The sequence below is a fragment of the Chitinophaga sp. CCNWYY40 genome (assembly GCF_037483205.1).
GTDB classification, from domain to species: domain Bacteria; phylum Bacteroidota; class Bacteroidia; order Chitinophagales; family Chitinophagaceae; genus Chitinophaga; species Chitinophaga ginsengisegetis.
Window position 1 is genome coordinate 461372 of sequence record NZ_JBBHLF010000005.1, and the last position, 57671, is coordinate 519042.

Here is a 57671-nt window from a genome sequence, read left to right on the forward strand (position 1 = left end):
TACTTTCCAGAGGAATTAAGATAAAAGAGAATGTATTATCAGATCTTTATAAGAATAATGAGGAGTTTGTGGAGTAACCCTTTATCCATTGATTCAAGGAAACACCCCTACATTATCCACCACCATACTATACAACCTGTCAACAATCAGCGGTCTTGCAGCCTCAAACCCTCTCTCATGTTCAGAAAACTCAGCATCAGCAGCCAGCTTATTCGCAATGATCGACTCAATTCCAAACTCCGTCCTTCCTTTGTATTGCTGATAAATTTCATCGCTACGTTTCTTTGCAGCGCGCAAATGATAAGCAACCTGCGGCAAGTCGAGCATCGTTTCCAGCTGCGAAGCAACTATATCTGAATGGAAGTAAATAGCGCTGCTGAAGCTCTCCCAATCTTCATAACTTAAAAAATCATGCAATACTAACAAGCAATATACGGGAGGAGGTAAATGTCCTAACTCTTCTAAAGGCAGCCAGAATTTTCGCTGAATATTCTCCGTGGACTCAATGCTTTGTACGATGAGCGTTAAGGCTTCTTCTTTATTATTCTTTGCTTTTCTTAAGATACGCTGAGATAAGGTAAAACGCTCTTCATCAATGCTGGCAATGGTTTGGGCGATGTCGTAATTATGGATTATCAAGTGCTTCCTGGCTATGTCTGATGAAACCGCAGTTTTATTGGTAATGATTTGAATCATTTCTGCTTCAAATAGCAGCCTCGCTTGTTCTACATTTCCGTTTGTTTGGTTAAGCAGGTGAAGGCCGTGACGGGCGCCAATGGAGATTTGTTGACGGAGGAGGTTAAGACTGTCTTTATGTAACATTTAATTAAGGGTAGTAGATTATTTGGCTTTTCTAAGTACAAGCAATTCCCTTGCCTCAACATCCAATGCCTCTGCAATCTCAAACAAAGTTTCTACCGAAGGCTGAATTTTATTAGTACACCATTTAGAAACTGTATTTACATTAACGTCAATCGCTTCAGCTAACCATTTGTTTGCTTTTCCTTTCTCAGCCAGTACTGCCTTTATTCTATTGAATACTTTAACACTCATAAAAAAGCTTTAAAAGCATATTTATCATCAATTTAGGCAGAATAATTCTCATTATGATTCTAAAAAATATCCCTTAATAACATATTTATATCCATTTAACTGATTATAATATCCCTAATATTGATATTTTTATATAAATTTGTACTAATCAAAAATCTATTGTTATGCAAACCTCCCAATCCTTTTTTCATTACACGCACTTATCCGAGACGGAATCTACTGATCCCATGCTCGCCATTAACCGTTTTTGCGAACTGTTCCCTCCGGCTGCCGCGCGACAAACACTATGGCTCTGGCTTTCGGAAACACTCGCAGCTGAGGATACCCAATATGAAAATGCCCAGCACAGGGCGGATTTACTTCTACTTTACAACGAGTTGCTAAGGTTACTGGATGCCAATTACCTTTTAAGCCTATTAAAGGCAGCAAATGGTAACGAAGCGCTGGTAATATCACTTTGATATCAATTCCATCTCAAATGAGCAGCATTGGCCCCAAAGTTGGCTGTATAGGGGTATGCAGCAAGCTTGCAAACATCAGGATCTGGCGCAGATAAAGAGATTCAGGTGCCGGGGTCAATGCTTATTTGTGGAAACTATAAGTTGAGCCGACCAACTAAAAATAGCGGACGCAAGCGGTTCTAAGTGTATAGGAAGTGTATGGGGAGTGTATTGGAAGTGTATTGTGAGTGTATGGTAACAGTATGGGGACTGTATAGGGACTGTATGGGAACTGTATGGGGAATACGACACATACACGACTCCTAAGTACCGGAGAAGTATGCAAGAAGTACCGGAGAAATATGCAAGGAGTATAGCTGCATTATTAAGGAAGGTTAGCTTAAGTGCGCGACTAATACATCTCGTAACTATTTAAATATCAAATTTTTAACTCCATTCACTTCGCCCAATATGTTAATACAAGTTTCTTAAATGAGGACTTCAGAAAGACTGGTTGGATCACTGGGATTTAACAATACAAGGCGACTTCCAGCTTCTTAGAGAACGGACATATCCATTTTTATTCATTTTACCAACGAACAGAACTAATTCCCCAAATCTTTCCTAACTTAATGCGCTGTTTCCTCCCGGTAACAGTTAATTCCCTAAACTAATTACTCCATCACAAACATTTTATTTATGGATTTTAAAGACCTCCTCAAGCAACTTGCTGAAAGAATCCTCAAACACAAAGAACTGGTTCAAACTGAAGAAGCTACTAAACATTCCTTTGTAATGCCATTTCTTCAGGCACTAGGCTATGACGTATTTAACCCATTAGAAGTAGTTCCTGAGTTTGTAGCAGATCTGGGAATAAAAAAAGGGGAGAAAGTTGACTATGCCATCATGAAAGACGGACAGCCACTCATTTTAATTGAATGTAAGCACTGGTCATCTAATCTGGACCCTCACAACTCCCAATTATTCAGATATTTTCATACTACAAAAGCGAAGTTCTCTATTCTGACTAACGGCTTTGAATCCCGGTTCTATACCGACCTGGATGAGCCTAACAAAATGGATGAGAAACCATTCTTTATATTTGATTTAAATGATATCAGGGACAACCAAATAGAAGAACTGAAAAAATTCCACAAAAATTATTTTGATACAGAAACTATTGTTTCTACTGCCAGCGAACTAAAATATCTAAACCAAATCAAAAGTATGATTGGTAATGAAATCAATAGCCCCGGGTCTGACTTCGTAAGGCATTTTGCCAAACACGTATACACTAATGGAATTCTGACACAAAAGGTAATGGACCAATTTTCTCAACTAACAAAAAAAGCATTTCAGATTTACATTAATGATCTCATTACAGAGAGATTGAAAACAGCGCTTAAAACGGAAGAAATTGAGCAAAACAAACCAGAATTAATTGAGCCAGTGATGGAATCCGAAGCAAAAATAGTAACAACCCAGGAAGAACTGGACGGATATAATATTGTAAAATCTATACTACGCAAAACGGTACCCATAATAAAAATCAATTACAGAGATGCTCAATCTTACTTTGCTGTACTATATGACGACAACAATAGGAAACCGATATGCCGGCTCTACCTTAATAATAACAAAAAACAAATCGGACTCTTCAAAATCGATAAAACAGAAATTAAAAAAGAGCTTACATCTTTGGATGACATTTTTCTGCATGCGGACCATTTGATTGATACGGTGAAAAATTACACGGAGAAAATAGCCGAGGTGCAATAAATAACCAGGCAGCAAGTCCGGAATTATCGGGCTTGCTTTTAATCCCCATCCTCTCCACAAAAAAGCCCGGCATCCCTGCCAGGCCAGTTCTATAAACCCACTTTCCTTAGAGGTTATACAATCTTATACCACGGCAACCCGTCACAGCCTTTTGGGTGGTGAATAGAAGGCCGGATACTGGTACCATTAATTTCAAACCAGGGGAAGGAGCTCCAGCCCTGCGGATGATGAATAGTGGGATACAGTTTATCCTCTCTCACCTCATACCAGGGTAGGGAACGGGATCCGCCTGCGTGATGGATAGTGGTAAAAACATTATTGTCTCTTATTTCATATTCTGCTAATGAACGCCCACCATCAGGATGATGTAATGTTCTGTGGAGTTTCATGGTTAAAAATTTTGTAGTAAATAAATATGGTTAACGGTTATACTTTGGGTTTACTAAACAGCAACGAATATAATAAAATATCTGGTTAGGAAAACATACCAATAGAACAAAATTCCTGATGTTTTTTATCAAAAGTCTATAGGGATAAACAGGCAAAAAATACTGCCGGAAACTACGGCATAATTAATTTATATCCTTTACCACGAACATTATAGATGCTCGACCCGGTGTGAAGCTTTATGATCCGCCTGAGCCTTGATATATACACGTACAATTTGTTGATATCATGATTATCTTTTCCAAAAGCCGTGTCCATGATATCCTCTCTCAACATCAATTTGTTAGCATTATCATACAGGTACCTGTATACCTTCTTAACTTCTGGCGCCACTTTTCTTAGCTTTCCGTGGAAGCCATAAAACTCATTATCTTCAGGAGAATAATAAGGCCCTTCTATAGTTCCTTTCATAAGATGTAATTATTGGTGTGGGTTAGGGACGCCTGCAATCTGCCCGTCAATTCACGCAGGTTGAAAGTTTTAGGGAAATAACCATTCGCACCCCCTCTGCCAAATATTTCCGCCGATACGAGTGCAAGGTCTTCCCCGGATAAATAAAATATAGGGATGTGCTTATCCTTACTGCGGATGCGTTCCCCAAGATCAATTCCATTCAGGCGGGGCATCCTGATATCCAACAAACAGGAATGAAATGAGAATTCATTAAACAGCAGCCATGCATGTTCCCCATCATAGGCGCTATAAACTTCGAAACCTTGCTGATTGAGTATTTTTCTTACAATACCAGAAAAAATGGTATCATCGTCAGCGTGTAAAATCCGGTTTTTCATAATTGAGTTCAATTGGGTTATAGGTCTAAATAAGTTTAAAAGCATCCACGAAATCCCAGCTATCCACAGCATCGTATATGCCTTACATTTATACTGATTGATACAAATAGAATTCATGGATTCAAATAATTCCTCAAAGAAAAAAACTATTCACCACTAAAATCGAAGTCTTAACGGAAAATTTTAATTCTAATAATCAAAGTGCGGAATAAAATATCAAAACAACAAAATAGGCTACAATAAAGGGTTTCAAAGTATCATATTTTGTTAATCACTATTAACATATATTTGATAAAGTTAGTAGTCCGAAATATTTGTTAATGCATCAGGCATTTACATTTCATTAATGAACGGCATTTTATTATGAAGTAAAGTACACGCATAAACGAATCAAAATCCCGCTTCATTTATCTAGCTAAAAAATATTTTTAAAAATTATTTGGAGATATTAAAAAAATATCCCCACCTTTGCATTGACAAAAAAACAATAAACATGTACCGCCCAATTTTTAACATACAATCAAAACACCAGTTTAGTCTGATACCAGGCTATACCAGTGGCGGGGCATGTTATGCCGAAGAATAAGTTGAAATAACAAATTCGATATAACACAGGCCCCGCAAGAGATTGCGGGGCTTTTTATTTACACTTAAAACTAAAAATACGCATGCAAATGCATATTCATAACATACAATTTAGTAACGATCATAACAAACCACTGTTATCGGTTTGCTATCGCTATGAAATATTTCATCAACGACACCGGTGTCGACGAACATAAGTAACGCTTATGTATATACGTAGAAACCGGTCGTGCTGAACGCCCGGTTTTTGTGCTCAATAGTCGCGCAGCTAAATGCAAAACAGTCACGAAAAACACATACGCAAACAAACCCAGTCCGGTAGCTCAATCGGTCAGAGTACCTGCCTTATACGCAGCTGGCTATTGGTTCAAATCCAATCCGGACTACTTAAAAAGCCCTGTAGCACAATTGGTTAGCGCGTCTGCATTTGGAGCAGAAGGTTATTGGTTCGAGTCCGGTCAGGGTTACTAAAATACGGTGCTTGTAGTTCTAACAGGCGTAGCAGGTTCGAATCCTGCTACTCACACAACACGGATGAATAGCTCCAATGGTAGAGCAGCGGTTTGAAGCACCGCCTGTGCAGGTTCGACTCCTGCTTCATCCACCACGCAAATGAAAAGCATTTGCTAAAAAGCTTCCTCAACAGGAAGACGGGGATAGATGTCCATTCACAGCAACCCAGGCAGGAGTATCGTACTACTCCGCAGTGCAGCCGTAATAACGAACTGTATGCTGTTGCTGCAATACACTATTCCCGCACACACATAGTCTGTGAGTAGAAGGTTCGAATCCTTTCCGTCCTTGAAAAACGGTAGCTCATCGGTAGAGCAATAGACAATCTCATAGGGAGATTAAATCAGAAGGACTGTAAATCCTTTACAACAACAAACAAAGCCAGGGCTCACTGCCCAGCCACCTCATCAAAAGGATGATACCGGCAGGCTGGCAAACACCCGCAAACAGGAACTTCATCAGGCCCTTACCATCACTTAGCACTTCCGCCCTAACTGATGCATAAGGACTGATCAACACCTGTTTCCGTGTTCACCATCCGGACACCAGCACTGGCTTTTTTATCAACACCCCCAAAATGAAAGAAAATGAAAAGAGTAACCATCAACGCCTACGAAAGAGGCCTGGTTTTTAAAAACGGCGTTTACCAGCGAATGCTGCAGGTAGGCCGCCACTGGCTGATCAACGAAGATGTAACCATCTTCGATATCAACAAGCCATTCATCGCTCCGGTAGAACTGAACATCCTCCTGCAGGATGCAGAGGTAGTCAACGCATTGCAGGTAGTGGAAGTAAAAGACACCGAAATTGTGCTACACTACGAAAATGGATTGCTGAAGCAGGTATTGACCGCCGGCAGATACGCCTTCTGGAAAAATATCATCGACAATAAATTTGTTCGCGCAGATATCGCTAAAATAGCGATCACTGAAAATATAGATAGATCTACCCTGTGCCACCGGCTGGTAGCACCTTACGTAAGATCTTTCAGCGTGGAAAACTACGAACAGGCCATCATGCTGGTAGATGGTAAATATGCCATGACCCTCTACTCCGGCGTTTATTGCTGGTGGAAGAATAACATCACCATCACCATCAGTAAAATAGATACCCGCCAGTTGCAGCTGGAAGTAAATGGCCAGGAAATCCTGACCAAAGACAAGGCAGCACTGCGAATCAATGCATGGGCACAGTACCGGGTTACAGATATCAATAAGGCCGTGTTGCAAAACAAGGAATACGAACGGCAGCTGTATGTACAGTTTCAGCTGGCTTTGCGGGAATATATCGCAGCCCTGAACTTCGATGAATTGCTGGAAAAGAAAGATACCCTCGCGCCGGCTATACTGAAAGCAGTAAGCACAAAGGCGGAAGTTCTCGGCATTAACGTGACCAGCTTCGGTATCCGGGATATCATCCTGCCAGGTGATGTAAAAGACATCATGAACCAGGTACTGGTAGCCGAAAAAAAAGCACAGGCCAATATCATCATGCGAAGGGAAGAAACTGCCAGCACCAGGAGCTTGCTGAATACCGCCAAGCTGATGGAAGACAACCCCATGCTGTTTAAGCTGAAAGAAATGGAGTATGTGGAAAAAATCGCGGAAAAGATCAACAGCATCAGCGTCAGCGGAAACGGTGTACTGATAGATCAGCTGCGGCAAATCTTCATCTCTAAATAAAAAAGGTGGGTCATGGTATGATCCACCTTTTTTAGAAAATCCATAGCTTTGCAGTTATGGACGGACAATATAGAAAAGATATCTACCCTGGCCTGGAAGTGGCCATCATCCTGAAAAAAGATCAACGCAGCGGTAAAAAAACCTATGGCATTGTAAAGGATCTCCTCACCTCTGCCGCTTATCATTCCCGCGGTATCAAAGTACGCCTGGAAGACGGACAGGTAGGCAGGGTAGTGGAAACAGACGTGGTAGGAGACGAAGACTAAAGCAATTTCAGATCCTTCGTGATCCGGTCTATCTCCTCGTTTGAATTAGGCCCGATGGCACAACAGGTTTTGGTGGGCACACCACCAAATTCTGTTAACCCCGAATCCGTGATCAACGTAGCATTCAACCCATCTTCCACCGCCTGCTGGTACACCCGCTCCAGGTCTTCTTCAGAATCTACCGACAAACAAATCTTTGTAAACCCCTTCGTCATCCACTCCGATACCTCTTCCGGATTCCTGATATTGGTTTGCAACGTATGCCCGCTGATGGTGGCATGCCGCGTTAAAAAAGCAATCGAAGCATGTGCACCCTGTGCAATCATTTTTCCTTTACGCATATTCAGATCCTTGCGCATCACTATTACCTGCTTAACTATCCTGGATGACATATCTCACTGTTTAAGCAGCTAATTTACAAAAACACGCCCATTACAGGATCACATATCCAACGCTCACACGCACACCGGAAACAATCCCCGCTTCCAGGTTAAGTGTTGAATATTTTAACAAACGCAATTCGTAATTTGCATTAACTCCCAACAGGGAAACATTTGCTTTCAACTGACCTGGTTTTCTCCAGAGAAAAAGTTGTACTTTAATCTTTTCAAGTGTCCGGATAAGAATGCGAAACATACCCACCTTAAATGATGTACACCAGCAATTTGCCGAGTATTTTGATATACCGGCGCTGAAACCGTATGCTTATCTGTTATCAAAGAAAGGTAGCGAAGGACACATCTGTCTTCATCTCGATAAAATAGCCGCAGAAAAAGAAAATCTCCCGGAGTCTTATCAAAAAATAGAAACCAGCAACCAGCTCCTGGAAAGCATTCCACTGGTAGGTACACAAGGCAACGATAAACAACCCTTTGTGATTTACCAGAACCGGCTGTACCTGCAACGCTATTTCCGGTATGAAACAGAATTCCTCCAGCGTATCCGCGATTTCCTGGTAAAGGAAAAAACACACCTGCCCGAAAGGATTGCCCTGCTGCAACAACAACAGCCGCTGATCAGTAAACTGTTTGCCGGTACCGCCGGCAGCGGTGATAATAACGATCCGGCCGACTGGCAGCTGGCAGCCGCCATCACCGGCGTATTGAATAATTTCACCATCATCACCGGTGGCCCGGGTACAGGAAAAACCACCACCGTTGCTAAAATACTGGCTATCCTGTTTGCTACTGATCCGGCGCTGAAAGTAGCGCTGGCAGCGCCTACCGGTAAAGCCGCCGCCCGCATGGCGGAAAGCCTGCGCAATACTACCATCGAAGTAGATGCACACATCACTGAAAAATTCCGGCTGCTGCAACCGGCTACCATACACCGTTTGCTGAAATCTATCAACGGCAGCCCCTACTTCAGGCACAATAAAGATAATCCGCTCAACTACGATGTAGTGATCATCGATGAATGCTCCATGATAGATGTGGCGCTGTTCGCCAAACTGCTGGACGCCATCCACCCGGATACCCGCCTCATTTTGCTGGGCGACAAGGACCAGCTGGCCTCCGTGGAAGCCGGCAGCTTGTTCGGAGATCTCTGCCAGGCACAGGAACACCTGAACCGCTTTACTGCCAGCCGCCGGCAGCTGATCAACAGTTTTATGCCGGAAGAAAACCGGCATATCCCCGCTACTGCGGAACAAAATGATGATCATCACCCTTTGTTCCAACACCTCGTGGAACTGAAGCGCAGTCACCGTTTCACCGGCAATAAAGGCATTGGTAAATTCAGTAAGGCGATCATCAGTAATAATGTACCGGTAATTACTTCTTTTTTTCCGCCTTCGGCAGATGAACAGGTAATCGTTGACCCGGAAGCTTCGGTACCACTGTTCGAAGACTTCATTGCCGGCTACGCCGCCTTCATCGCAGAAAAAGATATTGCCTCCGCGCTCAAACTCCTCAACGCGCAACGTGTACTCACCGCCGTGAGAGAGGGCCCGCAGGGATTATACGCCGTCAACAAACAAATTGAAAAATATTTATCCGATAAAAAACTGATCACCACCAATACGGAATTCTATGAAAACCGCCCGGTGATCCTTACCCGTAACTATTATGAGCATGGCCTATTCAACGGCGACACCGGCATCATCCGCGCAGATGAAAACGGAGTACTCCTTGCCTGGTTTGAAGACAGTACCGGCGCATTAAAAGCCGTGCTGCCCGGTTACTTAACCCAGGCAGAAACCGCCTTTGCCATGACCATCCATAAAAGCCAGGGTTCCGAATTCGGGGAAGTACTGGTACTGTTGCCGGATACCACCGATGTACCCATTCTCACCAGGGAACTGCTGTACACCGCTGTAAGCCGCGCAAAAAACAAAGTGTATGTACAGGGAACGCCGGAGGTAATACTCATGGCAGCAGAACGTTTCGTGGAAAGAGCCTCCGGCATCGCCTCGAGGTTCAGGGAAGTGAATACAGCAGTAAATTAAATCATCTGCTTCGGGAATGGCGGAGTACAAACAAAGGACTTATCAATGGCATTGTTTTTAAAAGTTTCGAACTCACTGAACAGTTTATCATCCGGGCTGGCGCAAAACCTCCGCGATGCAGGCAACAGCGTGTTCCAACCTCACTATATCATTACCCAAACGGAAGGGATGAACAACTGGCTGAAACTCCAGCTGGCCAACCATCTGGGCATTGCGGCCAACTGCCGCTTCATGAAGCCCAACGACCTGCTCTACCAGTTGTACGTAGTGCTGGGCGGTCCGCATTCAGAAGTGCTGTCCCCACAAAACCTCAGCTGGCTGGTATTTAAACTGCTCGGCCAGGAAGAGTTCATCGCCAAATACCCGAAAGTTGCCGCCTACTATACCGCCGAAGAATCGGAAAGTGACCTGAAACGTATGGCCCTCGCGGAAAAAGTAGCCGACTTATTCGACCAGTACCAGGTATACCGCCCGGAAATGATCCAGGCATGGACCTTTACCGATACCCCGGAACTGGCTACCGCCGGATGGCAGCACTGGCTCTGGGTAAAAGTAAAACAACTCTCCGGTGGCTCGCTTCCGGATAAAACCATCGTAGGAAATTTTATCCTCGACGCGCTGCGCAGCAACAGCCCTAAAACAGGATTATTAACCCGCATGCCGGTAGTACACCTGTTTGGCTTGTCCATCATCACCGCCTATCACGTAAAAATCCTGCATGAACTGTCGTCTTTTATAGATGTACATTTTCATATCATCAACCCTTCACCGGTTGTATTCTGGTTCGACGACCGCAACGAAAAACAACTGGCCCGCTGGCGGCAGAAAGGGCTCAAAGACATCCAGGACTCCAAAGCCGGCAACGCCCTGCTCACCGGCTGGGGACGGGTTATACAGGACAGCTTCGGCCTCTTCTTTGCATACGATGCCTTCATCAACGCCTATGAAGAAATTGATACCGTGGAACCGGAACCGGATAGCCTCCTGCATAAAATACAACACGACATTTTCACGGCAGCAGCCACCACCGCCGACCGCCAACTGATCACACCAGCCGATATAAGCGATGGCTCCATTACCATCAACGCCTGCTACACCGTAGCCCGCGAAGTGGAAGTACTCTACAACTACCTGGTACACCTGGTGGCGCAGCGGAAAGAAGCATTATCTCCCCGCGACATCGTGGTAATGGTAAGCGATATAGATGCCTATGCACCCTATATCAAAGCCGTTTTCAACAACGCGCCTTATACCTTCCGGTATACGATTGCAGATGAAAGCTACACCGACAACGACAATCTCTTTAACTCCCTGCACGCCATCCTCACCATGAATGAGGAAAACTTTAAATCGGAAGCGGTGATGCAGTTGCTCGACTTCTCCTATATCCGCAAACGCTTTAACCTCCAGGACCCGGTACTCATCCGCCGGATCATTGAAGCCGCCAATATCCGCTTTGGCATCAACGGCAGCAAAAAGGAAGAAACACATTTCGTAAGCTGGCAATACGGTATCCAACGGATTATGTTTGGTATTTGTATGAGTGGGGAAGAAGAATACGGACTCGGGGAAGACAGCTTCTTCCCGCTGGATATTACCGAAGGCAGCGACGCACACGATGTAATCCGCTTCTGTCATTTTGCGGAAGTGCTGATGTCGTCCATCCTCGACAGGCGGCGCCCACGCACCATTGTGGAGTGGGTAGCCTATACCGAAAGGGTATTGCATAACATCGTGTACGAACCGGTAGACGATATTGATGAAGACTACAACACCCTCATCAAACAACTCACCGCCTACAACGCGCTGAATGAATTTATGAGTGAAAAGGTAACCTTCGAAGTGTTTAGCCACAGCTTCCTGGATACGCTTACCGGCAGCACCCGCGCAGGATTGTTCGTAAACGGCGGCGTTACTTTCTGCTCCCTCATTCCCATGCGTAGTATCCCCTTCAAAGTGGTAGCGCTGATGGGACTGAACTACAATAAATTTCCCCGCCGCGAGAATAAGTCGAGCTTCAACCTCATGGAAAAAGACCGGCAAAAAGGCGACCGTAATGTGAAAGAAAATGATAAACACCTGTTCCTCGAAACCCTGCTTTCGGCAAAGGAATACCTATATATCAGCTATATCGGGAAAGATGCAAAAGATAATACCGATCTTCCGCCATCCGTGCTGGTAGATGAACTGGTGGATTATATAGAAGCCGGCACCGCAGCGCCGGAAGCCGTGCGCAGCGAACTGGTTACGTTGCAACCTTTACAAAGCTTCAGCAGGAAATATGCCGGTACCGACAGCCATCTTTTTTCCTATCTGAGCAATAAGGACACCGGCAAAAAAACATATCTCAACGAAAATAAAATTACTACTCCCTTAACCTTTGAAGAAATTACCCTGGAAGAACTGATCAGCTTCTTTAAAAATCCTTTCCGGGCCTACTACAACAAAGTGCTGGGCATCCGTTACAACGACAGCCAGCTGCTGCTCAGCGAAACGGAGATCTTTAGTTTGAACAGACTGCAGCAATGGTCTGTTAAAAATGAACTGCTCCCGGCAGCCGGCGATAAAAAGAATACCCTGCAAACCACGCTGGTAAAGAAAGGCAAACTTCCGCTCCGCAATATGGCCGCTGTTGCTATACAGAAAATGGAAGAACTGGTAGTGCCTGTGCGCAGTTTGTACGAAGCCGTTACCAAAGGCGCGGAAGAAAAACGCATCTCCGTTGAATTAACAGTAGATGACAGTGCGCTGAAAGGAAATCTCCGCATCTTTGATCAAACCCTGGTACAGGTATCGTGGTCAAAGAAAGAGAGCAAATATCTGGTGGAAGCCTATCTCCGTTATCTTGCAGGAAAAGCGGCAGGCGTGGTAACAGACCTCTGCTATATTTCCGGCGCTAAAAAGGAAGACGCCTTCCAGGCAATTCCGTTAACACCTGAAGAAGCGTTAAGGCGGTTAACAGAAATTGTAAAAGTTTATAAGACAGGCTTCAGCAAAATAATATCCTTTTATCCTGACCTGGAGATCACGGAAAAAGAGTGGCTCTCCATGGACCTTAAAAAATTCAGGGACAAAATATCCGGGATGATCGACCGGCAGGAATCGCCGGACCCTTATCTTGTACAGGTATATGAGCAGGGATTTTTTGAGAAAGAAGAAGCGCTGACCGGCTACCTCGATATTTATGAGCTGCTGATATTGCCGTTAACAACCTTGCTGCCGGCCTATTTAGAAACACCAGACAAAGAGAAATGATCGATAGCATTATATATAAACAGTTTGACGCAGGTACCGTTCCGCTGGAAGGCAGCAACCTCATTGAGGCCAGCGCCGGCACCGGTAAAACGTACTCCATCGCCATACTGGTATTACGATTGATACTGGAACAAAAGCTGTCTGTCAAAGAAATCCTGATGGTTACCTTCACCCGCGCTGCCGTGGCAGAACTGGAAGAAAGGATCCGGCTGTTCATCCGGCAGGCATACAAAGTAAGCCGCGGACAGGAAATCAGCGATCAGAAAATCATGGACCTGGTGTTCAGCGTAATCGACTTCGATGATCCACGCCCGGTACAACAGCTCTTACGCGATGCCATCCTGCTGCTCGATGAAACTTCCGTGCTTACCATTCATGGCTTCTGCCAGCAAACACTGAATGAATTTGCGTTTGAAACTAACCAGTTGTTTGGCGTTACGATGGTGCCCGATCTTACACCGGTCATTGAAAACGAACTGAATAAATTCTGGCGAAGAAATGTAACTACACTCAATGCCAGCCTGCTGGAACAGATCTGGGAAGAAGATATGAAAACGGAGATGCTGAATGTGATCAAAGAACATCTCAGCGGAAAAAAATTCCTGGGCTACCGGGAAGATACTCCCGATGATATCAGTGAAACCCTGCAGGAACAATGGATGCAGGAGCTGCAGCAGCTAATGGCAAAAGAACAGGAAGCCATTGAAAACATGTACGCCGGTATAACCGCCAACAGCGAACAGCTGGCAGCAGCCTGCGCAGCCAACCGGCACACTAAAAATGACTGGCCCGATTTAATTGCGGAGCCAGCAGAACTTGTCAGAAAAATAAAGGCCAAACGAAAAGAGAAAGCAAAATTTATTGACGCTGTTTTCGCGGAGCTGCTGGCAGAAATAGATCAGGTAGAAGCGCTTACCAAACAACTGGAAGAGCATCAACAACTGATCCGCCGGCAGGTATACTACGCCGCTATAAAGGAAATCAGCGAACAGGTACGCGCCTTCAAAGAACGCAGCAACATGATGGGGTATGATGACCTCATCAACAACCTCCATACTGCGCTCGTAAAAAACAACAACGAAGAACTCATTGCTTCTTTGCAAATTAAATACAAGGCCGTTTTCGTGGACGAGTTCCAGGACACCGATAAAGAGCAGTTCGAGATATTTGACCGTGCCTTCGGCCAAAACACCATCCTGTTCTACATCGGCGACCCCAAACAAAGTATTTACGCCTGGCGCAAAGCAGATATATTTACCTATTTCAACGCACGCAACGGGGTACAGCACGTATACGACATGAACCAGAACTTCCGCTCATCGGAAAATATGATCCGGGCCATGAACGTATTCTTTGAACCCACCCCGGGCTTCCCAACATTTGATTTCGCGGAAGAAAGCGACAGCATTGATTATATACAAGTACACAGTCCAGATAACAACAGGAAAGGCTACCTCTATAAAGGCAGTGCGCCGGAAGTGCCCATTGAAGTGATTGCCTGTGATAAAAAAGAAACTATCTGCAACAGCGTAGCTGCGCAAATTGCACAGCTGCTGCTGGATAAAAGCTATCGCATTGAAAATAAAGAAGGCGCCCGCTCCATCGTACCATCAGACATTGGTATCCTCGTGCGCACCGGGCAGGAAGGCAGGGACATTAAGCATGCACTGGCCAAACTGGGCATCCCCGCTGTTACCATCGACGAAGCAAAGGTGCTGAGATCCGCAGAGGCGCAGCAATTGCTGCACCTGCTCGAAGCAATGGAAACACCAGACCGTTCGTCTATTAATCGCGCATTGCTGGGGTCATTTACCGGCTACAACAGCCAAACCATCCTGCAGCTCGACGATGAAACCATGCTGGACCTGTTTGGCAAATACCGCACACTATGGCAGCGCGATGGCGCGTATACTGCCCTCATGGAGTTTATTGCAGACTTCAGCGTACGCCAGGTGTTGCTCGATGGCCATACCGAAAACGGGGAACGGATCATCACCAACCTGTACCAGCTTTCCGAACTGGTACACCAGGTGCAGAGCCGCAAAAACCTTTCTATGCGTGATCTCATCTCCTGGCTCAAACGCGGCATCGATGGCATGACCACCGAAGGAGATGAATATGCACAGCGCGTGGAAAGCGATGAAGACGCCGTAAACATAGTAACCATCCATAAAAGTAAAGGGCTGGAATACAAAATAGTGATGGCGCCTTTCCTGGATTTTGTAGAGAAATCCAAAATTGAATTTGTAAGTTTCCGCGATCCGGCCACCGGCGACTACCTCGGTACGCAAAAAGCCCTGCTTACAGAAGAGCAGCTAAAAGCCTACCAGCATCAGCAGGAACAGGAAAACCGCCGCCTGATATACGTAGCCATTACCCGCGCAGTATATAAATGTTATCTCTTTAAAAATACTTATTACGCTTTTAAAGATTCTTCGTTGTCTGTTTTCCTGAAAGCGCTGGCCGCTGAACCGCCGGATGCTTCACTGATACAGCTACAGGGACCATTGCCGGAAGCGCCCACAGAAAATTACCGCCAGCAGATCAACAAAGGCCAGCTGGCTGTGAACCGCGCGCCGGTGTCCTTTCATTTGCAGGAGCAAAACTGGCGGAAGATGAGCTACACCATGTTAGCAGCAAAAGCCGAACACCAGCCACGGGTACGTTCTTTCCAGCAACCCGACCCGTACGATAACTTTATATTTACCACGCTGCGCAGGGGCGCTAAAACCGGTAACCTGCTGCACTTTATCTTTGAAAGCATCAACTTCTCCGATAGCAGTAAATGGGAACACTGGCTGGAAGAAGCCATCCGGAAATTTGTACCCGGTCAAAGGGAAGTATATCTCGAACGGCTAAACGAGATGCTGCAACATGTGATGTACTCCACGATCCATATTGATGGCGCCAGCTTCCAGCTGGCATCGGTGGGGCGGCACCAGCGACTGGCGGAATTTGAATTTGATTTTCCCGTACCGGTGTTTAAGTCGAACCTGCTCAATAATTTGTCCGACGACCAGGTAAGTGTGAGTGTAAAACGGTTTTCCGAATACAGCAACCAGGAGCTGGAAGGCATCATGAACGGGAAAGTAGACTTGTTTTTTGAACACCAGGGGAAGTATTATATCCTCGACTGGAAATCGAATTACCTGGGCAACAGTGTGGCCGACTATGACGCGGCTGGTTTAGCGGCAGCGATGAACGAAAACAATTACCATCTCCAGTATTTTATTTATACGGTAGCGGTAAAAAAATACCTGGAAAGCCGGATCCCTGGCTTTAATTACGAGAAGCAGTTTGGAGGTGTTATCTATTGCTTTGTGCGTGGCGTAAGGAATGTAAGTGGTCAGGGGATATTTACCACAAAGCCGGATCTTAAAAAGATAAGATTGCTGGAGTCGTTACTCACAAAATAAAAAAGGCTGGTCTTTGCGGACCAGCCTTTTTACTTATGGCTTTTTAAAGATGCTTTCATCTACCGGTACATTATTTTCCAGTTTGGCGATGTTAATTTTAATGCCAACAGGATCCTGCAGGATAGCGGTGCCGTAACTATAGCCATCGGCTGTTTTCAGGAAATTGCTGATGTCTGTTACCAGGTTCATCTGCTGTCCCTGAATTTCCAGTGAATTGGATGTTCTGAGAACATTACCTGTTACCGGGTCTACAAAGCACGTAGTAGCGTTGCCGTTAGTATAGGTAACTTTCACTTTTGCAAGTTTAGCTCCATTTACGGTGTCGGGCGCCAGCAGTTCCAGCTTATTGCCTTTCTCGTTGTAACGATAAAAATCACCGGTCAGATCCAGCTGTTTGCCCATCGCTTTGATGGTGGCGGAGTCCATATCTTCCGGATTAGTTTTACCCATCACAGGCAACTGCACCCAGCCACCGGCATTGGTTAACACCTGGATGTTGGTGGTGCCCATCGCTTCAAATTCGAGGCGCATGGCTTTGTCCTGCAACACCCATCTCTTAAAAGGGAAAGTCATTCCCTGCATTTCCATTGTGCCCTCAGCATACTGGCTTTTCAGCACTTTCAATTTTTCGGGGCCACCGAGTGCTGCCACGTTTTTATTAACGATATCCGTCAGGGATTGTGCCTGTGTAATGATGCCTGAAAATATTACGAGCAACAGCAGTGCGATTTTTTTTGTGTTCATCATAACCGTTAGGTATGGGTTTGTTTCACACAAATTAATTATCTCCCGCAATAAAAACAAAAGCTGGAAATTAAAACAGCCAAACACCGTTCATCATAGCGATGCCACAGGTGGTTTCAAATGAGTTCACGTAATTATCCGGGGTTCTGTGCCACCACTGGCCCCACATCAAACCATTGGAGTTACGGTAGTTCCAGGCTTCCGCAGCGTTGTAGTTAAGCCAGGCGGCGTAAGTGCTTTGATAACTATGGTCCTTTACAAACCTGCAGGCCCAGCGGGCGAAGATGGCTTTGAAGCCCTGGCAATCGTCGGTATCGTATTCATCCGGCAGCAGCCCCTGTGCATTGCACATGCTGATTTTCGTATAGTCCATTGCTTTAGCCCCCATTGCTTTGTAGTTGTCGGAGGGGTAGGAGTTGTGGAGCATGCTGCAGGCGCCGATAAAGGTGCCCTGTGTATAAGTGCGGGGCCCTTCGGTAATTACGCCGGCGGCATTCATAGCGCCTTTCACTTCGCCGGTGCCGGGTACATATAACCTGGTCACCATCCAGTCGACGATTTGTTTGGCTTTGGTTTTATAAGCGGCGTCGCCGGTGGCCTGGTAGAGGTACATGGCGCAAATGGCTGCGGGCGCGTTTACGCAGGCATTTTTGGTATTGTTGGCGGTAGTCCACCAAAGGCCGCCGCCGAGGTTGGTATCCCATGCGCGGTTCCACACCATATCGAAATTGTTTTTGGCCATATCTTTCATGCCGCCATCATTGGTGATCTGGAAGGCGCGGATGCACATTAATGCGCCCCAGATTACGTCGTCGTTGTAAATGTTGGAGGTCCAGAGCAGGCCATAGGCGTCGCGCATGCCGTTGTAGAGGTACACCATCTTGTTTTTGAGATCCACGTCGTTGTTGATGTTGTACGCATCAATCAGGGTTTCGATGGCTTCTGCCTGCCGCCAGAAATCCATCCGGCCGGTTTGGTTTACATCCGAATAATAGTAGGCTTTAAACGAGGGGCCATAGGTGCCATACTGGTGGTAAAATGCGTTATTGTAGCATTGCATGGCCAGCAGTGCTTCAGATTTTACGGGTTGTACGGAGTTAATTGTTACCCCGTTGGAGGTAGTACTTTTAAGCGTATTTTCGGAAGATTTGATCATTTCCGGTTTCTTACAACCGGTAGCCAGGAATGCCAGGAGGAGCACTGCCATGCAGGTGCCGCGGAAAAGCGTTTGAGTTTTCATGTTTTTCAGTTTTGTGGAATAAAAAGATGTCAGTTTTTCAATATGCTCAGCCAGTCGTATATAAAGCCATATAACGCAAATAGGGGGAGGAGCCTGCGCGCTCATAACAGTGGAACCGGGTTTGCGCAGGTACTCACATACGAGGACAGGTAAATAACCGGTAATTACTTACAACCGGTTAAAATATTTTTTGGGAGATGCTAGCGGGGATGGCTACACGAAAGTGGGGATCTTATAATTGCACCTGGCTATTGACCAGCTGAATAATTTCTGCGTGAATTTCCTCTATCGGGCGCATCTGTGCGGCTTCATTATAGCAGGTGATCCTGTTAATGGTTTTATCGGCTGATAGCAGTGCGTCGTATTCCTTTTTTACAGCAAGCTGCAGGGAGAAATCTGCTTCGTGGATATCATCCTTGCCCTGGAGATATTCCCTGTCTTCGTTTGCGCGTCTTTTAGTCAGCGCCGACTCTGTAAAAGAAAACGGCACATCCAGGTAAATGGAGAAACGGGGTTTGGGGATCTTATTATAGTTGTATTCAAATTCATTGATCCAGTTGCGCAGGTATTGTTTCTCATCCTCTGTATGGAGTTTGGCGCACTGGAAAGCAATATTTGACAGCACGTACCTGTCTACCAAAACAAAATAACCATCGTTCAGCCATTGATTAATGGTAACTGCAAATTCTTTACGGTCTTCCGCAAACAACAGGGCTACCAGCTGCGGGTGTACATTTTTCACGTCCCCGAATTCGCCGCGCAGGAATTTAGCAATGAGTTCTCCAAACACTCCCTGGTTGCTCCGGGGGAAATGCACAAATTTGGTTTTCTCATTTTTTGACTCGAGGTATTTTGTCAGCAGGTCTATCTGCGTTGACTTCCCCGCGCCATCTAAACCTTCTACCGCTATAAATTTATCCATTATGGAACGATTGTTAATCCGGAAGTTAAAGAAAATACTTCGTGGCTATTGCACGGCTTCAAATAAAAAGAGCCTTCTATTTTTATTATACTACAACTCGTTATTTATTTAGTTACTCCGTTGCAGTCTGTCGGATTTTAACCAGAAAAAGTACAGATTCATATATAGCCCGTCTAGATACATCTAATCCGAAAGCTTCAATAATTACATCGTCAAAAGCTATTCGATCAGCTTGCACCAATTCGTCAGCTATCGGCAATATTTCACGTTGGGTTAGGGGCAAGAAAGTCGCCTTAATCCGGCTGGCCTTAGCATTATCAAGACGATTTGCATCTAACATGTGCATATATTCCTCAATGCGATCTTTATTAAGGTCGAGCGCGCCTAGCCCTCTCCCAAAACCCATTCCTTCAATTATAAACATTGATATGGCGCTATTCAACAATGCATGATGTAAATCTATATCAATTGCTAAGAGAGGTCTAAGTGGGACCAATCGTTGATCTACAAATGTCGGTGGGTTTACTCGGCCAACAAAAAGACGATCACCATAATTAATAAACATCACTAAATCAGTGAGACTATCTGTATCCATCTGATACCACAACTTATCGGCACGACTAAGTTTGTCTATGTTTTCCTGTGTTTTAAAACGTCTAATCCAGTTTAGCGCTCCAGTGTGGCCTAGTGTCTCTAATTCTTCTTCTGTCCGAGAGCATGAAAAGGCGACTTTTGTAGCAGGCATACTGAGTCTAGTAAATTCAGCTGGACTTTTTGCTAAAGGTTTTATATACTCTGCTTCTATTCCATGCCCCGGCTTAGGATAAAATAAATCATTCATTCCCCTTCTTTCGCCTCGACTTATATCAAAAATACTCTTAAGTGGAATCAGTGGCATATCAAGTATCCAATCGCAGTTAACAAACTGTGCATTTCCTCCTAATCCAAGAGGACGAAAAGCGGCCATATTTTCTTGACTAACCAATCTGATCGTCATTGTGTCATTTTGGGTTTGTCCCATTTCAATTTGGGCGGCAGCAATTTGAATAGTCTCACTATCTGACATTTCTTCAAGAGGACGCGTAAGCACAATAAACTTAACATCTCCACTTACTTGTTCTATGCTAGACTTCTTATCCATAATAAGGATATTTGTAACAACTTTGCTATTCTTAAACCAACGACCAGCTCCAGATGTAATCACACATTTTAAATCATAATAGCTAGCAAGCCGAAGGTAGAAATCATTTCCCCAGTCCGTTCCTAACCAAGCATTTGTGATAATGATTCCAAGACGGCCTCCGTCAGCCAAAAGAGGATGTAACGAGAAAGGAAGGTAGGCTGCAACATCAGCACGTCCTGTAAAATCTCTGCCAGCCTGCATGGTAGAAAGAACTGCCCGTAACGCTCCCTCATAGCGCTTGCGACCAGCTTGGGCTACAAACGGCAAATTACTTGTAATCGCTTGAAAGACTCCAAGCTGTTCAGAGAGTACAGTTCCATCCGACGGGTTTCGAAAATCAATATTCAATTCTGGTGAAAGAGAAAATGCATCCCGCTGAAATATCCGCAAAGGCATATGCATAAGGCTCGGCTTTGCAAGTGCGAACGTCGCGATTTGTATAGCCTGAGGATCTTGATCCGAAGCATATATAGTACTCGAGGCTTGATCAGGCGGCACTCCGGCGGATAGCTTCTGTTCTAATGCCGCCCGAGCTATAGTACCGCTTCCGCAACAAGGATCAAGTATTTTATCAGCTACTATATTTCGCATACAAATGTGTGCTAATAATCTCGCTAACTCTATAGGAGTTGGATATTGACCTCTCAGTTTTCTAATTGCAACCTCAACTGTTGCTTCTAGTACCCCAGAAAGCTGTGTTTGATCAACAGACCCAACTCTTAAATCCGTCAACAACCGGTTAAACTGTTTAAGCTGATCCCATGTCCTCTCTGGGATTTCCTTAAGCCCCAAGCTATCCGAAAAAATAGTCCAAAAATTACAATCTTCAGATAACCTTCTAAATAGCTCAAGTGCTTGTTCTGGAGTCGTGTTATCGCCTATGGATGAAATTCGTTGTGCACGTTGGTCCTTTTCTCGCAAAATATGGGCGAAAAGGATTTTACCAATCCAGTTTGAAATAATTGCTTGTCCGAGAACCTGTTCCCTTGAATTCGTTCCATATTCCGGACCATACAGATCCCACCATAAAACCATTTCTGCTCTGAAACGTGCATCTATAAGTGCCGCTGATTCTACCGCTTCAGTAACTTCGCCAGCGTTCTCCATAATTAAAGCGGTGACTCCGCCACTTCGATAGGCTTCAATAAATTGTCGTCCTTCTAAAGAACCTCTATCAAATAAATCATTTAAATAGCCTAAAATGTCAGAAGCCAATGCCTGCCATCTTTGTCTATTTGAGACAACGGCAGTTCGGGTAGTGATATCGGCAAGATCTCGCCACTCTTTAGCGCGAACAAATTGATCGGATACAGAATCATGAATATATAGATGTGCATGAGAAACATTCCAAAGAAGAAAGCTATCAAGGCCAAGCGCTCGAGCTTTAGCTTCTGCATTACTTTTGAATCCAAAATCATCAATACTGGTATCGGGCATTTTTAGTTCCCACCCTTGTAAAATGCGAGCAGTGGCACGATCACCAAACAAGAGGACATCGGGAAAAAGGCTTCCTCCTTCAGACCTAATTGTTTGTTCTCCACCTGCATCTTTAATAGATCGATTATTTTGAGTGGCTAAATTTTTGATGTATCCTATCAGATCAATAGCCCATGAACGTTCATTATAGGTGGCAGAAATTCTACTCATATAGTTATTGAGGTGTCGTTGGGAATTAAAGCATTTACATCTACCATCCCCCGTCGATTTAGCTGTCCAACTTTCGTAGATGGTTGAAGTTCAGAAAAAAGTGGTGGTGGTAATTGTTTATTTTTAAAAGACTGTTCAACTTCTAAAAGTCGTTGTTTTGCTACTTTAATATAGTCAATTTGCGTTTCCTTAAAGAGATGTACTTCTTCGTTCTTTTCGATGCCTATAAATCGTCGCTGCTCTAACGCTGCTGCCACTAAAAAGCTTCCACTCCCGAATGCATTATCTAAGACAACATCTCCCTCTTTCGTAAACATTCGAATTAGGTAGCGGCCTAATGCAACTGGTTTTTGAGTAGGATGCCATACTCTACCTCCACTTTCACTTTCTGCGGTTTTACAATACAATGTATCCGTAGGGAAACGTTCTCCTTCACTTTTTACTTGTACAGGCTTAAAGTCGCCATAGCTTCCTGTATATTGAGCTTTTCTAACCCCCTTATTATAGGGTTCGCCTGGCGACATTATTGGGTTATAGTTTGGTTGCCTTCCATAAAAGACACAAATATCTTCATGTTGACGCAAGGGTTGTTTCCGAGCATTCAAAAAATTGGTTGGTTTACTTTTAACCCATACAAACTTATATTTAAACCACTCTTCGTTACTTAAAATAAGCCGTGCAGTAAATACTCCTTGTGACGATAGCGCGATAACCCCCTTGGGTTTAATCACCCGTCGATATTCTTTCCATAATTTATCTAGAGGTATAACACTATCCCACTTATTTTGCGTTGTACCATATGGGAGGTCACATAAAATCATATCGACAGATTGATTCTCAATTTTTTCCATGATTTTAAGACAATCCCCTTGATATATTTTGCCGCCCAGGTATTTCATGTAAAATATCTTAAAAAAGTTTTTATACTGTTTTCCCATTTGCCCACCAAGCAGCGTTAACTATTAAACATTAAGAAGTTATAAAAGCAAGATGAATCTTTACAAATATATAAAATTAAGAGGTAGGCTTCCTAAAATTTTTAGCTTTTCTTACCTTCATACTAAAGCATATTTATCCTTTTTGGGCAAGACGAGAATTTAGAACTCAGATAGTTATACATTTATATGAAGCATTGATCCAAAATTCATTAATCGGCGTTTATAAAAAAATAATGTTGGCAAATAACAATAGTCTACAAAAAACCAATGTAACACTAAAAATGCTCCTCGATACTAAAATATTGTCGCAGGGACAACAAATCTTTTGCACGAAACCAGACATTCATGGGATTTTGAATGAGGATGGCTCTATCACTATTATTATAGAAGGTAAACAAAAAGGGTTTGATTTTTTAAGTGGTGCAGCCCGGCATATTGAGAAGAGGAGTCTAAACGGCTGGACATATTGGTGGGTAGTTGTTAACGGTGAAAAATACAGCCTTGACGGTTTTAGGGATCAGTATCTTAAAACCCAATCCCCTTCATAAGCTTAGAAGTGTCTGAATAGGTTGAAGGTCTTTATTTTCAATTTCGTAATTATCCTCTCGAAATTCAAAAGAAGTACCATCGCTTCTTTTACGTTTTGTTCCTTTTTTATAGAAAACTCCTAGCTTGGGTAGATCTTTTTTGAAAATCCAACCGCAAATTTCGAGAACATTTGCTGGCCCATTATAGCTGCAGAAAACAATGATATCTGCCTTATAGTTCTCTTGCATGGCATAAAAATTATTCACAAAGTCAGGTCGTACAAAGCTCTTGCGCTCCATTGTTTTGACATCAACGTGATAGCTCTTATACCTCTGATCATATCCTCCATCGAATCCATCCGCATGCTCCTCCAAGTTCACAGGTGTTCCTGTCAGTTTCTCGATAACCAAGATTTCCCCCAGTAGCCCTACTACCTGGTTTCGCTTATTGCCATCTTCAATTCCCCTATTACCTAAATTGTGCGTGAGTAAATATCTATCAATCGCCGTCAGCATATTTTGTTGTACTGCAATCTTTTCACTTTGAAAGGTTTGTTTGCCATTTCTCATAAGAATTACAATTGTATGCCCTACAGAACACTATATTATAACAATGAAAAGACGATTAAGTTATTTAAGACTAATCGCATCATTTTTATTGCTGTATTGGCGTGATCGAACCTTTAAAACAAGGTTTTCATTCTTCTCTTTGGCTTTCTTCTAAAGTATGCGCAAATTTCGTGCAAATAAAAAAGCGACTATGAATTGTATTCATAATCGCTCTTTTGCTCCCCCTGCTGGACTTGAACCAGCGACCCTCTGATTAACAGTCAGATGCTCTAACCAACTGAGCTAAGGAGGAGTGTTTCCCGTATCGTTTGTGCGATTTGGGATTGCAAAAATAGGGAAATTTTCATTTTTGCAAAATCTTATTTCATTTTTTTGAGAAAAAATTTAGGTCATTGCCTAAAATCAGCCACCATAGCGGGTTAAATAAAATTATTTTTTCACTGCCACCAGCTGTCTTTCCCCCAAAGCGCCCGCCCGCGTCGCCTTGCGGACAAAAGGCAAATCCAGTTTGCTCACATAAAAATGCGGGAACGACCGGATCACTGTGCAGGTATATCCTTGCTGTTGCAGGGAGGCCACTGCATCGGGGGTAGTGAAAATAAGTTCAGTGGCGGAATCGGGGCGTAACACCGGCGCCTGCATATAAAAATCGAATGCGTAGGAATTTGCCTGGTACAGCGCTATGCTTTTACCGGGAAGATATGTATTGGCATAGGCGGCGGCTGTACTTCCGCTCTGGTATTGCATCATATCGGGGTACAGGATGGTGTTCAGGTAGAGGTTCAGCAGAATACTGATGGAAATGGTGCGGTAAAATACGGCCTGCCGGGTAGATTTATCCAGCCAGTAATGCAGCAAAAGGTAGAGCAGGAGCAGGGCTGCGGCCAGCAGAAGCCACGCATAATGCATAGCCGGCTTGTACAGGAGATCAATTACCACGCCGGCAACAGCTATCACAATGATGATGGTGTACTGTGTAACCCGGAAAAATTTCAGCCCTTTTTCTGTTTGCAGCGATAATATATACTGTGCGGTGAGGATGGCAAAAAAAGGAAAGATGATGTTCAGGTAGTGCGGCAGCTGGAACCGGGAAAGGGAAAACAGTGCGAAAGTGGCCAGGGCTGCGCAGATGCAGTAATATTCCCTTTGCTGCTTCCATTTTTTTATGAAGATGATGACCGCAGCGTATAGCATCACCGACCAGGGGAGGAAAGCCCACAGGAGGGTATGAAAAAAGAAGAACGGATCGCCGGAGCCTTTGATAGGACCGGTGTTCATGAAGCGCCCAAACTGGCTGTCCCAGAAGAAAAAACGGATGCCTGATACACCGGTGGCGCCGAATACAATTTTCTCCGGGTGCTGATCAAACTGCCGGTACAGGGCATACAGCTCCGGCGTAATGAAAAGCGCTATTAGTACTGCTGCCAGCGCCCAGCGCCAGTGGAACAGTTCTTTCCAGTTGCGCGTAAACAGCAAATGGCCGCCAATAGCGGCACAAACCGGCACCAGGGCAAACAACCCCTTCGTCATGATGGCGAAGGCCGTAAAAAGGGTGCCCAGGAGGATGCCGCGGCGGTAAAAATGATATACTGCCGCGATGATCAACCCGGTGAGATAAGGCTCTGCCCGCACATCGTTGTTGGAAATAACCAGATGTTCTGCCGTGAGTAAGATACATACTGCCCAGCGGGCTACTTTTTCGTCATATAAATGAAGCGCAAAACGGTAAGTATACCAGGCGCCCATCAGCAAAAAAAGAATGGCAGGCAGTTTATAAGACCAGGTGTGGATGCCGAAAAGCTGAAAGCTGATAGCCGCCATCCAGAAAGGGAAGTGGGGCTTGTCGAGCCAGTCGTGACCATCTGCATAAAGGTTCCAGTAGTCGTGTTTTATCACCATTGTTTTGGCGATACCGGCATATAGCGCGCCGTCGGGTTCCAGGATGGGTACAAAAAGGGCACTAAACTGCAATAGTACCAGCATAGCGGTGATGAGCAGCCATACTTGTTTTTCAGAGAGAACAAATGAGCGTGTAACAGTTGTAGTCAGCATAGCGAAAAGTTACAGGCATATACCGGTTACTTCAAATATGACGATCACTCTTAACAAAAAGATAATTGCTTTTTACCAGAACCAGCCGCTTTTCTCCATGCCCAGCCAGGGCCCGTCTTCACGCTGTTCTATAGGGTAGGTTTTCAGGTAGTATCCTTCTCCGCTGCTGTTGTAGCCATTTTTAAGGCTAAACTTATAACGGTGCAGCGGGCATACCACATTACCGGCGGCATCTATCACCCCATCGGCCATAATGCCACCGGCATGCGGACATTTATACGCAAACGCGAAAAGCTGCCCCTGGTGCAGGGTACAGCAAATTTTTTTGCCATTTACCTCCATTACGCTGATCTGTTTCTCTGCAAAGGGCAAACGGCCTTCTTCTAATTTATACCACGAATATTCTTTGGCCATTAGTAGAAGAATTCGGTTTTATAGGGGAAGCGCTCCTTGTACAATTGGGTTACCTTGTCCAGGATGGTTTTGCGCAATTCCTCGATGTTCCTTTTTTCCAGCGCGGAAATGAATACACAGTTTCCCTGGGTTTTCGTTTCCCAGTCCTGTTTCAGGGTATTCAGGATATCCTGTTTAATTTCTGGCTCCAGCCATTTATCAAAGGTGTTGGCCTCGTACAGGTCCATCTTGTTAAAGATCATGATGGTGGGCTTCTCAAACGCTTTCAGTTCCTGCAGCGTGCGGTTCACCACTTCAATCTGCTCTTCATACTGCGGATGGGAAATATCTACCACATGGATCAGGATATCGCTTTCGCGTACCTCGTCCAGCGTGGATTTGAAGCTTTCCACCAGGTGATGGGGGAGTTTACGGATAAACCCTACGGTATCGCTGAGCAGGAAAGGCGTTTGATCAAATACTACCTTACGCGTGGTGGTATCCAGGGTAGCAAACAGCTTGTTTTCTGCAAACACCTCACTTTTGCTGAGCAGGTTCATGAGGGTGCTTTTACCAACGTTGGTATAACCTACCAGCGCCACGCGGATAAATTCGCCGCGTTCCTTACGCTGGGTAAGGGATTGACGGTCTATATCCTCCAGGCGTTTGCGAAGCAGCGCTATTTTGTCTTTTACAATACGACGATCCGTTTCAATTTCCGTTTCACCGGGGCCCCTGCTGCCGATACCGCCTCCCTGTCTTTCCAGGTGACTCCACATACCGCGCAAACGTGGCAGGATATACTGGTACTGCGCCAGTTCTACCTGCACCCTTGCCTGTGCTGTGCGCGCACGGCGTGCGAAGATATCCAGGATCAGGTCACTTCGGTCGATCACTTTTACCTTCAGCACCTTTTCAATATTGGCGATCTGTGAGCCGGTAAGCTCATCATCAAATATAACCAGTGATATATCCCTGCCTGCAATAAACTGCTGGATTTCTTCCAGCTTACCTTTACCAACAAAGGTAGCCCTGTCGGGGTGCGCCAGCCGCTGGGTAAAGCGCTTAACAGCCGTAGCCCCCGCTGTTTCCGCCAGGAACATCAGCTCATCCAGGAACTCATTCACCTGGCGCTCTGTCTGGTCTTTGGTGATAACACCAACTATAACGGCTCTCTCCTCTTTTTGTACTACTTGTTTTTTGTCAATCAAGTTATTTCAGAATTTGGAGCAAATTTACAGAGAATTTAATCGCTACGTCATTTCTTCCTACATTTACCCGATCCAAAACAACCTTTCGATATCATGTTTAAACCTTTTTTACTGACAGGACTATTAATATCAACTATGGCAGTAGCCCAGGATAAGATGACACCCGAATTGCTATGGCAACTTGGACGGGTGAGTGGAGAGGCGTTGAGCGCTGACGGCAAAACCGTTATCTATGGCGTTTCTCAGATCAATATGACCGAGAACAAAAGCGAAAAAAATCTCTATGCTATCCCGCTGGCAGGCGGCGCTGTAAAGCAACTCACTCAAACACCCGGCGCAGAAGGAGATGTAGCCGTATTACCCGGCAATAAAATTGGTTTCTCCCTGAAAGGACAGTGGTATGAAATGAATGCCGATGGCTCCGATCCGGTGCAAAAAACCAACGTGGACGGCGGGATGCAAAACATCCGCATTTCTCCCGACGGGAAACATATTTTGTTTTCGAAAGAAGTAAAAGTAAAGAAGATATCCGGCAGCGATCATTACACGGATCTTCCGAAATCCAATGTACAGATCTACGATAACCTGAACTACCGTCACTGGGATACTTGGGAAGATGGCAATTTCTCCCACGTTTTTTATGCCACTTACAATAATGGCGAAGTAGGTACTCCGGTAGATATTATGGCGGAAGAACCCTACGATTGCCCGCAAATGCCCTCCGGTGGCCCTGAAGATATGATCTGGAGCCACGATGGGAAAAGTGTGATCTATGTTTGTAAGAAGAAATTCGGGAAAGATTACGCTATCAGCACCAATACAGATATCTACGAATATAACCTGGATACCAAAACTACCCGCAATCTTTCCGAAGGAATGATGGGCTACGATGTGGCGCCCAACTTCAGCCAGGATGGCAAATACCTCACCTGGTTAAGTATGGCCCGCGATGGTTACGAAGCAGATAAAAATGACGTAATCATCATGGACCGCGCCACCGGCGTTATCACCAACCTTACCAAAGGCTGGGATGGCACCGCCGCTTCTTCCCGCTTCAGCAACGACGGCAAAAAAATATACTTCCTCGCCGTCATAAAAGGCACTGAGCAACTGCTGGAAATTTCCCTGCAGAAAAATATCGCCCAAACAACGGAGAAGCATATACGCCAGGTAACCACCGGCGACTTTGATATCAACGACATGCTGGCACAATCCGGCAACACCCTGGTAGTGTCCCGTACTGATATGAACCATGCGGCGGAACTGTTTACCGTAGACCTGCAAAAGGGCGCCGTTACCCCGCTTACCACCGTAAACAAAGCGGCCTACGATAAAATAGGCATGTGCAAAATTGAAAAGCGCTGGGTGAAAACCACCGATGGTAAGGACATGCTTACCTGGGTGATTTTCCCGCCGGATTTTGACCCCGCTAAAAAATATCCAACCCTGCTGTATTGCCAGGGTGGCCCACAGTCGGCCGTATCGCAGTTTTACTCTTACCGCTGGAATTTCCAGCTGATGGCATCCCAGGGTTATATCGTGGTAGCCCCCAACAGAAGGGGCATGCCGGGTCATGGCGTAGAGTGGAATGCTTCTATCAGCAAGGACTGGGGCGGACAACCAATCCGCGATTACCTGAGCGCTATTGATGATGTAAGCAAGGAAAGCTATGTAGACAAAGCCCGCTTAGGCGCTGTAGGCGCCAGTTACGGCGGCTATTCCGTATACATGCTGGCAGGCGTACACGAAAACCGCTTCAAAAGCTTTATTGCGCACGACGGTTTATTTGACCTGAAAAGCTGGTACGGTACTACCGAAGAGCTGTGGTTTGCCAACTGGGATATCGGCGCTTATTGGGATGCTGCCAACGCCAACGGCTACAAACATTTCAACCCAAGTGAATACGCCAATAAATGGAATACACCCATTCTTATTATCCAGGGTGGTATCGACTTCCGCGTTCCTATTGAACAGGGCCTTCAAGCCTTCCAGCTGGCACAGCTGAAAGGAATAAAAAGCAAGCTGCTGTATTTCCCGGAAGAAAATCACTGGGTACTGAAACCGCAGAACGCCATTGTATGGCAGCGCGAATTCTTTAACTGGCTGAAAGAAACCCTGTAAATCATATTATCATGGCTGCTTTATTACTGGATATTCAGGATGGTATTGCTACCATCACCTTAAACAGACCTGAAGTATACAATGCGTTCAACGATCCGCTCAGCTATGAGTTGCAGGATGCATTAAAGAAAGCAGAAAAAGATCCGGCAGTGAGAGTGGTCGTGTTAACAGGCGCCGGCAAAGCTTTCAGCAGTGGTCAGGACCTCAAGGCTTCTATGGAGGCCGGAAAGCGCGACCTGAGCGAATCGCTGCACAAACGCTATAACCCGATCATTCGCGCCATCCGCAATATGCCCAAGCCGGTTATCTGCCGGCTCAATGGCGTGGCCGCCGGCGCAGGATGCTCCCTTGCACTGGCCTGCGACCTGATCATTGCCAGCGAGGAAGCCACCATGATAGAAATTTTTGTGAACATCGCGCTGGTGCTGGATTCTGGCTCTTCGTACTTCCTGCCCCGTACCGTGGGCTACCACCGGGCCTTTGAACTGGCTACCAAAGCCAGTAAAGTAAGCGCGGCGGAAGCGCTGAAACTGGGACTGGTAAACAAAGTGGTGCCGGCTGCGGAACTGGATGCCGCCGTACAGGCGGAAGCCGCTTACTACGCTGCCGCACCTACGAAAGCCATTGCACTCATGAAAAAAATGCTCACCAAAGGCATGACGGATAACCTGGATGAAGTACTCGAATACGAAGCCTATTGCCAGGAAATTGCCGGTAACTCCGCCGATAACGCGGAAGGGATCCAGGCTTTCCTCGAAAAAAGAAAGCCCGTATTCAAAGGAGAGTAACTGGTAAAAGATAAGCGATCGCGCTGATCATCTCACCATAAAAAAACGGCCCAGGTGTTAAACCCGGGCCGTTTTCTCTATATAAAAGCCCGGAGGCTGTTACAATCCGCTTAAACAAATACCAATCTGGTAAGGTCTGATATCCAGGTTATTGCTGGCATTGTCTTTCAGCAATGGATTCAGGGAATAGGAGCCAAATAAGGCAAAGTTACCGTAACCTACACGGGCAGTAGCCGCAAAGCGCCACGGGTTAAAGAATCCCCTGTTGGCATCTTTATCAATATCCTTGCTGCCATTGGCGCCGGTATATTTTACTTTGGTATGAGCATCTACCAGGGCGCCTACTTTCACACCTACTGCGGCTTTGAAGCCTTTGTTGGCGTTATCCGGCACACTGCGGTATCTTAATTCAATAGGAATTTCCAGGTAAGTGGTAGCCACTTTATTCTTTTTAGCCGTGGAAGTAGGGAAAGACACCTGGTTACGATTCAGCTTTCCCTGGATATCCATCGTATGATCTTTCAGGTAAACACCGCTGGTACTGATACCTAAACCCGCTGCCATACTCAGCTTGGATTTCTTGAACGGGAAGTCGTACATCAGGGCAATATTAAAACCCCTGTTAAGGCCGCTCTTAATACTGTCAGGCGCACCCGCCCAGCCATCGTATGACAACTGTACCATTAAAAAGTCGTTAGAATGGGTAACTTTATTAACCGCTTTATTCATCGGTGAACCGCCATCCTGTGCAAAAACTCCAATAGAAACAGCTATCAGACCCAGGGTAAAAATTATTTTCTTCATATAATATACATACTTAGGAAAAAGAATATTAGGCAAATATAATGGAATGATTGTAAAGACAATCCGTTAAAGTATTGCTAAAACATTCACCCGGTAATACATTCGCACGCCGAAAGTAACAGAAAAAGAAATACTGACCTCCATAATCTTTTCCTGGTCCATACGTTGGATTGAACAAGATGAACAGCAATATTGCCCCAAAATATCCTAATTTGAATAAATAATCCGTCACTGAGCTCATAACCCCTGCCAACGCTATTAAAGAGCCGTTGAAAAGCCTACGCATGAAAAAAATTGTAAATACCGTTCTGGTACTTATCCTGGTAGTATTTATGGCGCTCATGGGTTTTGTATATTATGCCTGGGTGGTTAAAAAAAGAAGCAGGAGCGCGGCGGAAAGCATGATACAAACCAACCTGCTGATAGATAAGGTAAGAACCGTAGCCGTACTGGATAATAACTATACCAACAGCATCCGCGACATGCTGCTCATGGGGCAGTCCCGTATCCCTGCCGCCAATTATGCCCTGCCAGACAGCGTGCTACGCCTCCTCCAATCTGTTTCAGCCAGCATGCCTGGTGATACCATCTCTCAAAAAATACTGGATAATTTCAGTATCCTTCTCCGGAAAAAAATCAGCTATCATCAACGGATACTTGCACTGGCAGCTACCCAACCTGCCCTGGCCAAACAACTGATCACTGCCCCCGAAAACGCCCTGTTCCGCGACAGCGTAAGAATAGCAGTGAATAATTTCATGCAGGCAAACCGGCGTAAACTGATTGAACGGGTCGACAAAGACAATCGCTATACCCTGTACTCTTTCTGGACCACCATTATCATCAGCCTTTTCACACTGGTACTGTTACTGGGCGAATCGCGGTATTTATACCGGATGTTCAAAAAGCTGAAGCTGAGAACCAACCAGCTGCACAAAAGAGAACAGTCCTTTCTCCGGCTGGCAGAAGAAACAGAACTGATCCTCTATAAATCGCAGGTAGATGGCATCTTTACCTACGTGAGCAAAGGCGCCGCCGAAATGACCGGCTACCCCAATACAGAACTGGTAGGCAAACATTACTCCATGTTCCTGGAAGAAGATACCTGGAAACGACTCGAAGCCTTTTACATGAACCAGGTGAAAACAGGCGACGATTATACCTCCCAGGAATTTGAAATCATTACCAAATCGGGCGCAAAAAAATGGGTGGAACAAATGGCCGCACTGGTGTACGGAGAAGATGGCCGGGTAAAAGAATTTCAATGCGTAGTAAGGGATATTGATAAGAAAAAAAGAAACGAAGACCAGGTGATGTATCTCCAGCAACGCCTGGATGCCATCCTCGACTTTATGCCGTCTATGATGTTCATAAAAGATATGCCCGGCAAATACCTGCTGGTGAATAACCGCTTTACCGAAATACACGGCGTAGATAAAAAAGATATCATTGGCAAAACAGATGAAGAACTACCATACGATTGGGTACAACGCTATGCCAAACTGGATCTTGAAGTAAGGACAACAGGCGCCAGGGTAAAATCAGAACAGAGCATTACCGTGAACGATAAGATCTATCACTTTCTTATTACCAAATTCCCGCTCCGGAATTCAGACGGTGAAATGATCGGCATCTGCGGTATAGGACAGGATTTCACCGAAAAAAACAACTATATCACCGCCATTGAAAACGCCAATAACCTGGCGCAGGAAGCCATCAGTGCCCAGGAAATGTTCCTCGCCAATATGAGCCACGAAATTCGTACACCCATGAACGGTATCATCGGCATGACCAACCTCCTGATGCAGCAAAGCCAGCTATCTCCCACACAACTGGAGTACACCGGCGCCATCAAAACGTCCGCCAACCGCCTGCTGGTGATCATCAACGAAATCCTCGACTTCTCAAAAATAAAAGCATGTAAGCTGCTGCTCCTCCACGAACCATTTGATATTTACGAGGTAATAGACAATGCCCTCTTCCCCCTGAAATTACAGGCGCAACAAAAGGAACTGTCGTTTTTTGATGAGATAGATACCGCCATCCCAGCTTATCTTTTGGGAGATGAAATACGTCTCAACCAGATCCTGACCAACCTTGTGGAAAATGCTATTAAATTTACCCATAGTGGAAAAATAACCGTGAAAGTATCGCTGGTAAAGGAAGATAAGGAACAATCCACTGTTCAGCTGGGCTTTGAAATAAAGGATACCGGCATAGGCATCGACCCGGACCAACATGAGATGATTTTTAAAAGCTTCTCCCAAACACATGCAGACAATACCCGCAAATTTGGCGGCACCGGCCTGGGATTAGCCATCACCAAAGAACTCATCACCCTTCAACATGGCTTTATCCGGGTAAACAGCCGCCTGAACGAAGGCGCTACTTTTTACTTTGAGCTTCCGTTTGCCCGCAACAACGAAGAAGTTACCGGTAAAGATGACAAGGGGCATCTTCACCATGCAGAAAAACCACTGCAAGGGAAAACCATACTGGTAGTGGAAGACGACGACATCAATCAACAGGTGGTATTTCATACACTCCGCAATGCAGGTGCCAGAACAGACGTGGTTAACAGCGGAAAATTGGCCCTTGAAATGCTGGACTACAAATCTTACGATTGCATCATTATGGATATCCAGATGCCGGGAATGGACGGATATCAGACTACGCAGGCCATACGCGGGAAAGGCATCCGGACCTACATGATTGCCATGACCGCCTCCGCATTAAAAGGAGAAAAAGACCGCTGCCTGGCCGCCGGGATGAATGACTACGTTTCCAAACCATTCGACCGAACCGACCTGTTTCATAAAATCCTGAAAGGACTGGGAGAACAAACACCGGAAGCAATCACTGAAAAAAAAGAAGCCACTGAAATACCTTTCAGCGAACTGGACTTCTCCGCTGTATACAGCATGATGTCCGGTGAAAAAGAACATGTGAAAATAATGCTGGAAGAACTGCTGGACAGCATTCCGCAAAAACTTTCAGAAATGAACCAGCTGCTGGCAGCGAAAGACTGGCAACCGCTCTATATGCTGGCGCACCAGATGAAATTTAACCTGCATATGGTTGGCATGCAATACGCATCGGATGTAGCTTTATCTGTTGAAAGAGATGCCCGGCTGGAAGAAAATCTCGACAGCATCCCTGACCGGTTGCAGGAAATTAGTGCTATCTATTATCAACATGTACATCTTGTAAAAGCGCACATTGAACAACCCTGACAACACTATGCCTCCGGCAAGGTGAAATAAAACTGGCTGCCTTTTCCTTCTTCGCTATTTACGCCAATGATGCCACCCTGGGCTTCAATAAATTCCTTTGAAATGGCCAGTCCGAGCCCGTTCCCCTGGCCCTTCATACCGGGAACCTGGAAAAACCTTTCAAATATTTTACCACGGAAGGCTTCCGGAATACCTTTTCCATAATCCTGTACCACAAACGATACCATCTCTGTTCCGGTAGGCGTTACCGTTAGTTCTATGGCGGCGCCGTGGGCAGAATAACGGATGGCATTGGTTAAGAGGTTCACCAATACCCAGGCGGTTTTCTCCACGTCTGCCAGTACTTTCGGTAAAGTATCCGGCACCTGTGTGCGGATGGTGATTTCGCGTTGTGCGGCTTGTTTCTGTACCGTGTCCATCGCGTATTGCACAATGTTCATCGCAGTAACCGGCTGCGGCTGCAATTGTATATTGCCACTTTCTACCTGCGACAGGTCCAGCAGCTCACTCACAATTTTTATCATGCGCCGGTTGTCCTGTTTCAGGCTGTCCAACAGCTCTTTCTGTTCAGTACTCAATACCCCCGTCCTTTCATCTTCCAGCAGCTTAATACTGAAATCAGACGCTGCCAGCGGCGTTTTCAACTCATGGGAAATAGTGGCAATGAAATGCGTTTTGGCAATATCCTGTTCTTTAAAAGTGGTAATATTCCGGAGAATAACTACGTAGCCTATACGTTTTTCTTCATGCCTGATGTCGGTTGTTTCGCGGGTGAAGAAACATTCTTTTCCGTCCACCACTATTTTAAGCGGGGCATTTTCCTTTGTATTCACGAGGAAGCGTAGCAGGTCGTTGCGTTTGGCTATTTCTTCCGCCGGCTGTCCGATGAGATCCTTTTCAGGTATGTTCAGCAGTTGCAGGGCAGGGGTGTTGGCAAACAGGATCACATTATTTACATCAAATCCGATGGTAGCATCTTTCAGGCTGCTGATCACGGCTTCCGCGCGTTGCTTTTCAAATACAATGCGCGCCAGGTTGCTGTGTTCGTATTCATCCAGCCGCTGGGCCATTGTATTGAAAGCGGCGGCCAGATCGCCGAATTCGTCGCCGGATTTAAAGTAGAGTCTTTTACCATATTGTTTGTTGGCGATATCTTTAATCCCCTGCGTAAGCGCATCGATGGGATTGGCAATGTACCCGGGGAAGTTATAAACAAAAGTGAATCCCAATACAAAGCAAAGTCCGCTGATAATAGCAATATAGAGCAGCGCATTATCTGCTGTTTTCTTTACCCTTTCATTTTTACCTACAATGGCGGCCATATTGAGGTCCATGATGGTGTAGATATTTTTCTTTATAGCGCCTATTTCTATGGTAGAATCTTTTTTAAGCAATTCAAAAATGCGGGCAACTGCTTCCGTTGCATCTTTCTCACCTCTTTCTGTTACGTTGGCCTGCTGCTTCCTGAGATTAACGGAAAAAGTTTGCATAGCAGCGGCACGATGAGCCGGCAGATCTTCCAAAGCTACCAGCATATTTTTCGAATACTCCAGCGATTCATAGTTATCCTTGAGGATGAACTTCGCCTTTTCGTTCAGGCGGTTCAGATAGTAATAGCCCAGTATGCTCACCACCAGCAGCATGATGTACAGGAACAGTACACCAAGCGTAATCTTTGTTTTTAATCTGAACGTACTCATGATAATATGATAATGTCGATATCGTTGGAAGAAAGCGTTTTCAACAACTGGTTAAACAGGTTAGTGCGCAAAATGATGCGGAAAAGACTGATATGCGGTTTTCCCATACAAATGGTAGTAACATGTTTTTCCAATGCAATGTTAATGATAGCTTCCGATACTTTGGCGTTATGTTCCTGTATAACTTCCGCACCGAGTTCTGTAGCAAGTTTCAGGTTATTAATAAGATGACGTTGGGCAGCAAGCGCAATCTTATCGGCGCTTTCGCCCGGGGTTTGTACATACAATACAAACCAGTCGGCGTGATAATAAGCGGCCAGCCTGGCTGTTTTGCGGATTACCTTCCGGGCCACTTCATCATTGGTAGAAATACATGCCAGGAAACTCTCATGGCGCATCTGCAGGTTACGTGGGATCTGGATCTCCACTTTCCGTTCCACCTGTGTGGTTACTTCCTTCAGTGCCAGCTCACGTAATTGCAGGATTTTATCTGCCTGAAAAAAATTACTCAGGGCGCTCTCTACTTTGGAGCGATCATAAATTTTACCTTCTTTCAAACGGGTGATCAGCTCATCGGCGGTAAGGTCGATGTTCACCACTTCATCGGCCATTTGCAGTATCAGGTCGGGAACGCGCTCCTGCACTTCCACGCCGGTAATGGATTTCACCTCCTGGTTAATACTTTCGATGTGCTGAATGTTCACGGCAGAAATAACATTGATCCCCGCATTGAGCAGGTCCACAACATCCTGCCAGCGCTTCTCATTTTTGGAGCCGGGGATATTACTGTGCGCCAGTTCATCTACCACTACCCAGTCGGGCGCCAGCAGCAGGATGGTGGAAAGATCCATTTCTTCCAGCATTTTCCCTTTGTAGAATACCTGCCGGCGGGGTATCTGGGGCAGTCCATCCAGCAGGGCATGCGTTTCCGCACGCCCATGTGTTTCGATGTAACCGATCTGGATATTCACCCCATTTCTTAACATGGCATGCGCCTCCTGCAGCATGCGGTATGTTTTACCTACACCGGCGCTCATGCCGATATAAATTTTAAACTTCCCTCTGCCGGCGCGGTTAGCCAGGTTAAGAAATTGCTGTACGGAGTGTTCTTTATCTGTCATTATTATTTAGTTAGAACCATACGGCCAGTGATGCAGTGATCGCAGTATTGGTGTTTTTCAGTTCTGTTCCTTTCATAAATGTTTTGTCTTTTCCGTTAAATGATCTGCCTTCCAGCCGGAACATCACGTTATTCACCGGGGTAAAATCCAGGTTAAGAGAGTAGCCGGTGGTTTGAAAACCATCCGGTGTACCGGTGCTAATGATAACGCCATGTTGATCATTGTAATGCTCTACGCGTCCTGCCATCGCAAATTTATCGGTAAATGCGTACCGGGCAATTACAACAGGGCTGTACCAGCTGTTGAAGTCGGATGATCCTTTGGCCTTTTGCTGTAATCCATAGTCGAATCCTGCAATGACACTGAATTTATCCGTTATACTAAAGGTACCATAAACATTATTAAAGTAGCGCATCTGGCGTACACTATCCGGCAGATCATTACCGATGTAAGTGCTCCAGTTGAGCAATATTTTTGTTGTTGGCTTAAAGGTGATCTGTGTACCAAAAGCAGGGGTTTGGTTACCATCCACTTTTTTAATCCTTTGCCATCCGTTCAGGTACATGGCGGCAAACGACCATTTGTCGTTGGGCGTCCAGGTTACTTTGGCGCCGGTTTCATAATAAGGAGAATTCTCTGCGAGGATGCTCCGGGTGAGGGTAGGGCAATCTTTTCCGATGGCGCTTTCAAAACCGATGTGCGCCGGCATTACACCTGCATCAATCCAAACGTTTTTGCCTACACGGATACCCACGTTAGCCTCGTATACATACTGCATCAGGGTAGGTTCCGATGCCAGGTTGTATTGCGGATAGGTACCCGCCATCAGTCCTACGTTGGCCCGGATACGGTCTGACGTATACGTGGCCTTTACCATCGCCAGGTTGAGGTTTAATTCATTATGACGATTGTAATTATACAGGAATCCGGGCTTAGTATGATTAGCCGGGTTGTTCAGATCGTAACTGTAATACGCTTCGGCATAGCCGGAAAAGGTTACTTTTCCTTTCTCTTTCTCTTGTGGCGGTGCGTCCTGGGCAAACATAGTATTAGCAGCTGCCAGTGCGCCGGCCAGTAATAAAATTTTCTTCATCTTAAATATATAGGTTCGTGTTGGTAGAATCACTGGTAATCTGCTGCGACAGACTACCAGGTAAAAGGTTCTTCATAAGACATTCACAGGCTAAAGGAATAAAAGGACTGCGCCCTACTTCATATCATCGAGCGCTATGTTTAATTTTAACACATTAACAGTAGATAAACCAAACAGTCCCATTAAAGGACCCTGGGTATTGGCATCGATCAGTTGTTTCAGCTTATCCGCAGGAATGCCTCTCAGCTTCGCTACACGTGGCACCTGTACATAGGCGGCAGCAGGAGTGAGGTGCGGGTCTAAACCACTGGCAGAAGCGGTGACCAGTTCTGCCGGGATGTTTTCTTTTTTCACATCCGGGTTGTGTACCATGAAGGAATCAATTCTTTCCTGTACGGTTTTCAGGTAATCGGGGTTACCCGCCGCTTTATTGGAACCACCGGAACCGGCGGCGTTATAATCTACCGTAGAAGGGCGGGGCTGGAAATATTTATCATCACTGAATTTCTGTGCAATGTTTTCATAACCCACTACTCTTCCGTTATGCGTTACTTTGATACCATCGCCTTTACCGGGAGCCATTTTAGCCACACCAGCAATAAACAGCGGATATAATCCTCCCAGTAATACCACCAGTAACAGTGTGAGTTTTACAGAAGGCCAAAGATATTTTTTCATCTCTTTAAAATTTATCAGTTTAGAATTACATGAAAAGCGCTATCAGCATATCAATCAGCTTGATACCGATGAAAGGCGCTATGATACCACCTACGCCATAGATCAGTAGGTTGCGGCGAAGCAACGCACTGGCGCCGATAGGCTTATAAGCCACGCCACGAAGGGCCAGCGGTATCAGCATCGGGATAATGATGGCGTTGAAAATAACGGCACTCAGGATTGCTGTTTCAGGGCTATGCAGTTTCATGATGTTGATACCCTGCAATGCTGGTATGGAGGCCACAAACAACGCAGGCACAATAGCGAAATATTTTGCTACGTCGTTGGCAATGGAGAAGGTGGTAAGGGTACCGCGTGTCATTAACAGCTGCTTACCAATTTCCACGATTTCAATCAGCTTGGTAGGGTCGTTGTCGAGATCCACCATGTTACCGGCCTCTTTCGCGGCCTGGGTACCACTGTTCATGGCCACGCCTACATCGGCCTGGGCCAGGGCGGGCGCATCGTTTGTACCGTCGCCCATCATGGCTACCAGCCGGCCTTCATTTTGTTCCTTACGGATATAGCTCATTTTATCTTCCGGCTTGGCTTCAGCGATGAAGTCGTCCACACCGGCTTTGTTGGCAATATATTTAGCGGTAAGCGGGTTATCACCGGTCACCATCACCGTTTTTACACCCATTTTACGCAGGCGGTCGAAACGCTCGCTGATACCCGGCTTAATAATATCCTGCAATTCAATAACGCCCTGCACTTTGCTGTTGAGCGCTACTACCAGTGGCGTACCACCATCGTTGGAAATAGATTCTACTTTAGCCAGTGTTTCCGCCGGGAAAGAGAATCCTTCTTTTTCCGCGAGTCGCCTGATGGCATCATAAGCGCCCTTGCGGATACGGCTGCCATCGGGCAGATCGATACCGCTGCTGCGGGTTTCGGCGGTGAACTTCACCAGGCTGGAGCCACTCACTGATAATTTACTTACCACGTCTTTACCTGCCAGCTCCACGATGGATTTACCTTCCGGTGTTTCATCGGATAAAGAGCTGAGTGCGCAGAGGCGGATAAATTCTGCGGTGGAAATGCCATTGGTGGCGTAGAAGTTAGTTGCCTTACGGTTACCGATAGTGATGGTACCGGTTTTATCCAGCAACAACACATCAATATCGCCAGCGGTTTCCACGGCTTTACCTGATTTGGTGATCACGTTGGCACGCAATGCACGGTCCATTCCCGCAATACCGATGGCCGATAATAAACCGCCGATGGTAGTAGGGATGAGGCATACAAACAGGGAGATGAAGGCCGCAATGGTGATCGGTGTTTGTGCATAGTCTGCAAATGGTTTCAGCGTTACGCATACAATGATAAACACCAGGGTGAAGCTGGCCAGCAGGATGGTGAGCGCAATTTCATTAGGCGTTTTCTGCCTGCTGGCGCCTTCTACGAGGGCAATCATTTTATCCAGGAAAGATTCGCCCGGTTCAGTGCTTACCCGTACTTTAATATGGTCAGACAAAACTTTGGTACCACCTACCACACTGGATTTATCGCCACCGGCTTCCCGGATCACCGGCGCACTTTCGCCGGTGATGGCAGATTCGTCGATGCTGGCGAGGCCCTGTACAATTTCACCGTCGGCGGGGATAATATCGCCCGGTTCACATACAAAGATGTCGCCTTTACGCAGGGAAGAAGAGGATACAATTTTGATTTCGTTGGTGAAGATTTCACCTACGAGTTCTACTTTCTTCGCTGGTGTTTCTTCTCTTGTTTTACGCAAACTTTCTGCCTGTGCTTTACCACGCGCTTCTGCAATGGCTTCGGCGAAGTTGGCAAACAACACGGTAAGGAAGAGTACTACAAAGATGGCAACATTATACGCCGCACTGCCTTGTTCCTTGTTGCCGGTAAAGAGCGCATACAGCGCTACTATCAGCATTACGGCAGTACCTATTTCCACGGTGAACATCACCGGGTTTTTGATCATTAATTTCGGATTCAGTTTTACGAAAGACTGCTTCAGGCTCTCCATCACCAATTCTTTCGGAAACAATTTATTATCATGCTTCATGGTAGTCAGTCATTAAAAAATTACAGGGAAAAATACTCTGCGATCGGGCCCAGTGCCAGTGCCGGGAAATAAGACAAGGCAGTGAGGATAACGATCACCGCGAAGGTCATGGCGCCAAAAGTGAGTGAATCTGTTTTCAGCGTACCGGCGGATTCAGGTATATATTTTTTGGAAGCCATCAAACCCGCAATGGCAACCGGTCCTATGATAGGCAGGAACCTGCCGAGGATCAGTATAAAGCCGGTAGATACATTCCAGAAAACGTTTCCATCTCCTAAACCTTCAAAACCGGAACCATTATTGGCATTGGCAGAAGTATACTCATACAGCATTTCAGAGAAGCCGTGATAGCCGGGGTTATTTAACCAGGCCGATGGCTTCACCGCCCAGTTGGCATCCGGGTGGTGCGACAATACCCACGATGATAAAGCGGTACCAGCCAGTATCAGGAACGGCGACAACAAAGTAATAATAGCAGCAATCTTTACTTCCCGCGCTTCCAGCTTATGTCCCATGAATTCTGGCGTACGGCCTACCATGAGCCCGGATATAAACACCGCGATAATAATAAAGATGTAATAGTTGAGTATCCCTACACCACAACCGCCATAGAAGCAGTTGAGCATCATACCCAGCAGCTGCATCATGCCGGTCATAGGCATGGTGCTATCGTGCCAGCCGCATACAGAACCGGTAGAAATAATAGTGGTTACGGTACTCCAGTATCCCGTGGCGGCGGCTCCAAACCGCACTTCCTTACCTTCCATAGCCCCGGTAGCCTGTTGGATACCCATGTGGGCAATGGCAGGATTACCGGCCATTTCCTGCTGCATGGAAGGGATCAGCAGGCATATCATACCAATGGTCATAATTCCGAAGATGACCATCGCAAATTTCTTTCGTTGTATAAACATCCCCAGTGCAAATACCATTGCGATAGGAATGAGCACCTGTGCTACCATTTCCGTCATCCAGGTAACGTAGTTAGGATTTTCCAGCGGATGAGCGGAGTTAGCGCCAAACCATCCGCCACCGTTGGTACCGAGGTGTTTGATCGCCACAAAGCCCGCTACAGGACCGTGAGAAACGTTCACGGTATCACCCTGCATAGTAACAATGGCTTCCTTGCCGGCGTAGCTGGCAGGCATACCATTGAAAACAAAGATCAGCGCAATCACAATACTTATTGGTAACAGTATACGGGTGATTGTTTTCAGGAAGATATCCCAGAAGTTACCCAGCTTAGTGGTTGTTTTTTCTTTCATGGCTTTGAACACCACAATCAGCGCAGCAATACCGGTAGCGGCACTCACAAACTGCAGGAAGGCCAGTACAAATAATTGGGTGAAATAAGTAACGCCTGTTTCACCGGAATAGTGCTGCAGGTTACAGTTCACCACGAAGCTGATGGCGGTATTAAACGCCAGGTCGGCCGACTGGCCAGGGTTTCCATCCGGGTTCAGCGGCAGCTTGTCCTGGAAAAACAGTGCAAAAAAGGCATATACAAACCATACTAGGTTGATGGTAAGTAATGCCTTCAGGTGCTCTTTCCAGTTCATTTCCTCCTTAGGATTGATACCGGAAATTTTAAAGAAGAGGCGTTCCAGCGGCGCCATAAAATCGGACCAGGTCCGTTCACCCCTGAATACCTTTACAATGTACCTCGACAGTGGCCAGGCCAGTAAAAGCGTAATGCCGTAGGTGGCTATTACGCCTAAGATTTCTGTTGTCATTTCTATAGTCAGTTAAATAAGCTTTGCGTATAGGCGTGGGAGTAAAATCTCCAATCAGAATTTTTCAGGTTTCAACAGTACATAGATCATGTAGCCGAAAACGAAAAGTGATAAAACAAATAATGCATTCATGATAACAAGCGTTTTAGTTAGATCTTTTCGAAATAGTCGACCGATTTGAAGAATACGGCGAAGCAGGCCAATCCTGCCAGCACCAGGAGAATAGTCATCATCATAAAAAGTGTTTTAAATAGCTATAGTTTGTAAATGTTGAATCCGTACGTTCTTCAGTGATAAGGGAAGTAGTTCCTTATGCTTTCCGCAGAGCAGGGGAGAGAGCGTATACATAAACGCGCTTTCGATGGCGTTACGCAGGGCACTGCTCCCATTATGATACAATACAGCGGCCACGTTAAAACAACGTTTCACCTCATGAAGTTGTTCACTCCGGATCATCCGGCCGGTATAATCAGCAAACGTGTGGATCACTTTACTGACAGAACCCTTTACAGGCTGTTGCTGTTCTGCGGGAAATGTTAACCCCGGAATCTGTAAACCTATCAATTGAGAGATTTTTGAGTCTGGTAGCATATGGATCAATTGTTTTGATACAAATAGGGTAATGCCAGCGGAGTGCCAGCATTGAAAAAGAGGCTTTCAAACGAACACAAACGGTTATTAATCAGTATATTAAATAATATTTGAGGAAGATAGGGAGATGCTGTTCATTGGCCAAACCATGCAGAAATGGTAGGGTGTATGCAAAAATGAAAGAGTTTCCAGGGGGGTACCTGTTGGGGATGGAACAAAAAAAAGAGCGGTTTTACTTTCGTAAAACCGCTCCTGTGAATAGTTTATTTCGCCGTTCTAACTGAACAGGTACAATACATCTTCTTTCGTCAGCTTCTTCACAAAACCACTATCGTCAGAAATAATTTCCTTCACCAGTGATTTCTTACGTTCCTGCAACTGTAAGATCTTTTCTTCCACGGTATCCTTACAGATCATGCGGTAAGCAAAGATATTCTTCGTTTGCCCGATACGGTGGGTACGGTCAATAGCCTGTTGCTCTACAGCCGGGTTCCACCACGGATCTACAATATACACATAGTCGGCTGCGGTGAGGTTCAACCCCACACCACCGGCTTTCAGTGAAATGAGGAACACGCGGCATTCGTCGTTGTTCTGGAAGTTCTGAATAGCCTTTTCACGATCAACTGTAGACGTGCTGCCATCAAAATACTCGTATGGTATTTTGAGGTGTTGCATGCGGTCGCGGATTAATCCGAGCATTCCCAGGAACTGGGAGAAGATCAGCACTTTGTGGTTGCCGATGTTTTCAGAGATTTCACGGGTGAGTTCATGCAGCTTCACGGAATGGTTCGGATACTGTTCCGTATCATTCAGGATAGCCGGTGAATCACAAATCTGCCGCAGCTTCATCAAACCTTGCAGGATGGTGAGCTGGGAGCGTTCCATACCCTGATCTTCAATAACACCGAGGATCTTGGAGCGATAGGTATTCCGGTAGGCATCATAAATATGCCGCTGTTCCGCATCCATTTCGCAGAAGATCACGGTTTCTATTTTTTCCGGCAGGTCTTTCGCCACCTGTTCTTTGGTGCGGCGAAGGATAAACGGATAGATCAGTTTACGCAGATGTTCTTTTCTTTCTTCATCCTGGAATTTATCGATCGGCGTAGCAAATTCGTTGCGGAAAAAGTCTACGCTGCCGAGCATGCCTGGGTTCAGGAAGTTCATCTGGGCATAAATATCGAAGGTATTATTCTGCATCGGGGTACCACTCAGCGCCAGCCTGTTCTTTGTTTGAAGCAGCTGTGCAGCTTTGGTTACCTTCGACTGCGGATTTTTGATTGCCTGCGATTCATCAAGGATAACATAATCAAACTCCAGCTTCATCAGCAGTTGAATATCACTGCGGAGAGTACCGTAAGTGGTGATGATGGCATCAAATTTACCCAGTTCTTCAGACGATTTTAATCGCGCAGGACCGTGGTGGATATGATGCCTGATATCAGGCGTAAATTTCCTGATTTCATTTTCCCAGTTATAAATCAGCGTAGTAGGACAAACGATCAGCGCCATTGTTTTACCACCATGCTTATTCTTATAATACTGCAGGAAGGTAAGCGCCTGGATGGTTTTACCCAACCCCATGTCATCTGCGAGGATACCACCCCATTTGATATCATCGAGGTAGTTGAGCCACTGGAAGCCACTTTCCTGGTAAGGGCGCAGGGTTGCCTGCAGGTTCTCCGGCAGGGCAATGTTGCGGATTTCATCGAACTGGAGCAGTTTGCGGCGCTTTTGTTCGAGTTCCAGCACTACGGCATCATCATCAATAAACTCGTAGAGTTCATCGATTACGCTGAAGTTATATTTGCTGAGTTTGAGTCCTTTATCTTTTTCTTCCCCAACTTTAAAGAGCAGGGAATATTTGCGCAGCCATTCTTCCGGCAACAGGCCCAGGGACCCATCTGCCAGCTGAACATAGTTCTGTTTATTGGCCAGCGCATTTTTAATATCCTTGATACTTACTTTCTGATCACCATACAATACTTCGATCTGTGCATCAAACCAATCGATGCCGGAGCTGATCTGTAAATTGGTAACCGGCTTATGCGAGCTGAATTTAAAGTTGCGCAGGTTATCGAATCCGAACACGCGCACGTTCATCTCTTTCAGTGCATCGAAGAACAGGAAGAACCAGTTATTTTTCAGCGCTTCTTTGGCGCGCAGGTAAAAATAATTGTGGTTATCGTGTTGCGCGAAGTTGGTATGTAGGGTGCGGAGTTTATTTACAAAAGTTTCTTCTGCTTCTTTATTCCGGTGGATGATGAGCACTTTATTTCCTTCCTGCACGGTGATCTTGCTCTCATCGTTCCATTCCACTTCCTGGCCGCGGTAAGCAAATCCGGGTTGTATGATAAAGGTTTCGCCCAGTTCTTTCAGGAACACCCGTGGTTCGGGCATTACATCTTTCAGTTCTGCGAGCAATCCTTTATCAAACTGGATATCGTACTGACGGCTCAGCGGCAGCAGGTAATCTTTCAGATAAGCGGGCCAGTCTTTGTTAGCGATGCGCAGCTGACCATTTTGGCGGAAGAGTTCCACGTGCAGGGCATCCTGCGGACTTTCAAACAAATAGATCACCTGTTTGTGCAGGAACAGCAACGGGCTTTCCCATTCGCTTTCAGACACATTTACCAGTTCACCTTCGATGGTCACATAGCAGTTAATGTCTACATGGGTGTCGCCGGTGTTGGTTTTAATAACCAGTTTGAGTCTGTCGGCGCCTATCTGCAGTTGTTGCAGGTTCTTTGTTTTAAATGCCTGCCGGTTGGGCAGTTCAAATACCAGTCCGTGTTCCGCCAGCTGTGGGAACAGTTTGGCGAGTTTAGGATGCAGGTATTCCAGCATCAGTTCTTTTGTTTCGGTAGGAAGTTCTTCTGCATTTTCATGCGTAATATTTTCCCAGATACCGGCAAACGGAGAATTTTTGCTGAGGAACTTGCTGACTTCACTGCCCTGTAATTTTCGTATAGGCGCTATCAGTTCCCGGTCTTTTTCCTTGAACTGGTAGAAGTCAACATATTTGGTAAGATCCAGTTTGCTGGCCAGTGATACGAAGGCGGTTTGCTCTTCATTTATTTCGCCGCTTACCAGGTCTATCTTAAAATACGGGTATAATGTTTCGTTGGCATTAAAAACTGCTGCCAGCCGTTGTGTAATGGTGATGGTTTCTTCCGGGGGCGGGGGAGCCGTAACCGGCTGCCTGCTGCCTGCGGCGGCGCCATCTACCCGTTTGATGCTGGGGTCCAGTACACGTAAAAACGGTTTGCCATCCATGTAGGAGAAGGCAAACTTTCCGTCCAGGTCGTCGGTAAGGGAATAGCCGTATAAGGATAGCAGCTTATTCTTTTCCTTGTCCCAGTTGCGGAGGGTATCGAAATAGAACGGACCGTTTTTCTGCAGGAGTTGCAGGAACAGGGCTGTTTTATGCACGCATAGTGCGTGTTCTGTTTCATCGCAGGTGCAATGTGTATCAAAAAACCGTTCTTCGTTCCGTTGAATGATCAGCGGGAATTCTTCTCCATTAACTTTCAGCAGGGCTTCTACCTTCTCATCTTTGGCCAGGCTTATTTTGGCGGGATGTTTTTTGGCAATTTCCTCTGCTTCGGCCAGTATAGCACCGGAGGTGAGCAGTTTAATGGATTTTATATCGATAGACTTCATTTTAATCAGCGTATGCTGCTGATCAAACTGTGTGTCGAAGCTCTCGAAATGATTTTTGTCCAGCATTTCCTGGAGCTGGAACAGTGCTGCGGCCTCGTGCCGGCAGATGTCGCCCAGGTTGTAAGGGCATTGGCACCGGATGGACATACCGGTAGTTTCTCCATACTTGTTGATGGAAACACGGTAATAATTGGCATGTGTGTCGCTCTTAACGCGGAAGGTAGCTGTTTTCAGCACCGGGTCTGCCTCGATGAGTTCAACGCCCCCGGCCGAAAAAATACGCTTCCCCCTGCGGATCACTTCATCAGTGCCGTTGTTGTAAACATATTTTAGCAAATGGGGTAGCGACATACTATACGTTGTTGCCCGCTTTTTATTATCAGCAAAAGGGTTACTAGATATATCAAAAAAACTTAACAGCTGATAAAAAGGCAATCCACAAAAGTAAGCAGAAAATTTCTAATAACCCGCGGCTCACTCATTAACAACCCGTTAACCGCTCTCCGTTTGCTATGGCGGTGTAACGCGTATTTTTCAACATAATTTTTTTTAAATATAGAAGCCTGTTTATCAACCATTTACCGGATACGTTTCCGGTATCTTTCCAGGGAAAAATCCACGGCCTCCCTGGCGCCTGTTTTAATATATTTTCCAAAAGCACCATACATCGCATCATAGTTCAGCGGTTTTATAGCATCATGCAGGGTATTAATTTCGGTGGCGGATAACGGAATATTATTCGGATAACTGTACATCACCGATACTGTTTTCCTGTCAGAAGATACCTGTATAACGTCACCCACCAGTAAACAACCCTTTCCCTCCGGGGAATACAACACATTTCCACCGTCGAAATGCCCGCCGCATAATACCAGCCGGATATCGTCCCACAGCGGCAGTTCATGGCCCGCCCATAATTTAATCACGTCGTCGTGGCGCTGCAGCCATTGGGCATCCAGCTGATGTACATAAACGGGGATATTGCCAAATGCATGACTCCATTCCACAATGGTGGAAAAATAATGCGGATGGGAGAGGGCAATAGCTTTGATGCCGCCCAGTTTCTCAATAATATTTATCGTAGAGGCGTCGAGGTTAGTAATGCAATCCCAGAGGATATTCCCGGACGGAGTGATCAGTAAATGCGCCCGTTGCCCGATGGCAAAATCCGGTGTTGTGTAAATGGCGTAAAGATTAGGCGCCACCATTTCTATAATGTTCCGGTGGGCATTCTGCACCTGTTCCAGGGTGGTCCAGCTTTGTCCGCCTGGATTTACATACTGTCGCTCATCTTCACAGATGGGGCATTGCGCCGGCGGGTTGTCTGTTGCATCATATTGCACCCCGCAGGTGCTACAGATATAGTGTGTCATGTTATCATCTTTAGAAAACAGAATATAGGATTTTTTGGGCAAAGGGGGCAAGTTCAGTATAACATGGTGAGCGGAGAAATCGCCTTCGGCGATGTAAATTGTCCTGGAGCAGGATTACGCTGATTTTACGGATTAGCTTTGTGTAATTTTGGAAGGATTTTGGGAGATGAATGCACTGGCCAGATCTTAATTGAGTATTCAGTATTTTCTCTGGAAAATTGATTTATTTTTAGGTTTTTATAAGCTCTTCGGAAAATTCAGTAGAGATTAAAGAGTTTTCACCATCACTATTCCTTAAATAATTTAAAAAGGTGAGTGGTATTAACAACAATGATTTATTGAATGCTGCTCACTCACTTTTACCGGTTTGTCAGCATGCTGTTTCACTAATATGGCAGTACCCCTATAAACACCCTGCCGCTTTTCGTCTGTAACGCCCCGTGGTAGAGGGTTACATGATCAAGTCCACGTCCCCTCCACGTCCCCTCCGGTACATCTCCATGTATTAAGCATGTGCTAAGCATATGCTAAGTATAAATGAAGCATTTCCCAGGCAATCTTTAAGTAATCTTTATTCAACCCCTGTTATCCCCACCAATCTCCCCAAATCACAAAAAACTAATCTGTAAAATCGGCGTAATCCCGGGTAAGACAACCTCCGCTCACCCGGCAATGAGTTCTCCATCTCTGAACAGGGGCAGTACATTGGCGCCATCCGGAGTAAGACAGTAATGAATATCTTTTTCCAGGCCATACTGCGCGAGGCGCTTGTAGTGGGAGGCCTGTTTCATAAAGGTATAGATGTCGTGTTTAGCAGAATGGTAAAGCGTTTCCGCAGCAATGGCGGAGTCGCAGTTTACATCAAAGTGTTCTTTGATGCGGCTTACCACGGCGCCGGCAAACAAGGTATCTTCCATGTTTACACGATCCTTCCAGGCTGCGCAACCAAGGATTACATTCTGGTTTTGTGCAACCAGGTAATCGCAAACAGCGCTGATGTTGGGGAAGGAGCCGGTGATAATTTGTATGGCGTCTTTAGCCATGTGGAGTAATTTGGTGCCGTTGGTAGTGGTGAGCACCAGCGTTTTATTTTCCACGAACTCGCGCGGGTATTCAAAGGGAGAATTGCCATATGCCAGTCCTTCTGCTATCCGGCCATCTCTTTCGCCGGCGGTGATACCACTGATGGCACGGCCGATGTTCACACATTCTTCTACACTGGCTACCGGTATTACACGGGAAGCGCCGTTGTACAGGGCGGTGCAAATGGTAGAAGTAGCGCGTAGTACATCTATGATAACTACGATACTGTTTTTTACATCAAACAAATGTAATAATGCCGGAGATAAACACACTTCCAGGCTGGGTTTGTTGCTATCTGTCATTCAGTTGCGTTTTGCTTTAATCAAGGATTACCCTCCACTTTTCACTCTCTGCATAATCCTTAATGGTATTATTTCTTTCCTGCAGGAGCCTGGTCATATATTTTTGCAGGTAGAGCCGCTCAAATACTTTTCCGAACCAGCCATAAGGGGTGCCAAAGTCCATGATATCAATCATCACGGTGGCATTCTCTATTGCTTTAAAATAATGTTCATGATTCATATGGGTAAAATCCCCGTCGGTCATCTCATCTGTAAAAGACTCGTTTTGACGCATGGCGGTGATTTTAGTGGTCAGTTCCCTCATTTTTCCCAGGTGCTTTGCTCTCCAGGTCACTGTTTCATTATAGGATATCAGGCCGTTGGTGCGACCTTTTATCGCATCTTCCTGCCGGTGCGACATACTTCGCTTGTGCAGTGTAATGCTCCTGCTCAGGTCGTAGACCCGCTCCAGGGGGGCATAGATAACGGTAGTTAAATGAATAGTAGGCATAGATATGGTAATAAAATATAAAAATTCCGGTGCACCGAAAACTTTCCAGGCACCGAAATTAACAACTTTAACCGGCTATTCATACATATTCCTAGCTGAGGAAAGGCACTTTTACCACTTTTGCTTTCAGGGCCTTATCTCTTACCGCAATAAAAATTTCTGTATCCTGCGCTGCAAAAGCCGTTTTCACATAGCCAAGCCCGATAGCCTTCTGCATAGAGGGCGACTGTGTACCGGAAGTTACGCGGCCAATTACATTGCCTGCAGCATCCTTGATTTCGTAGTCGTGACGGGGAATGCCTTTATCTATCATTTCAAAGCCTACCAGTTTTTTGGTAACGCCTTCTGCTTTTTGTTTTGCGAATAACTCGCTGGAGGTAAATGGCTTGGTGAATTTGGTAATCCATCCCAGGCCGGCTTCCATCGGGGAAGTGGTATCGTCGATATCATTTCCATAAAGACAGAATCCCATTTCCAGGCGAAGGGTATCGCGTGCGCCTAAACCGATAGGTTTCAGGCCCTTTGGAGTGCCTTCAGCAAAGATGGCATCCCATATTTTATCGGCTGCTCCATCGGTATCTTCAAAATAAATTTCAATACCGCCTGCGCCGGTGTAGCCGGTGGCGCTGATCACTACATTCGGTACGCCTGCAAAGGTTCCTTTGGCGAAGGTGTAGTACTTCATGTTTACCAGGTCTACTTCTGTGAGCGGCTGGAGAATGCTGGTAGCATTGGGGCCCTGGATAGCGAGCAAACAGGTTTTATCGGAAATGTTGTGCATTTCCACTCCTTTGGTGTTGAACTGGGAGATCCAGTTCCAGTCTTTTTCAATATTGCTGGCGTTTACCACCAGCATGTATACTTTATTTTCTTCAATGCAATAAACGAGCAGATCATCTACAATACCGCCCTCGTTGTTTGGCAGGCAGCTGTACTGCGCTTTTCCGGCAGTGAGCTTGGAGGCGTCATTGCTGGTAACACGCTGAATCAGGTCCAGCGCATTTTCACCCTTTAAAATAAATTCGCCCATGTGGCTTACATCAAACACGCCGGCGTTGGTGCGTACCGCCTGATGCTCATCGTTAATACCAGTATAGGAAATAGGCATGTTGTAACCCGCAAAGGCAGCCATCTTGGCGCCCAGCGCAATGTGTTTCTCTGTAAAAGGCGTGTTTTTCATACTTTGTTTTTAAAACGGGGCAAAAATAGCGATTTGGAAATTATGAACGACCAACATAAAACGGCGTATGACTGTTTTAAGACGAAAGGCATACATTATAAATACTTAAAATACAATGATATAGTCAAAAGAATTAGGGGCCAATGCGCTTTGGGCCGTCCGTAATTCGTAATTTTGCTGCAACACCCAAAACAGATTCGCTGTGAAAAAGAAAACCTGGCTGTTACCATTGGTAGTTGTAACCATACACGTTCACGCCCAGAAAAAGGAAGACCGCAAAACAATTGGTAACCTGCAAACGCACATCAGTTACCTGAGCAGCGATAAGCTGGAAGGCCGCAGCACCGGAGCTCCCGGCGAACAGCTGGCTGCCACCTACCTCTCTGCACAAATGCAGAAAATGGGGCTGACTCCTATGGGCGAAGATGGTTTTTTACAGGCATTTACCGTAAAGGAAACCCGTGAGCCATCGGCAGACTGCCAGATGACCATTGGCGGAAGCAAACTGGAAGCGGGCAAACAATTTGTGCCACTGCCCTTCAGCGCCGGCAAATCGGCCAAAGGAGAAGCCATTCCCGGGGTGAACGAACCGGATAACATCTGGCTGATCAACGTAGCCGAACTGGATACCGACAGCCGCAAAAGCATGACAGATCAGTATTTACAGCAAACACAGACCGCCGAAAAATCCGGCGCCACCGGTGTGGTATTTTATAACGGCAGGGAAACAGCAGCCGAAGTCATGAAATGGCTGGCCGAACGCCCAAAAGCCGTAGGCATCCCCGCTGTATGGCTCAATGCCGATGTCAGCAAAAAACTGAGTGCCGATGATGCGGATGGATTTCCCATCCACATGCAGGTAGCCTTCAAAGCCATTAAACGTAATGGCACCAACGTAATCGGCTATATCAACAACAAAGCCCCCAGAACCATTGTAATTGGCGCGCATTACGACTACCGCGGCTGGGAAACCACCGACAAAACAGAGGACAATGCCAGCGGCACCGCCGCCATGCTGGAAATAGCCCGCTTACTGAAAGGCTCCCGTCTTCATAACAACAATTATATTATCATCGCCTTTTCGGGAAAAGAACAGGGATTATCCGGCTCTTCCTACTTTGCTTCCCACAGCACCGTAGACCTTTCACAGGTGAACTACATGATTAATATGGATGGTATCGGCACCCTGAACCCGGGTACTGCATTACAGATCGGCGGTACAGGCACTTCCCCAGGCTGGTCGGCCATCATCCAGGAAGCCGCTTCCAAAGAGCTGCCACTGGTATACGATTCCAGCGGTATCAGCAACTCTGATCATGCATCTTTCTACAAAAAAAATATACCGGTACTCTACTTCTGCAAAAACACCTCCGCCTCCGCAGACAAAGTGAACTACGACGGCACCCTGCATGTATTGAAGCTGGTGTATAACATCATCGACAAAACAAATAACAGGGATAAACTCGCCTTCAGCAGCATCCAGTGAGGTGCCCGAATTAAGATCGCTTCAAAATTTGCGGGTTACATATAAGTGCGAAATGTATATTTTCGCGTAAATACGTCATTCGTAAAATTCAATTTATCCCTTTAAATGGACGAGAAACTGGCGCTTATATACCGGTATTTCCAGCTGCTGGAGAGCTTTTCAGCAGATCCCGTTGAATTTGCCAGGATCTTTCATCCAAATATTATTCAGACTGAATATCCAAACCAGCTCTCGAATGAAATTAAACAACGGAACTTTGAGATCATGCTGGAAAGCATGGCTACCAATAAAATAATTTTGAAATCGCAGCACTTCAGCGTGCTGAAAGTAGTGGAATCGGGAAATACCCTGGTGGTAGAAGCCAAATGGACAGGGGAAATAGGTGTGGATGCCGGCCATTTCCGCCGGGGACAAATAATGAAAGCATTCATTTGCACTATCATAGAATTCCGCGACGGGAAAATTTACCGGCAACGCAACTATGATTGTTACGAACATTAAAGCTATGAGATCATGAAAAAAATATTATCACTCCTGGGCATTTCCCTGTTGCTGTTTGCCTGTAACCCTACCCGTAACGATGAGCGCACCACCGACAGATCGGCCTACGACGTTATCACCGAAAAATGCTACGTGTACCGCGAATTCAAGCCAGCCTCCAACCCGCTGACAGATTCCGTGCTGCAACTGAGAAAGGAACTGACCGACTACCTGGATCAGCACCAGTACACAAGACACATGGCAGGAAACGACAGTTTGCTTTTCCGCCGCGAAAACGGCCAGGAAGTGATCATTGAACTGCCCACCCCACAGGATATCTGGGAACAAAGCACGATCATCGTTTTTGATCCGCAGAAAAATCCTTTGTTCGTAAATTTACACAAAGACACTACCCAACTGGAACATTACATTCAAGCAAAATAATCAGATAAGAGTTTGCCGATCATACAAAACATCAGACTAACGGTAGATGCAGTAGTATTTGGATATATTCCCAAAGAAGGCATCGTGGTGCTGCTGATCAAGCGTACCATAGAGCCCTACCTGCACAGCTGGGCCCTGCCCGGCGGCTTTGTGCTGGACGATGAAGCGCTGGAAACAGCCGTTACCCGCGAACTGCTTACGGAAGCCGGCGTAAATATCAACTACCTCGAACAACTGTATACTTTTGGTTTACCCGGCCGCGATCCGCGCGGAAGGGTAGTGTCCATCGCTTACTTCGGACTGGTAAACCCCACCAATTTTAAACTGGCCGCCAGCTCCGACGCCGAAGACGCCAAATGGTTTAATATCAAAGACCTGCCCACGCTGGCCTTTGACCATGCCGCCATTATCAACATCGCCGTACAACGCCTCCGCAGCAAGATCCGCTACGAGCCTATCGGCTTTGAACTGCTGGATAATAAATTCCCGATCGCCGACCTGGAAAAACTCTACGAAACATTGCTGGACCGGCCTATCGACCGCCGCAATTTCCAGAAGAAGATCAATCATCTTGGAATACTGATTGCCCATAACGAAAAACAGAAACAGGTATCGCAGGGAAGACCCGCGAAGCTGTTCAGCTTTGATGAGGCCCGGTATTTTAAGCTGAAGAAAGAAGGAATGACGTTTGAAATATAAATGATAAGGCCGGCCGGGTGCGTTCCTGCCGGCCAAAACTCCCGCTACCGGCGATTCCCCCACATGCCATTTTCCCTTTAATAATCCCTATATTAATATCCTGTAGCAAACCGCCTTTCCTATTTTGTGTACTTTTTACAAGAAATATTTTGGAAATACAAAAACGGTTTCTATATTTGTGTAACAATTACACAAAATAGCTCGGATATGCAAAACACAAAGCCCACAGGAGTTATTATCGCCCGGTTCCAAACGCCTTCTCTTCATGAAGGGCACCTGGAACTCATCCGCCAGGTGAAACAGAAACACAATCGTGTACTCATCATACTTGGCGTAAGCCCGGTGAGAGGCAGCCGCAAAAATCCACTGGATTACTATACCCGCGAACGGATGATCAAACAATCCTTTCCGGAAATCATTGTACTGCCCCTGAGCGATCAGAAAAGCGATGAAGTATGGTCACAGAAACTGGATGAACTGCTCAGCAACAACTTCCCCCACGAAAGCTTTTTATTGTACGGCAGCCGCAACAGCTTTATGGATACCTACTCCGGTAAATATAAAACCGAAGCCCTGCCACCGGTGCAGGATTATAACGCCACCGCCATGCGGGAAGCGATATCTGATAAAGTGTTTGATACGGAAGAATTCCGTGCCGGTATCATCTACAATACTTACAATCTCTTTCCTTCTGTATATGCCACAGTAGATATTGCCCTGTTCAGGAATGATAAGAAAGAACTGCTGCTGGGCCGTAAGCCAAACGAAAACGTATGGCGCCTCCCCGGCGGTTTCTCCGACCCAACAGACGACAACTTTGAAATGGCCGCCGCCAGGGAATTACAGGAAGAATGCGGCGCCGTGGAAACCGGTCCCATGCAATACGTGGCTTCTCTCAGGGTAAACGACTGGCGCTATCGCAGCGAAGTAAACAAGATCATCACCACGTTATTCAGCACCGACCTGGTATACGGCGAACCTGCCGCTGGCGACGATTTGCAGGAAATCCGCTGGATAACGGTAACGGATATACCCGATTTAATTGCCAAAGGAGAGATCAATGATACACATATTCCCTTACTGGCGAAACTGACCGAAAAATATATTGACTAAGACTAAAACTATTGAGATATGACAAAGGAAAACCTCATCCTCCTGGCCGATGCTTACAAATACTCCCACCATAAACTGTACATTCCCGGTACACAATTCATCTACTCTTACCTGGAAAGCCGGGGCGGCAAATTTGAAGAAACTGTTTTCTATGGCTTACAATATTTTCTGAAAGAATATCTGAGCGGTGTAGTATTCACCAAAGAAAAACTGGACGAGGCCGAAACCATCCTCACAGAAGTATTTGGCCGGAAAGATGTATTTGACCGCAGCCGCTTTGAATATATCATAGATAAATACGGCGGTAAACTGCCTGTTCGCATCAAAGCCGTAGCAGAAGGCACGGTGGTGCCTGTACGAAATGTGCTGATGACCATAGAAAATACCGACCCCGAATGTTTCTGGCTCACCAACTTCCTCGAAACATTACTGATGCAGGTGTGGTACCCTTGCACTGTGGCTTCTGTATCCCGGGAAATAAAAAAAGTAGTAAAGAAATATTATGAAGAAACGGCCAGCGCAGCGGCCTTTGGAGGCATCGACTTTGTGCTGAACGACTTTGGATTCCGTGGCGCCAGCTCAGTTGAAAGCGCCGGCATCGGCGGAAGCGCCCACCTGGTAAACTTTGCAGGCAGCGATACCATCCCCGGTTCCGTATTTGCAAAGAAATATTACGATGCGCCTGTTGCACCCGGCTTATCCATCCCTGCTACCGAACACTCTGTGGTAACGCTTCTTGGAGAAGAAGGGGAGCTGGAAATATTCAAACACATACTGGATAGTTATCCTACCGGCACCATTGCCTGCGTATCCGACTCCTACAATATTTTCAGAGCCTGTGAAGAATACTGGGGCACTGCGTTAAAAGAACAGATCCTGAAAAGAGACGGCACACTGGTAATCCGCCCTGATAGCGGAGATCCGGTACAAACCCTGCTCCGTATCTTTACCATTCTCATGGATAAATTCGGCTACACCACCAACGAAAAAGGATTTAAAGTGCTGCCTCCGCAGGTACGGGTAATCCAGGGTGACGGCATCAGCTATTCTTCTATTCCCGGCATACTGGAAGCATTAAAACAAGCCAGTATCAGTGCGGAAAACCTGGTACTCGGTATGGGCGGCGCCTTACTGCAACGCGTAAACCGCGACACGCAGGAATTTGCCCTCAAATGCGCTTACGCAGTTGTAAACGGGGAAGCCATCAACGTTCAAAAGATGCCTGTAGAGCTGGATGCCACCGGCCAGTTACGCACTTCTTTCAAAAAATCAAAAGCCGGAAAACTCAGGCTCATTAAAGATAATAATACCTTCAAAACCGT

The 57671-nt window shown here is 45.9% G+C and carries 47 protein-coding genes and 4 tRNA genes (2 of these 51 running past the window's edge); 21 read left to right on the forward strand and 30 right to left on the reverse strand.

The window, feature by feature from the left end:
- Positions 1 to 77, forward strand: the end of a protein-coding gene (locus V7S65_RS20875) for an MrcB family domain-containing protein (RefSeq protein WP_336387742.1). Its footprint begins 1018 nt before the window's first position; 77 of the gene's 1095 nt are visible here — the last part of the coding sequence; the start codon falls outside the window, past its left edge; the stop codon is at positions 75 to 77.
- A 16-nt stretch (positions 78 to 93) separates the two neighbouring features.
- Here the strand turns inward: V7S65_RS20875 and V7S65_RS20880 are convergent, their stop codons facing one another.
- On the reverse strand, positions 94 to 822 hold the full coding sequence (locus V7S65_RS20880; protein ID WP_336387741.1) for a hypothetical protein: 729 nt from the start codon (positions 820 to 822) through the stop codon (positions 94 to 96).
- 18 nt (positions 823 to 840) lie between these two features.
- Positions 841 to 1053, reverse strand: coding sequence for a helix-turn-helix transcriptional regulator (locus V7S65_RS20885; protein WP_079471666.1), 213 nt, complete (start codon positions 1051 to 1053; stop codon positions 841 to 843).
- 164 nt (positions 1054 to 1217) lie between these two features.
- Here V7S65_RS20885 and V7S65_RS20890 point away from each other — a divergent pair, with 164 nt between their 5' ends.
- Positions 1218 to 1514, forward strand: coding sequence for a hypothetical protein (locus V7S65_RS20890; protein WP_111577119.1), 297 nt, complete (start codon positions 1218 to 1220; stop codon positions 1512 to 1514).
- A 678-nt stretch (positions 1515 to 2192) separates the two neighbouring features.
- A complete protein-coding gene (locus V7S65_RS20895; RefSeq protein WP_336387740.1) occupies positions 2193 to 3272 on the forward strand; it encodes a type I restriction endonuclease in 1080 nt (359 codons plus the stop codon).
- A gap of 113 nt (positions 3273 to 3385) precedes the next feature.
- Here V7S65_RS20895 and V7S65_RS20900 read toward each other — a convergent pair whose 3' ends face one another.
- From V7S65_RS20900 to V7S65_RS20910, 3 genes are all read right to left on the reverse strand, one after another.
- Complete coding sequence (locus V7S65_RS20900) at positions 3386 to 3661, reverse strand: hypothetical protein (RefSeq protein WP_336387739.1); 276 nt, start codon at positions 3659 to 3661, stop codon at positions 3386 to 3388.
- Positions 3662 to 3833: 172 nt separating this feature from the next.
- Complete coding sequence (locus tag V7S65_RS20905) at positions 3834 to 4130, reverse strand: winged helix-turn-helix domain-containing protein (protein WP_079471663.1); 297 nt, start codon at positions 4128 to 4130, stop codon at positions 3834 to 3836.
- Complete coding sequence (locus V7S65_RS20910; protein WP_168771265.1) at positions 4127 to 4510, reverse strand: response regulator; 384 nt, start codon at positions 4508 to 4510, stop codon at positions 4127 to 4129. The genes V7S65_RS20905 and V7S65_RS20910 overlap by 4 nt, the downstream gene beginning before the upstream one ends.
- Before the next feature lie 897 nt (positions 4511 to 5407).
- Between V7S65_RS20910 and V7S65_RS20915 the strand changes: the two genes are divergently transcribed.
- From V7S65_RS20915 to V7S65_RS20935, 5 genes are all read left to right on the forward strand, one after another.
- Positions 5408 to 5481 (forward strand) — tRNA-Ile (locus tag V7S65_RS20915).
- A 7-nt stretch (positions 5482 to 5488) separates the two neighbouring features.
- A tRNA-Gln gene (locus tag V7S65_RS20920) sits at positions 5489 to 5562 on the forward strand.
- 65 nt (positions 5563 to 5627) lie between these two features.
- Positions 5628 to 5702, forward strand: a tRNA-Phe gene (locus V7S65_RS20925).
- Between the two features lie 493 nt (positions 5703 to 6195).
- A complete protein-coding gene (locus tag V7S65_RS20930) occupies positions 6196 to 7290 on the forward strand; it encodes a slipin family protein (RefSeq protein ID WP_111577122.1) in 1095 nt (364 codons plus the stop codon).
- A 56-nt stretch (positions 7291 to 7346) separates the two neighbouring features.
- The gene (locus V7S65_RS20935; protein ID WP_079471660.1) at positions 7347 to 7556 is read left to right on the forward strand and encodes a YwbE family protein; all 210 of its coding nucleotides are present in this window, start codon (positions 7347 to 7349) and stop codon (positions 7554 to 7556) included.
- Here V7S65_RS20935 and pth2 read toward each other — a convergent pair.
- Positions 7553 to 7948, reverse strand: a complete 396-nt coding sequence (gene pth2 / locus V7S65_RS20940; RefSeq protein ID WP_079471659.1) for an aminoacyl-tRNA hydrolase — start codon at positions 7946 to 7948, stop codon at positions 7553 to 7555. The genes V7S65_RS20935 and pth2 overlap by 4 nt on opposite strands.
- A 40-nt stretch (positions 7949 to 7988) precedes the next feature.
- Positions 7989 to 8192: a hypothetical protein gene (locus tag V7S65_RS20945; RefSeq protein ID WP_339546315.1), complete on the reverse strand. Its 204-nt coding sequence runs from the start codon at positions 8190 to 8192 to the stop codon at positions 7989 to 7991.
- Between V7S65_RS20945 and recD the strand changes: the two genes are divergently transcribed.
- From recD to recB, 3 genes are read left to right on the forward strand one after another with little or no spacing between them, the layout of a single operon-like run.
- Positions 8182 to 10002, forward strand: coding sequence for an exodeoxyribonuclease V subunit alpha (recD, locus tag V7S65_RS20950; protein WP_336387737.1), 1821 nt, complete (start codon positions 8182 to 8184; stop codon positions 10000 to 10002). The two genes, V7S65_RS20945 and recD, sit on opposite strands and share 11 nt — an antisense overlap.
- Positions 10003 to 10047: 45 nt before the next feature.
- Complete coding sequence (recC, locus tag V7S65_RS20955; RefSeq protein WP_336387736.1) at positions 10048 to 13257, forward strand: exodeoxyribonuclease V subunit gamma; 3210 nt, start codon at positions 10048 to 10050, stop codon at positions 13255 to 13257.
- A complete protein-coding gene (gene recB, locus V7S65_RS20960; RefSeq protein ID WP_336387735.1) occupies positions 13254 to 16673 on the forward strand; it encodes an exodeoxyribonuclease V subunit beta in 3420 nt (1139 codons plus the stop codon). Before recC ends, recB begins: the two co-directional genes overlap by 4 nt.
- A 33-nt stretch (positions 16674 to 16706) precedes the next feature.
- Here recB and V7S65_RS20965 read toward each other — a convergent pair whose 3' ends face one another.
- The 5 genes from V7S65_RS20965 to V7S65_RS20985 form a co-directional block, all read right to left on the reverse strand.
- Entirely contained in the window at positions 16707 to 17420 is a 714-nt protein-coding gene (locus tag V7S65_RS20965) for a hypothetical protein (RefSeq protein WP_336387734.1), read from the reverse strand.
- Positions 17421 to 17487: 67 nt separating this feature from the next.
- Positions 17488 to 18657, reverse strand: coding sequence for a glycoside hydrolase family 76 protein (locus V7S65_RS20970; RefSeq protein WP_336387733.1), 1170 nt, complete (start codon positions 18655 to 18657; stop codon positions 17488 to 17490).
- A gap of 232 nt (positions 18658 to 18889) precedes the next feature.
- Positions 18890 to 19579: a dTMP kinase gene (tmk, locus tag V7S65_RS20975; protein ID WP_336387732.1), complete on the reverse strand. Its 690-nt coding sequence runs from the start codon at positions 19577 to 19579 to the stop codon at positions 18890 to 18892.
- 112 nt (positions 19580 to 19691) lie between these two features.
- A complete protein-coding gene (locus V7S65_RS20980; RefSeq protein ID WP_336387731.1) occupies positions 19692 to 22409 on the reverse strand; it encodes an N-6 DNA methylase in 2718 nt (905 codons plus the stop codon).
- Positions 22406 to 23308 (reverse strand): DNA-methyltransferase, encoded by a 903-nt coding sequence (locus V7S65_RS20985; protein ID WP_336387730.1) that lies wholly within the window; start codon positions 23306 to 23308, stop codon positions 22406 to 22408. The genes V7S65_RS20980 and V7S65_RS20985 overlap by 4 nt, the downstream gene beginning before the upstream one ends.
- Before the next feature lie 272 nt (positions 23309 to 23580).
- Between V7S65_RS20985 and V7S65_RS20990 the strand changes: the two genes are divergently transcribed.
- The gene (locus V7S65_RS20990; RefSeq protein WP_336387729.1) at positions 23581 to 23895 is read left to right on the forward strand and encodes a restriction system modified-DNA reader domain-containing protein; all 315 of its coding nucleotides are present in this window, start codon (positions 23581 to 23583) and stop codon (positions 23893 to 23895) included.
- On the opposite strand, the gene V7S65_RS20995 is transcribed toward V7S65_RS20990, so the two are convergent.
- From V7S65_RS20995 to hflX, 5 genes are all read right to left on the reverse strand, one after another.
- Positions 23890 to 24444: a hypothetical protein gene (locus V7S65_RS20995; protein ID WP_336387728.1), complete on the reverse strand. Its 555-nt coding sequence runs from the start codon at positions 24442 to 24444 to the stop codon at positions 23890 to 23892. The two genes, V7S65_RS20990 and V7S65_RS20995, sit on opposite strands and share 6 nt — an antisense overlap.
- Before the next feature lie 218 nt (positions 24445 to 24662).
- Positions 24663 to 24736: transfer RNA gene (locus tag V7S65_RS21000), tRNA-Asn, on the reverse strand.
- Between the two features lie 137 nt (positions 24737 to 24873).
- Positions 24874 to 26496 carry an ArnT family glycosyltransferase gene (locus tag V7S65_RS21005; RefSeq protein ID WP_336387727.1) on the reverse strand — a complete coding sequence of 541 codons (1623 nt, stop codon included), beginning with the start codon at positions 26494 to 26496 and terminating at the stop codon, positions 24874 to 24876.
- 72 nt (positions 26497 to 26568) lie between these two features.
- Positions 26569 to 26910 (reverse strand): Rieske (2Fe-2S) protein, encoded by a 342-nt coding sequence (locus V7S65_RS21010; RefSeq protein WP_079471652.1) that lies wholly within the window; start codon positions 26908 to 26910, stop codon positions 26569 to 26571.
- Positions 26910 to 28100 carry a GTPase HflX gene (gene hflX, locus V7S65_RS21015; RefSeq protein WP_079471651.1) on the reverse strand — a complete coding sequence of 397 codons (1191 nt, stop codon included), beginning with the start codon at positions 28098 to 28100 and terminating at the stop codon, positions 26910 to 26912. Before hflX ends, V7S65_RS21010 begins: the two co-directional genes overlap by 1 nt.
- A gap of 135 nt (positions 28101 to 28235) precedes the next feature.
- Between hflX and V7S65_RS21020 the strand changes: the two genes are divergently transcribed.
- Together V7S65_RS21020 and V7S65_RS21025 are read left to right on the forward strand one after the other, a co-directional pair.
- Positions 28236 to 30221, forward strand: a complete 1986-nt coding sequence (locus V7S65_RS21020) for a S9 family peptidase (RefSeq protein ID WP_235015979.1) — start codon at positions 28236 to 28238, stop codon at positions 30219 to 30221.
- A gap of 11 nt (positions 30222 to 30232) precedes the next feature.
- Positions 30233 to 31009 carry an enoyl-CoA hydratase-related protein gene (locus V7S65_RS21025; RefSeq protein WP_079471649.1) on the forward strand — a complete coding sequence of 259 codons (777 nt, stop codon included), beginning with the start codon at positions 30233 to 30235 and terminating at the stop codon, positions 31007 to 31009.
- A gap of 99 nt (positions 31010 to 31108) precedes the next feature.
- Here V7S65_RS21025 and V7S65_RS21030 read toward each other — a convergent pair whose 3' ends face one another.
- Positions 31109 to 31813: a porin family protein gene (locus V7S65_RS21030; protein ID WP_336387726.1), complete on the reverse strand. Its 705-nt coding sequence runs from the start codon at positions 31811 to 31813 to the stop codon at positions 31109 to 31111.
- 284 nt (positions 31814 to 32097) lie between these two features.
- On the opposite strand from V7S65_RS21030, the gene V7S65_RS21035 reads away from it, so the two are divergent.
- Positions 32098 to 35046 (forward strand): hybrid sensor histidine kinase/response regulator, encoded by a 2949-nt coding sequence (locus V7S65_RS21035; RefSeq protein ID WP_336387725.1) that lies wholly within the window; start codon positions 32098 to 32100, stop codon positions 35044 to 35046.
- Positions 35047 to 35051: 5 nt separating this feature from the next.
- Here V7S65_RS21035 and V7S65_RS21040 read toward each other — a convergent pair whose 3' ends face one another.
- From V7S65_RS21040 to gcvT, 12 genes are all read right to left on the reverse strand, one after another.
- Complete coding sequence (locus V7S65_RS21040; RefSeq protein WP_111577132.1) at positions 35052 to 36746, reverse strand: sensor histidine kinase; 1695 nt, start codon at positions 36744 to 36746, stop codon at positions 35052 to 35054.
- Positions 36743 to 37867: a sensor protein KdpD gene (locus V7S65_RS21045; RefSeq protein ID WP_111577133.1), complete on the reverse strand. Its 1125-nt coding sequence runs from the start codon at positions 37865 to 37867 to the stop codon at positions 36743 to 36745. The genes V7S65_RS21040 and V7S65_RS21045 overlap by 4 nt, the downstream gene beginning before the upstream one ends.
- A 10-nt stretch (positions 37868 to 37877) precedes the next feature.
- A complete protein-coding gene (locus V7S65_RS21050; protein WP_336387724.1) occupies positions 37878 to 38960 on the reverse strand; it encodes a porin in 1083 nt (360 codons plus the stop codon).
- Positions 38961 to 39074: 114 nt separating this feature from the next.
- A complete protein-coding gene (gene kdpC, locus V7S65_RS21055) occupies positions 39075 to 39638 on the reverse strand; it encodes a potassium-transporting ATPase subunit KdpC (RefSeq protein ID WP_079471643.1) in 564 nt (187 codons plus the stop codon).
- Positions 39639 to 39663: 25 nt separating this feature from the next.
- Entirely contained in the window at positions 39664 to 41709 is a 2046-nt protein-coding gene (gene kdpB / locus V7S65_RS21060; RefSeq protein WP_079471642.1) for a potassium-transporting ATPase subunit KdpB, read from the reverse strand.
- A gap of 20 nt (positions 41710 to 41729) precedes the next feature.
- Positions 41730 to 43442, reverse strand: coding sequence for a potassium-transporting ATPase subunit KdpA (gene kdpA, locus V7S65_RS21065; protein WP_079471641.1), 1713 nt, complete (start codon positions 43440 to 43442; stop codon positions 41730 to 41732).
- Between the two features lie 246 nt (positions 43443 to 43688).
- Positions 43689 to 44033 (reverse strand): DUF7674 family protein, encoded by a 345-nt coding sequence (locus V7S65_RS21070; protein WP_336387723.1) that lies wholly within the window; start codon positions 44031 to 44033, stop codon positions 43689 to 43691.
- Positions 44034 to 44309: 276 nt separating this feature from the next.
- Entirely contained in the window at positions 44310 to 48050 is a 3741-nt protein-coding gene (locus V7S65_RS21075) for an SNF2-related protein (RefSeq protein ID WP_336387722.1), read from the reverse strand.
- A 227-nt stretch (positions 48051 to 48277) separates the two neighbouring features.
- Positions 48278 to 49072 (reverse strand): MBL fold metallo-hydrolase, encoded by a 795-nt coding sequence (locus V7S65_RS21080; RefSeq protein WP_111577137.1) that lies wholly within the window; start codon positions 49070 to 49072, stop codon positions 48278 to 48280.
- 662 nt (positions 49073 to 49734) lie between these two features.
- Positions 49735 to 50457: a 2-phosphosulfolactate phosphatase gene (locus V7S65_RS21085; protein ID WP_079471637.1), complete on the reverse strand. Its 723-nt coding sequence runs from the start codon at positions 50455 to 50457 to the stop codon at positions 49735 to 49737.
- Positions 50458 to 50473: 16 nt separating this feature from the next.
- Positions 50474 to 50947, reverse strand: coding sequence for an SRPBCC family protein (locus tag V7S65_RS21090; RefSeq protein ID WP_079471636.1), 474 nt, complete (start codon positions 50945 to 50947; stop codon positions 50474 to 50476).
- Positions 50948 to 51038: 91 nt separating this feature from the next.
- Positions 51039 to 52127, reverse strand: coding sequence for a glycine cleavage system aminomethyltransferase GcvT (gcvT, locus tag V7S65_RS21095; protein WP_336387721.1), 1089 nt, complete (start codon positions 52125 to 52127; stop codon positions 51039 to 51041).
- A gap of 202 nt (positions 52128 to 52329) precedes the next feature.
- On the opposite strand from gcvT, the gene V7S65_RS21100 reads away from it, so the two are divergent.
- From V7S65_RS21100 to V7S65_RS21125, 6 genes are all read left to right on the forward strand, one after another.
- A complete protein-coding gene (locus V7S65_RS21100; protein ID WP_111577138.1) occupies positions 52330 to 53613 on the forward strand; it encodes a M28 family peptidase in 1284 nt (427 codons plus the stop codon).
- A 105-nt stretch (positions 53614 to 53718) separates the two neighbouring features.
- Positions 53719 to 54114, forward strand: coding sequence for a nuclear transport factor 2 family protein (locus V7S65_RS21105; protein ID WP_079471633.1), 396 nt, complete (start codon positions 53719 to 53721; stop codon positions 54112 to 54114).
- 12 nt (positions 54115 to 54126) lie between these two features.
- Complete coding sequence (locus V7S65_RS21110; RefSeq protein WP_336387720.1) at positions 54127 to 54537, forward strand: hypothetical protein; 411 nt, start codon at positions 54127 to 54129, stop codon at positions 54535 to 54537.
- 12 nt (positions 54538 to 54549) lie between these two features.
- Positions 54550 to 55236 carry an NUDIX hydrolase gene (locus tag V7S65_RS21115; protein ID WP_111577140.1) on the forward strand — a complete coding sequence of 229 codons (687 nt, stop codon included), beginning with the start codon at positions 54550 to 54552 and terminating at the stop codon, positions 55234 to 55236.
- Between the two features lie 207 nt (positions 55237 to 55443).
- A complete protein-coding gene (locus V7S65_RS21120; RefSeq protein ID WP_079471631.1) occupies positions 55444 to 56349 on the forward strand; it encodes an NUDIX domain-containing protein in 906 nt (301 codons plus the stop codon).
- Positions 56350 to 56367: 18 nt separating this feature from the next.
- Positions 56368 to 57671, forward strand: partial view of a nicotinate phosphoribosyltransferase gene (locus V7S65_RS21125; protein WP_336387719.1) — the 5' portion only. 112 nt of this gene lie beyond the right edge of the window; the window shows 1304 of its 1416 coding nt (coding positions 1–1304); its start codon is at positions 56368 to 56370; its stop codon lies off the right edge, out of view.

Bases quoted from the DNA above. Each gene is read 5' to 3' on its own strand.
- kdpB (WP_079471642.1), bottom strand. From the start codon at position 41,709: ATGAAGCATGATAATAAATTGTTTCCGAAAGAATTGGTGATGGAGAGC.
- V7S65_RS21075 (WP_336387722.1), bottom strand. From the start codon at position 48,050: ATGTCGCTACCCCATTTGCTAAAATATGTTTACAACAACGGCACTGAT.
- V7S65_RS20880 (WP_336387741.1), bottom strand. From the start codon at position 822: ATGTTACATAAAGACAGTCTTAACCTCCTCCGTCAACAAATCTCCATT.
- V7S65_RS20885 (WP_079471666.1), bottom strand. From the start codon at position 1,053: ATGAGTGTTAAAGTATTCAATAGAATAAAGGCAGTACTGGCTGAGAAA.
- tmk (WP_336387732.1), bottom strand. From the start codon at position 19,579: ATGGATAAATTTATAGCGGTAGAAGGTTTAGATGGCGCGGGGAAGTCA.
- V7S65_RS20935 (WP_079471660.1), top strand. From the start codon at position 7,347: ATGGACGGACAATATAGAAAAGATATCTACCCTGGCCTGGAAGTGGCC.
- V7S65_RS21030 (WP_336387726.1), bottom strand. From the start codon at position 31,813: ATGAAGAAAATAATTTTTACCCTGGGTCTGATAGCTGTTTCTATTGGA.
- V7S65_RS20980 (WP_336387731.1), bottom strand. From the start codon at position 22,409: ATGAGTAGAATTTCTGCCACCTATAATGAACGTTCATGGGCTATTGAT.
- V7S65_RS20945 (WP_339546315.1), bottom strand. From the start codon at position 8,192: ATGTTTCGCATTCTTATCCGGACACTTGAAAAGATTAAAGTACAACTT.
- V7S65_RS21080 (WP_111577137.1), bottom strand. From the start codon at position 49,072: ATGACACACTATATCTGTAGCACCTGCGGGGTGCAATATGATGCAACA.
- V7S65_RS21070 (WP_336387723.1), bottom strand. From the start codon at position 44,033: ATGCTACCAGACTCAAAAATCTCTCAATTGATAGGTTTACAGATTCCG.
- V7S65_RS20905 (WP_079471663.1), bottom strand. From the start codon at position 4,130: ATGAAAGGAACTATAGAAGGGCCTTATTATTCTCCTGAAGATAATGAG.
- V7S65_RS21020 (WP_235015979.1), top strand. From the start codon at position 28,236: ATGGCAGTAGCCCAGGATAAGATGACACCCGAATTGCTATGGCAACTT.
- V7S65_RS20995 (WP_336387728.1), bottom strand. From the start codon at position 24,444: ATGAGAAATGGCAAACAAACCTTTCAAAGTGAAAAGATTGCAGTACAA.
- V7S65_RS21040 (WP_111577132.1), bottom strand. From the start codon at position 36,746: ATGAGTACGTTCAGATTAAAAACAAAGATTACGCTTGGTGTACTGTTC.
- V7S65_RS21110 (WP_336387720.1), top strand. From the start codon at position 54,127: ATGAAAAAAATATTATCACTCCTGGGCATTTCCCTGTTGCTGTTTGCC.
- V7S65_RS20990 (WP_336387729.1), top strand. From the start codon at position 23,581: ATGTTGGCAAATAACAATAGTCTACAAAAAACCAATGTAACACTAAAA.
- pth2 (WP_079471659.1), bottom strand. From the start codon at position 7,948: ATGTCATCCAGGATAGTTAAGCAGGTAATAGTGATGCGCAAGGATCTG.
- kdpC (WP_079471643.1), bottom strand. From the start codon at position 39,638: ATGAAAAAATATCTTTGGCCTTCTGTAAAACTCACACTGTTACTGGTG.
- V7S65_RS21120 (WP_079471631.1), top strand. From the start codon at position 55,444: ATGCAAAACACAAAGCCCACAGGAGTTATTATCGCCCGGTTCCAAACG.
- recB (WP_336387735.1), top strand. From the start codon at position 13,254: ATGATCGATAGCATTATATATAAACAGTTTGACGCAGGTACCGTTCCG.
- V7S65_RS21090 (WP_079471636.1), bottom strand. From the start codon at position 50,947: ATGCCTACTATTCATTTAACTACCGTTATCTATGCCCCCCTGGAGCGG.
- V7S65_RS20890 (WP_111577119.1), top strand. From the start codon at position 1,218: ATGCAAACCTCCCAATCCTTTTTTCATTACACGCACTTATCCGAGACG.
- V7S65_RS20895 (WP_336387740.1), top strand. From the start codon at position 2,193: ATGGATTTTAAAGACCTCCTCAAGCAACTTGCTGAAAGAATCCTCAAA.
- V7S65_RS20900 (WP_336387739.1), bottom strand. From the start codon at position 3,661: ATGAAACTCCACAGAACATTACATCATCCTGATGGTGGGCGTTCATTA.
- V7S65_RS21035 (WP_336387725.1), top strand. From the start codon at position 32,098: ATGAAAAAAATTGTAAATACCGTTCTGGTACTTATCCTGGTAGTATTT.
- V7S65_RS20910 (WP_168771265.1), bottom strand. From the start codon at position 4,510: ATGAAAAACCGGATTTTACACGCTGACGATGATACCATTTTTTCTGGT.
- V7S65_RS21105 (WP_079471633.1), top strand. From the start codon at position 53,719: ATGGACGAGAAACTGGCGCTTATATACCGGTATTTCCAGCTGCTGGAG.
- recD (WP_336387737.1), top strand. From the start codon at position 8,182: ATGCGAAACATACCCACCTTAAATGATGTACACCAGCAATTTGCCGAG.
- V7S65_RS20965 (WP_336387734.1), bottom strand. From the start codon at position 17,420: ATGATGAACACAAAAAAAATCGCACTGCTGTTGCTCGTAATATTTTCA.
- gcvT (WP_336387721.1), bottom strand. From the start codon at position 52,127: ATGAAAAACACGCCTTTTACAGAGAAACACATTGCGCTGGGCGCCAAG.
- V7S65_RS20930 (WP_111577122.1), top strand. From the start codon at position 6,196: ATGAAAAGAGTAACCATCAACGCCTACGAAAGAGGCCTGGTTTTTAAA.
- V7S65_RS21050 (WP_336387724.1), bottom strand. From the start codon at position 38,960: ATGAAGAAAATTTTATTACTGGCCGGCGCACTGGCAGCTGCTAATACT.
- V7S65_RS20985 (WP_336387730.1), bottom strand. From the start codon at position 23,308: ATGAAATACCTGGGCGGCAAAATATATCAAGGGGATTGTCTTAAAATC.
- recC (WP_336387736.1), top strand. From the start codon at position 10,048: ATGGCATTGTTTTTAAAAGTTTCGAACTCACTGAACAGTTTATCATCC.
- kdpA (WP_079471641.1), bottom strand. From the start codon at position 43,442: ATGACAACAGAAATCTTAGGCGTAATAGCCACCTACGGCATTACGCTT.
- V7S65_RS21085 (WP_079471637.1), bottom strand. From the start codon at position 50,457: ATGACAGATAGCAACAAACCCAGCCTGGAAGTGTGTTTATCTCCGGCA.
- V7S65_RS21010 (WP_079471652.1), bottom strand. From the start codon at position 26,910: ATGGCCAAAGAATATTCGTGGTATAAATTAGAAGAAGGCCGTTTGCCC.
- V7S65_RS21045 (WP_111577133.1), bottom strand. From the start codon at position 37,867: ATGACAGATAAAGAACACTCCGTACAGCAATTTCTTAACCTGGCTAAC.
- V7S65_RS21025 (WP_079471649.1), top strand. From the start codon at position 30,233: ATGGCTGCTTTATTACTGGATATTCAGGATGGTATTGCTACCATCACC.
- V7S65_RS21005 (WP_336387727.1), bottom strand. From the start codon at position 26,496: ATGCTGACTACAACTGTTACACGCTCATTTGTTCTCTCTGAAAAACAA.
- V7S65_RS20970 (WP_336387733.1), bottom strand. From the start codon at position 18,657: ATGAAAACTCAAACGCTTTTCCGCGGCACCTGCATGGCAGTGCTCCTC.